Annotated in this window: 44 protein-coding genes and 1 riboswitch (2 of these 45 cut by a window edge); of the genes, 12 read left to right on the top strand and 32 right to left on the bottom strand. The window is 72.0% G+C overall.

Annotated elements, in window-relative coordinates:
• Window positions 1–554, bottom strand: the 5' portion of a protein-coding gene (locus tag J2Z30_RS19615) for a hypothetical protein (protein ID WP_044569297.1). Its footprint begins 307 nt before the window's first position; the window shows 554 of its 861 coding nt (coding positions 1–554); it begins with the start codon at window positions 552–554; its stop codon lies beyond the left edge, outside the window.
• Window positions 555–943: 389 nt separating this feature from the next.
• Between J2Z30_RS19615 and sepH the strand changes: the two genes are divergently transcribed.
• On the top strand, window positions 944–2,011 hold the full coding sequence (gene sepH / locus J2Z30_RS19610; RefSeq protein WP_044569298.1) for a septation protein SepH: 1,068 nt from the start codon (window positions 944–946) through the stop codon (window positions 2,009–2,011).
• A 62-nt stretch (window positions 2,012–2,073) separates the two neighbouring features.
• On the opposite strand, the gene J2Z30_RS19605 is transcribed toward sepH, so the two are convergent.
• Window positions 2,074–2,910 (bottom strand): sulfurtransferase, encoded by an 837-nt coding sequence (locus tag J2Z30_RS19605; RefSeq protein ID WP_044569299.1) that lies wholly within the window; start codon window positions 2,908–2,910, stop codon window positions 2,074–2,076.
• A 287-nt stretch (window positions 2,911–3,197) separates the two neighbouring features.
• Here J2Z30_RS19605 and J2Z30_RS19600 point away from each other — a divergent pair, with 287 nt between their 5' ends.
• Window positions 3,198–3,971 carry a VOC family protein gene (locus tag J2Z30_RS19600; protein ID WP_044569300.1) on the top strand — a complete coding sequence of 258 codons (774 nt, stop codon included), beginning with the start codon at window positions 3,198–3,200 and terminating at the stop codon, window positions 3,969–3,971.
• Window positions 3,972–4,059: 88 nt separating this feature from the next.
• On the opposite strand, the gene J2Z30_RS19595 is transcribed toward J2Z30_RS19600, so the two are convergent.
• The 4 genes from J2Z30_RS19595 to J2Z30_RS19580 form a co-directional block, all read right to left on the bottom strand.
• Complete coding sequence (locus J2Z30_RS19595; RefSeq protein WP_044569302.1) at window positions 4,060–4,704, bottom strand: thymidine kinase; 645 nt, start codon at window positions 4,702–4,704, stop codon at window positions 4,060–4,062.
• Window positions 4,705–4,762: 58 nt separating this feature from the next.
• Window positions 4,763–6,004 carry an alkaline phosphatase family protein gene (locus J2Z30_RS19590; RefSeq protein ID WP_044569303.1) on the bottom strand — a complete coding sequence of 414 codons (1,242 nt, stop codon included), beginning with the start codon at window positions 6,002–6,004 and terminating at the stop codon, window positions 4,763–4,765.
• Window positions 6,004–6,600: a DUF5998 family protein gene (locus tag J2Z30_RS19585; protein WP_044569305.1), complete on the bottom strand. Its 597-nt coding sequence runs from the start codon at window positions 6,598–6,600 to the stop codon at window positions 6,004–6,006. The genes J2Z30_RS19590 and J2Z30_RS19585 overlap by 1 nt, the downstream gene beginning before the upstream one ends.
• 116 nt (window positions 6,601–6,716) lie before the next feature.
• On the bottom strand, window positions 6,717–9,650 hold the full coding sequence (locus J2Z30_RS19580) for a bifunctional acetate--CoA ligase family protein/GNAT family N-acetyltransferase (protein WP_044581303.1): 2,934 nt from the start codon (window positions 9,648–9,650) through the stop codon (window positions 6,717–6,719).
• A gap of 189 nt (window positions 9,651–9,839) precedes the next feature.
• Between J2Z30_RS19580 and J2Z30_RS19575 the strand changes: the two genes are divergently transcribed.
• Complete coding sequence (locus J2Z30_RS19575) at window positions 9,840–10,121, top strand: HPr family phosphocarrier protein (protein ID WP_020867963.1); 282 nt, start codon at window positions 9,840–9,842, stop codon at window positions 10,119–10,121.
• Window positions 10,122–10,285: 164 nt separating this feature from the next.
• Here J2Z30_RS19575 and J2Z30_RS19570 read toward each other — a convergent pair whose 3' ends face one another.
• From J2Z30_RS19570 to J2Z30_RS19555, 4 genes are all read right to left on the bottom strand, one after another.
• Window positions 10,286–11,041, bottom strand: a complete 756-nt coding sequence (locus J2Z30_RS19570; protein ID WP_044569308.1) for a GntR family transcriptional regulator — start codon at window positions 11,039–11,041, stop codon at window positions 10,286–10,288.
• Window positions 11,042–11,294: 253 nt separating this feature from the next.
• Window positions 11,295–12,089, bottom strand: coding sequence for a M23 family metallopeptidase (locus tag J2Z30_RS19565; protein ID WP_044569310.1), 795 nt, complete (start codon window positions 12,087–12,089; stop codon window positions 11,295–11,297).
• Between the two features lie 14 nt (window positions 12,090–12,103).
• Window positions 12,104–12,268: riboswitch (cyclic di-AMP (ydaO/yuaA leader) on the bottom strand.
• 306 nt (window positions 12,269–12,574) lie between these two features.
• Window positions 12,575–13,957: a M16 family metallopeptidase gene (locus J2Z30_RS19560; protein ID WP_078957293.1), complete on the bottom strand. Its 1,383-nt coding sequence runs from the start codon at window positions 13,955–13,957 to the stop codon at window positions 12,575–12,577.
• A 20-nt stretch (window positions 13,958–13,977) separates the two neighbouring features.
• A complete protein-coding gene (locus tag J2Z30_RS19555; RefSeq protein WP_078956591.1) occupies window positions 13,978–15,348 on the bottom strand; it encodes a M16 family metallopeptidase in 1,371 nt (456 codons plus the stop codon).
• A gap of 314 nt (window positions 15,349–15,662) precedes the next feature.
• Between J2Z30_RS19555 and J2Z30_RS19550 the strand changes: the two genes are divergently transcribed.
• Window positions 15,663–18,116: a DNA gyrase/topoisomerase IV subunit A gene (locus tag J2Z30_RS19550; RefSeq protein ID WP_044569313.1), complete on the top strand. Its 2,454-nt coding sequence runs from the start codon at window positions 15,663–15,665 to the stop codon at window positions 18,114–18,116.
• A gap of 574 nt (window positions 18,117–18,690) precedes the next feature.
• On the opposite strand, the gene J2Z30_RS19545 is transcribed toward J2Z30_RS19550, so the two are convergent.
• Window positions 18,691–19,017 (bottom strand): tetratricopeptide repeat protein, encoded by a 327-nt coding sequence (locus J2Z30_RS19545; RefSeq protein WP_245388199.1) that lies wholly within the window; start codon window positions 19,015–19,017, stop codon window positions 18,691–18,693.
• Window positions 19,018–19,314: 297 nt separating this feature from the next.
• On the opposite strand from J2Z30_RS19545, the gene J2Z30_RS19540 reads away from it, so the two are divergent.
• The 3 genes from J2Z30_RS19540 to J2Z30_RS19530 all read left to right on the top strand — a co-directional run bounded on the left by J2Z30_RS19540 (window position 19,315) and on the right by J2Z30_RS19530 (window position 22,875).
• Window positions 19,315–20,334 carry a ferredoxin family protein gene (locus J2Z30_RS19540; RefSeq protein ID WP_044569315.1) on the top strand — a complete coding sequence of 340 codons (1,020 nt, stop codon included), beginning with the start codon at window positions 19,315–19,317 and terminating at the stop codon, window positions 20,332–20,334.
• Between the two features lie 136 nt (window positions 20,335–20,470).
• Window positions 20,471–22,141, top strand: coding sequence for an ATP-binding protein (locus J2Z30_RS19535; protein ID WP_078956592.1), 1,671 nt, complete (start codon window positions 20,471–20,473; stop codon window positions 22,139–22,141).
• The gene (locus J2Z30_RS19530; RefSeq protein ID WP_044569316.1) at window positions 22,138–22,875 is read left to right on the top strand and encodes a response regulator; all 738 of its coding nucleotides are present in this window, start codon (window positions 22,138–22,140) and stop codon (window positions 22,873–22,875) included. Before J2Z30_RS19535 ends, J2Z30_RS19530 begins: the two co-directional genes overlap by 4 nt.
• 13 nt (window positions 22,876–22,888) lie before the next feature.
• Here the strand turns inward: J2Z30_RS19530 and J2Z30_RS19525 are convergent, their stop codons facing one another.
• The 3 genes from J2Z30_RS19525 to J2Z30_RS19515 all read right to left on the bottom strand — a co-directional run bounded on the left by J2Z30_RS19525 (window position 22,889) and on the right by J2Z30_RS19515 (window position 27,289).
• Window positions 22,889–24,496, bottom strand: a complete 1,608-nt coding sequence (locus tag J2Z30_RS19525) for a monocarboxylic acid transporter (protein ID WP_044569320.1) — start codon at window positions 24,494–24,496, stop codon at window positions 22,889–22,891.
• Window positions 24,493–24,945: a DUF485 domain-containing protein gene (locus tag J2Z30_RS19520; protein WP_308279973.1), complete on the bottom strand. Its 453-nt coding sequence runs from the start codon at window positions 24,943–24,945 to the stop codon at window positions 24,493–24,495. The genes J2Z30_RS19525 and J2Z30_RS19520 overlap by 4 nt, the downstream gene beginning before the upstream one ends.
• 220 nt (window positions 24,946–25,165) lie before the next feature.
• Window positions 25,166–27,289 carry a DNA gyrase/topoisomerase IV subunit B gene (locus tag J2Z30_RS19515; protein WP_044569322.1) on the bottom strand — a complete coding sequence of 708 codons (2,124 nt, stop codon included), beginning with the start codon at window positions 27,287–27,289 and terminating at the stop codon, window positions 25,166–25,168.
• A 441-nt stretch (window positions 27,290–27,730) separates the two neighbouring features.
• Between J2Z30_RS19515 and J2Z30_RS19510 the strand changes: the two genes are divergently transcribed.
• The gene (locus tag J2Z30_RS19510; protein ID WP_037964812.1) at window positions 27,731–27,961 is read left to right on the top strand and encodes a DUF7455 domain-containing protein; all 231 of its coding nucleotides are present in this window, start codon (window positions 27,731–27,733) and stop codon (window positions 27,959–27,961) included.
• A 276-nt stretch (window positions 27,962–28,237) separates the two neighbouring features.
• Here J2Z30_RS19510 and J2Z30_RS19505 read toward each other — a convergent pair whose 3' ends face one another.
• From J2Z30_RS19505 to J2Z30_RS19480, 6 genes are all read right to left on the bottom strand, one after another.
• Window positions 28,238–29,068 carry a S1 family peptidase gene (locus J2Z30_RS19505; RefSeq protein ID WP_044569326.1) on the bottom strand — a complete coding sequence of 277 codons (831 nt, stop codon included), beginning with the start codon at window positions 29,066–29,068 and terminating at the stop codon, window positions 28,238–28,240.
• A gap of 203 nt (window positions 29,069–29,271) precedes the next feature.
• A complete protein-coding gene (locus tag J2Z30_RS19500) occupies window positions 29,272–30,837 on the bottom strand; it encodes an RNA polymerase sigma factor (protein ID WP_308279972.1) in 1,566 nt (521 codons plus the stop codon).
• Between the two features lie 468 nt (window positions 30,838–31,305).
• A complete protein-coding gene (locus tag J2Z30_RS19495) occupies window positions 31,306–32,259 on the bottom strand; it encodes a FadR/GntR family transcriptional regulator (RefSeq protein WP_078956593.1) in 954 nt (317 codons plus the stop codon).
• Window positions 32,260–32,512: 253 nt separating this feature from the next.
• Window positions 32,513–34,717, bottom strand: coding sequence for an ATP-binding cassette domain-containing protein (locus tag J2Z30_RS19490; protein ID WP_044569333.1), 2,205 nt, complete (start codon window positions 34,715–34,717; stop codon window positions 32,513–32,515).
• 130 nt (window positions 34,718–34,847) lie between these two features.
• Window positions 34,848–35,609, bottom strand: coding sequence for an NUDIX hydrolase (locus tag J2Z30_RS19485; protein WP_044569335.1), 762 nt, complete (start codon window positions 35,607–35,609; stop codon window positions 34,848–34,850).
• Window positions 35,610–35,980: 371 nt separating this feature from the next.
• The gene (locus tag J2Z30_RS19480; protein WP_044569337.1) at window positions 35,981–37,528 is read right to left on the bottom strand and encodes a DUF4192 domain-containing protein; all 1,548 of its coding nucleotides are present in this window, start codon (window positions 37,526–37,528) and stop codon (window positions 35,981–35,983) included.
• 111 nt (window positions 37,529–37,639) lie between these two features.
• Between J2Z30_RS19480 and J2Z30_RS19475 the strand changes: the two genes are divergently transcribed.
• Window positions 37,640–39,805, top strand: a complete 2,166-nt coding sequence (locus tag J2Z30_RS19475) for a RecQ family ATP-dependent DNA helicase (protein WP_044569339.1) — start codon at window positions 37,640–37,642, stop codon at window positions 39,803–39,805.
• Window positions 39,806–40,034: 229 nt separating this feature from the next.
• Window positions 40,035–40,658, top strand: coding sequence for a hypothetical protein (locus J2Z30_RS19470; protein WP_044569348.1), 624 nt, complete (start codon window positions 40,035–40,037; stop codon window positions 40,656–40,658).
• A 100-nt stretch (window positions 40,659–40,758) separates the two neighbouring features.
• Here J2Z30_RS19470 and J2Z30_RS19465 read toward each other — a convergent pair whose 3' ends face one another.
• The 5 genes from J2Z30_RS19465 to J2Z30_RS19445 all read right to left on the bottom strand — a co-directional run bounded on the left by J2Z30_RS19465 (window position 40,759) and on the right by J2Z30_RS19445 (window position 45,594).
• Window positions 40,759–41,418 carry a hypothetical protein gene (locus J2Z30_RS19465; RefSeq protein WP_078956595.1) on the bottom strand — a complete coding sequence of 220 codons (660 nt, stop codon included), beginning with the start codon at window positions 41,416–41,418 and terminating at the stop codon, window positions 40,759–40,761.
• Between the two features lie 68 nt (window positions 41,419–41,486).
• Window positions 41,487–42,188, bottom strand: coding sequence for a ribonuclease HII (rnhB, locus tag J2Z30_RS19460; RefSeq protein ID WP_044569350.1), 702 nt, complete (start codon window positions 42,186–42,188; stop codon window positions 41,487–41,489).
• Window positions 42,189–42,373: 185 nt separating this feature from the next.
• The gene (locus J2Z30_RS19455; RefSeq protein ID WP_044569351.1) at window positions 42,374–43,267 is read right to left on the bottom strand and encodes an ADP-ribosylglycohydrolase family protein; all 894 of its coding nucleotides are present in this window, start codon (window positions 43,265–43,267) and stop codon (window positions 42,374–42,376) included.
• An 11-nt stretch (window positions 43,268–43,278) separates the two neighbouring features.
• Window positions 43,279–43,938: a histidine phosphatase family protein gene (locus J2Z30_RS19450; protein WP_044569352.1), complete on the bottom strand. Its 660-nt coding sequence runs from the start codon at window positions 43,936–43,938 to the stop codon at window positions 43,279–43,281.
• 9 nt (window positions 43,939–43,947) lie between these two features.
• Window positions 43,948–45,594, bottom strand: a complete 1,647-nt coding sequence (locus J2Z30_RS19445; protein ID WP_044569353.1) for an ABC-F family ATP-binding cassette domain-containing protein — start codon at window positions 45,592–45,594, stop codon at window positions 43,948–43,950.
• 114 nt (window positions 45,595–45,708) lie between these two features.
• On the opposite strand from J2Z30_RS19445, the gene J2Z30_RS19440 reads away from it, so the two are divergent.
• Window positions 45,709–46,335 carry a TetR/AcrR family transcriptional regulator gene (locus J2Z30_RS19440; protein ID WP_107073272.1) on the top strand — a complete coding sequence of 209 codons (627 nt, stop codon included), beginning with the start codon at window positions 45,709–45,711 and terminating at the stop codon, window positions 46,333–46,335.
• Between the two features lie 35 nt (window positions 46,336–46,370).
• Here the strand turns inward: J2Z30_RS19440 and J2Z30_RS19435 are convergent, their stop codons facing one another.
• From J2Z30_RS19435 to nrdR, 3 genes are all read right to left on the bottom strand, one after another.
• On the bottom strand, window positions 46,371–46,976 hold the full coding sequence (locus J2Z30_RS19435; protein WP_044569357.1) for a YdbC family protein: 606 nt from the start codon (window positions 46,974–46,976) through the stop codon (window positions 46,371–46,373).
• A 170-nt stretch (window positions 46,977–47,146) separates the two neighbouring features.
• The gene (locus tag J2Z30_RS19430) at window positions 47,147–50,014 is read right to left on the bottom strand and encodes a vitamin B12-dependent ribonucleotide reductase (protein WP_044569358.1); all 2,868 of its coding nucleotides are present in this window, start codon (window positions 50,012–50,014) and stop codon (window positions 47,147–47,149) included.
• A gap of 116 nt (window positions 50,015–50,130) precedes the next feature.
• Window positions 50,131–50,652 carry a transcriptional regulator NrdR gene (nrdR, locus tag J2Z30_RS19425; RefSeq protein WP_044569359.1) on the bottom strand — a complete coding sequence of 174 codons (522 nt, stop codon included), beginning with the start codon at window positions 50,650–50,652 and terminating at the stop codon, window positions 50,131–50,133.
• A 451-nt stretch (window positions 50,653–51,103) separates the two neighbouring features.
• Here nrdR and lexA point away from each other — a divergent pair, with 451 nt between their 5' ends.
• A complete protein-coding gene (gene lexA / locus J2Z30_RS19420) occupies window positions 51,104–51,907 on the top strand; it encodes a transcriptional repressor LexA (RefSeq protein ID WP_037958216.1) in 804 nt (267 codons plus the stop codon).
• A 128-nt stretch (window positions 51,908–52,035) separates the two neighbouring features.
• Here lexA and J2Z30_RS19415 read toward each other — a convergent pair whose 3' ends face one another.
• From J2Z30_RS19415 to J2Z30_RS19400, 4 genes are all read right to left on the bottom strand, one after another.
• Window positions 52,036–54,048, bottom strand: coding sequence for an ATP-dependent DNA helicase (locus tag J2Z30_RS19415; protein WP_044569361.1), 2,013 nt, complete (start codon window positions 54,046–54,048; stop codon window positions 52,036–52,038).
• A gap of 216 nt (window positions 54,049–54,264) precedes the next feature.
• Window positions 54,265–54,963: a GNAT family N-acetyltransferase gene (locus J2Z30_RS19410; RefSeq protein WP_044569362.1), complete on the bottom strand. Its 699-nt coding sequence runs from the start codon at window positions 54,961–54,963 to the stop codon at window positions 54,265–54,267.
• Between the two features lie 76 nt (window positions 54,964–55,039).
• A complete protein-coding gene (locus J2Z30_RS19405; RefSeq protein ID WP_078957295.1) occupies window positions 55,040–57,016 on the bottom strand; it encodes an IucA/IucC family protein in 1,977 nt (658 codons plus the stop codon).
• A 495-nt stretch (window positions 57,017–57,511) separates the two neighbouring features.
• Window positions 57,512–57,671, bottom strand: partial view of a diaminobutyrate--2-oxoglutarate transaminase family protein gene (locus tag J2Z30_RS19400; protein WP_107073506.1) — the final stretch only. 1,493 nt of this gene lie beyond the right edge of the window; 160 of the gene's 1,653 nt are visible here — the last part of the coding sequence; its start codon lies off the right edge, out of view; it ends in the stop codon at window positions 57,512–57,514.

Raw genomic sequence — 57,671 nt, 5'->3', positions numbered from 1 at the left:
ACGGTCGGGTCCCGGCGCGAGGGGCCGGGGGTGGACTTCGACCCCGAGGAGCCGTGCACGCTGTCGCTGACGGTGGTTCCGGTCCGGTTCTCCCCCCAGACGTTGGACACCGGGCCGCCGGAGAACATCTCGATCCCCGTGATCACGCTCATGGCGGCGACGAAGACGGCGGCCGCCCCGACGGCGTGGCGCCGCCGGACGCGCGGCCGGGCGCCGTGCGTGGTCGGCTCGCCGTACTCGCCGGGGGCCGGGGCCGGCGGGGGCGTGACCGGCTCGGCGGGGCCGCCGTACCGCCGGTGCCCGGTCGGTCGCGTCTGGACCCGCACCTCCTTGATCTGCTCACCGGTGCGCCGGAACAGATGCTGGAAGACGGTGCCGCCCGCGGTCGCCACCACACTCACCACACCGGCGCCCAGGATCGTCCCGTAGACGCCCAGTTTGGACGCGAGCACCGCGGCGGCGACGGCCGCCAGCGCGCTGCCGGCCACATGGGCCACGCTCAGCTCGATCCGCCCGCTCTTGTGTTGTCCGTCGCTGTCGGCCTTGCCGTGCATCTCCCGCCTCGCTTGGACATTCGTTCCAGCCTGCAGGGAGAAGTGACCAATAAACGAAGCAGATCGTTCCGATTCTGTCGTTTCTGTGAAACTTGCCACCCAAATTGGGCTTCACTTCGAAGGATTCAGGCTGCCACCCCCCTCCCGGCCATGAACTCGGCTGGCGTGCCGCTCTACCTGAGCGGCCCGAATGGAGTACTGTGGCGAGCCCTGGCCCCGCTTTCCCGTCCGGCCGCCCGGACCCAACGGGAGGGGTCGGAAGGCGGCAACCAACCAACCCGGGCAACTCGGCAAAGTTGTGGCAGGCTGCACCCGGGCAGGCCACACTCGTCTAGCGGGAGAGCAGCGACGCAACCGTGACGTCGGCAGGCACCACCCGGGAGGTCCCCATGCCCGAACTGCGTGTCGTGGCCGTCAGCAACGACGGCACACGGCTGGTGCTCAAGGCTGCGGACAGCACGGAGTACACACTTCCCATCGACGAGCGACTGCGCGCCGCGGTGCGCAATGACCGCGCTCGGCTCGGCCAGATCGAGATCGAGGTCGAGAGCCATCTGCGGCCCCGTGACATCCAGGCCCGTATACGTGCCGGCGCCACCGCCGAAGAGGTCGCGCAGATGGCGGGCATCCCCGTCGACCGCGTGCGGCGCTTCGAGGGCCCGGTGCTCGCGGAGCGCGCCTTCATGGCCGAGCGCGCCCGTAAGACTCCCGTGCGCCGCCCCGGCGAGAACACCGGACCGCAGCTCGGCGAGGCCGTCGCGGAGCGGCTGTTGCTGCGCGGCGCCGAGAAGGACACCACGCAGTGGGACTCGTGGCGGCGCGACGACGGCACCTGGGAGGTGCTGCTGGTCTACCGGGTCGCCGGTGAGCCGCACTCGGCGAGCTGGACCTACGACCCGCCCCGGCGGCTGGTCCAGGCGGTGGACGACGAGGCGCGGGCGCTGATCGGCGAGGCCGACGACACGCCCGAGCCGAGCTTCCCGTTCGTGCCGCGGATCGCTCGGCTGCCGCGCGACCGGGACAGGGACCGCGATCGCGACAGGGACCGGGACCGGACGTCGCCCGAGCGCCTCGGCGACGACGACGCCCTGGCACCCGCGTCCGCCTCGCTGGACGACGGTCTCGGTGAGCGGGACTCGCTCACCAGCCTGCTGGAGGCCGTGCCCAACTTCCGGGGCGACATGGTCGTGCCCGAGGCGCCGGTCGCGTCGGCGGCCCCGCCGCCGGACGAGCCCACCGAGGAGCCGGAGGCCGTCGAGCCGCCCGCCTCCGCGGCGAGCGCGGGTTCGGCGTACGCGGATGTGCTGATGCCGCGCTCGGTGGCGGGCCACCGCGACCGGCTGACCGGTACGACGGACCGCCAGGCGGAGGCGGACGGCGTCCGGCCTGGCCGCCGGGCCGCGGTGCCGAGTTGGGACGAGATCGTCTTCGGCACCCGCCGCAAGAAGCAGGAGTAGCGGCCGCCGCCGCGCCGACGGGCCCTGCCACCGCACGCCGGTGGCGGGGCCCGTCGGTTTGGTCAGCCCCGCTCGGGGCCGGTGGCCACGGGCCGGGCGCCGTCCGAGGACCATTCGCTCCAGGAGCCGACGTACAGGGCCGCCGGAACGCCCGCGACCGCCAGGGCCAGCACCTGGTGCGCGGCCGAGACCCCGGAGCCGCAGTACACCCCGACCTCGGCGTCCCCGGTGGCGCCCAGGGCCGCGAACCGTTCGGCCAGCCGCTCGGCGGGCAGGAAGTGACCGTCGTCCGTGACGTTCTCCGCCGTGGGGGCGGAGACCGCGCCCGGGATATGGCCGCCGACGGGGTCGATGGGCTCGACCTCCCCCCGGTAGCGCTCGCCCGCGCGCGCGTCCAGCAGCACTCCGCGCCGCGCGAGCGCCGCCGCGTCGTCCGCCTCCAGCAGCGGCAGGGCCCCGGGGCGCGGGACGAAGTCGCCCTCGGGCGCGTCCGGCACCTCGGTGGTCAGCGAGCCGCCGACCGCCGTCCAGGCGGGCAGGCCCCCGTCGAGCACCCGGACGGACGGATGGCCCGCCCAGCGCAGCAGCCACCACGCGCGCGCCGCCGCCCACCCCTGTCCGCCGTCGTACGCCACCACGCGCCGGTCCTGGCTCACCCCGGCCCGGCGCATCGCGGCCGCGAACGCGGAAAGATCGGGCAGGGGGTGGCGACCGGACTTTCCGGGCGGACCCGCGAGCTCGGTGTCGAGGTCGACGTAGACGGCACCGGGCAGATGCCCCGCTTCGTATGTGGGGCGGCCGGGAGGCCCGCCGAGCTGCCAACGCACATCGAGCAGGAGCGGAGGATGATCCTCCGTCAGTTCGCTCATGAGATCGGATGCGGTGATGATGGCATGCATAGGGATCATCCTTGCGTAGGTATCTCTGCGTCGATTGGACCACTCGGTCACCCGGTGTACGTCCGGGCGACACCAGAGCGCAATGAAGCCGAAACGGATGTGCGGCAATAATTCGGGCATTCTGCTGCGAGACACGGCGAATTGCGGTTCCGCCAGGGCGCTATGTGCGACAGGTGGTGCAAACATCTGTCGGGCCCCCCGCATCAGCACCTCCGCACGACCGCCCCGCGCCGCCGACCGGCCCGGGGCCGTACGTCCACCACGATGGTCCGAGGAGAGATTGACGTATGACCGAGGCAGCGACTCGGCGCACACCGGGCACGCCCTGCTGGACGAGTCTGATGGTGCACAGCCTTGCCGCGACACAGGACTTCTACCACTCCCTGTTCGGCTGGGAGTTCACGCCGGGCCCCCAGCAGCTCGGCGCGTATGTCCGCGCGGTGCAGGGCGGCCGACCGGTCGCCGGGCTGAGCGAGCTGCCTCCGGAACGCCATCTGCCCGTGGCCTGGATGACCTATCTGGCCTCCGACGACGCCGATGAGACCGCCGAGATGATCCGCGCGTGCGGCGGCACCGTGGCGGTGGGCCCGCTGGACGCCGACGAGGCCGGCCGGATGCTGATCGCCGCCGACCCCGAGGGCGCGGTGTTCGGGGTGTGGCAGGAGTGCACGTACGCGGCGGCGGAGCCCGGGGCACCGGGCACCCCGGTCTGGCACGAGCTGCTGACCCGTGACGGCACCGGAGTGCTGAAGTTCTACAAGATGGTCTTCGGCTACCAGTCGGAGCCGACGGTCCCGGAGGAGCCGGGCTGCCGCACGCTCCACCTGGACGGCCGGCCGGTCTGCGCGATCCAGAGCGTGGGCGGCGCCCTGCCGCGCGACCGGGGCCCGTACTGGATGACCCACTTCGCGGTGGACGATGTGGACGAGACGGTGCGCCGGGTGACCGCGCTGGGCGGCCAGGTGGTGCGGCCGCCGTCGCGGGGAGCGAGCGGCCATCGGGCCACGGTGCGGGACCCGGAGGGGGCGGCCTTCACCGTCGTACGACGCACCGAGGGATGAGCCGGGCGACGGCCGGAGGACCAGGGGCCGGGGGCCGGGCGACGGCCGGAGGACCAGGGCCCGGGGGCCGGGCCGCGGGAGGACGCCGTCAGTCGACGGGCAGCACATCCGGTGACAGGGCGGCGGCGCGCGCCCCGGCGGCCGTCATCCGGCGCCGGTGGTGGCGTCGGCACAGCACCTCGTAACCGACCTCGCTCCCCGGCCGGTTGACGTCGCCCACGACCACCTGGGCGCCCTCGACGACCATCTCGCCGCCCACCGTACGGGCGTTGTGCGTCGCCCGAGCACCGCACCAGCACAACGCCTCCACCTGCAGCACCTCCACCCGGTCGGCGAGCTCCACCAGGCGCTGGGAGCCGGGGAAGAGCTTGCTGCGGAAGTCGGTGGTGATGCCGAAGGCGAAGACGTCCACCTCCAGGTCGTCCACCACCCGGGCGAGTTGGTCGATCTGCGACGGGGTCAGGAACTGCGCCTCGTCGGCTATGACGTAGTCGACCCGGCCCCCGGCGGTCAGCGCCTGGACCACATGGGTGTAGAAGTCGAGGTCGTCGGCGACCTCGATCGCCTTGGTGGCCAGCCCGAGCCGCGAGGAGAGCTTGCCCTCACCCTCCCGGTCGTCCCGGGTGTAGATCATCCCCTGGAGCCCGCGCGCCGAGCGGTTGTGCTGGATCTGCAGAGCGAGGGTGCTCTTTCCGCAGTCCATCGTTCCGGAAAAGAACACCAGCTCGGGCATGAGGAGGCGGGGCCTTTCGTAGCGCGGGGGCAAGCGGGGCGGGCGTGAACGGGGGCGCTCAGGAGCGTACTTCGAGGAGCGGCACCAACTGCTCCAGGGGGGTCATCGAACCGTGCAGCCCGACCATGGCGGACTCCTTCGGCTCGGTGTGCGAGGCGACGATCGCGACGTCGTCGCGCGCGGCGGCCACGATGTCGCCGATCCGCCGGTACACCCGGTCGTCGACGCCCTTACCGCCGCCGTCGGCACCGCCGGGGCCGCCGAACCAGCCCGCCTCGATGGCCTCGTCACGGCCCGCCACCCACATCCGCTCCCCCAGCACCTCGCGCCAGACGGCCAGCACATCGCCAGCGGCGCCGGGGACGGCGTACACATGGCGGGCGCGGCCCTCGCCGCCCAGCAGCGAGACGCCCGCGCGCAGCTCCCAGTCCTCGTCGAAGTCGATACGCGACTCCGGGTCGAAGGGGATGTCGATCATGCCGTGGTCGGCGGTGACATAGAGCGCCGAGCGGGGCGGGAGGCTCTCGGCGAGCCGCTGGGCGAGCCCGTCGACATAGCGGAGCTGCTCACGCCACTCGGGCGAGTCCACGCCGAAGCGGTGCCCCTTGCCGTCCACCTCGCTGTAGTACGTGTAGACGAGCGAGCGGCCCGCGGCGCCGAGTTGCTCGGCGGCGAGGTCCATCCGCTCCTCACCGGTGAGCCGCCCGTGGAAGGTGCCGCCGCTGAGCGCGACCTTGGTGAGCGGGGTCTCGGCGAAGGTGGGCGCGGAGACCTGGCAGGTGCGCACGCCCGCGGCGTCCGCGAGCTGGAAGACGGTCGGATACGGCTGCCAGGCGTGCGGCTCCGTCCAGGGCTGCCAGCGCAGCTGGTTCATCAGCTGGCCGGTGTCCGGGTCCCGCACGGTGTAGCCGGGCAGGCCGTGGGCGCCGGGCGGCAGCCCGGTGCCCACCGAGGCGAGCGAGGTCGCGGTGGTGGACGGGAAGCCCGCGGTGAGCGGCTCCCCCGAACCGTTCAGCGAACTGGGCAGCAGTGAGGTCAGAAAGGGCGCCTCGCCGGGGTGGGCGCGCAGCAGCTCCCAGCCGAGGCCGTCCACCAGGAAGACGCAGACGCGGTCGGCGGGGGCCAGCGCCAGATCGGAGGAGAGCCCCGGGACCTCCTGGCCCGCGGCCACGGCGGGCAGCAGATCGGCGAGCGAGCCGGTGCCGTACCGCGGCAGGGGCGCGGAGCGGGGGTCGAGCGGGGTGGGCTCGGGCCAGAAGGAGGCGGCGGAGGGCAGCGGGCCGGTGGCGGAACCGGACATCAGCGGCCGGTGTCCGGGGTGGCCGCGGTGGCCTCGGAGAGCGCCTGGGCGAAGGCGAGCGTCTGACGGACGGTGTCGGGGCCGTCCCCGGCCTCGCTGACGCGCAGGCTGAGGTCGTCGGCGGTGGAGGAGCCGGTGTAGCCGTGGTCGGCCTCGCAGTTGGGGTCGCCGCAGGCGGCGGGCTCCAGGTCCAGGCGGCTGACGGCGCCCCAGCCGATGGTCAGCACGACCTCGCGGGGCAGCGTGCCCGGGGTGTACGACTCGGGGTTGGCGACGACACGGCTGAGCACGACCGAGGAGATCCGCTGGACCTTCACGGACTCGGTGGAGGTGGTGGCGTACGGCGACGGGGAGGTGCCGTCCGCGGCCTGCTCGTCGGTGTGGCTGACGATGAAGCGATTGCCGGTGAGGACGAGGACCGTCACATGGCGGCGGACCTCGTTGGCGTCGAAGGTGGTCTCCTGGTGGACCAGGTAGGACACGATGGGCTCGCCGCCCACGGCGGCCTCCACCGCCTCGGCCACGAGTGCCGGGTAATAGCCGCTGCGCTCGATCGCCGCGCGCAGCCCCTGGGTCGTCGTACCGGTCTTCGCCATGTGCACCATCCTACGGGGCGACGCCGACACGGGCGCCCGTGCCCGTCGAGGCTCGGACGACTCCCGCCAAGGTTCGGACGACCGCACGCCATGGTTCGGACGGCTCGGCGGGCGGCTCAGTAGGCGGGCATATGGCGGGGGCCGAGGTCGGTGCGCGGGGGCGGCGGGGCGAGCCGCGCCGAGGCGCCCAGCACGGACAGGCCGTGCTGGGCGACGACGACGGGTTCGAGGTCGACGGCGACCATCTCGGGGTGGTCGTCCACCAGACGGGACACCCTCAGCAGCAGCTCCTCGAGGGCCGCGGTGTCCACCGGCTTGGAGCCGCGCCAGCCGAACAGCAGCGGCGCGGTCCGGATGGACCGGATCAGCTCGGCGGCGTCCTGGCCGGTGACGGGGACGAGGCCGTGGGCGGTGTCGCCGAGCAGTTCGGACGGGGCACCGGCGAGCCCGAAGGAGAGCACGGCCCCGGCGGCGGGGTCGATGGCGGCCCGTACGACGGTGTCCACGCCGCGCGGTGCCATCCGCTGGACGACCAGCCCCAGCTCCTCGGGGCGGCCCAGGTAGTCGGTCAACTCGGCGTAGGCCCGGCGCAGTTCCGTCTCGCTGCCCAGCTCCAGCCGCACCCCGCCCAGGTCGGCGCGGTGGCGCAGATGGGAGGCGGTGGGCTTGAGCGCGACCGGGAAGCCGAGCCGCTCGGCGGCCCGTACGGCGGCGTCGGGCTCGGGCGCGGGGAGGGCGGGCAGCACGCTGACGCCGTAGCGGGCCAGGAGGCGCTGGGTGTCGGCGGCGGACAGCTCGACGCCGGGGCCCGTACCGTCGAAGGCCCCGCCGCTCGTGGCTTCGCCGGTCCCGCCGCCCATGTCATGGCCGGTCCCGGCGCTCGTGGCTTCGCCGGTCCCGGCGCCCACGGCATGGCCGGTTCCGGCGCCCGTGCCGTCTCCGGTCCCGGCTCCCGTGCCGTCGCCGCCCGTGCCGTCGGCCGGGGCGAGCAGGACCTGGATGTCGGCCGCCGCGCCCGCCTCGTCGATGTCGTCGTACTCCGGAACCCGTCCGGGCTCGGCGGCCTCCTCCCGCCAGCGCGCGTACCGCACGGCCTCGGCGAGCGCCCGTACGGCCCGCTCGGCGGCGGGGTAGGCGGGGATCCGGCGGGTGCCGGGGGCGGGCTCGTCGCCGGTGCCGGCCAGGGCCTGCGCGAGCTCCTGGATCTCCAGGTGGACCACCGCCACCGGTTTGGCCGGACCGGGCCCGGGGGCCTGCGCCGCCTCCCTTACGGCCGCGGCCAGTGCCTGAGCGCTGCCGTCGCCGACCCACGGGATGGCGGTGACGACCACGGCGTCGCAGGTGTCGTCGGCGAGGGCCTCGGTCAGGGCGCGCCGGAAGTCGTCCGGGGCGGCGTCCGTGGTCAGGTCGCGGGGCGGCAGCGGGCGGAGTTCCTCGGTGAGGCAGGCGTCGTAGGTGATCAGGCCGAGCGACTCGGAGTTGCCGAGGATGGCGACGCGCGGACCGGCGGGCAGCGGCTGGGAGGCGAGCAGCACCCCGGTGTCGGCGAGTTCGGTCACGGTGTCGACCCGGATGACGCCCGCCTGCCGCAGCAGATCGGAGACGGTGGCGTCCGGGATCCGGGTGGTGGGCACGGCGTGGCCGGTGGGTGCGCTGCCGGTGTGGCGGGCGCCCTTGACGACGACCACCGGTTTGACGGCCGCGGTGCGCCTGGCGAGCCGGGTGAACTTGCGGGGGTTGCCGATCGACTCCAGGTACATCAGGACGACGTCGGTAAGCGGATCGTCGTACCAGTACTGGAGCAGGTCGTTGCCCGAGACGTCGGCGCGGTTCCCGGCGGACACGAAGGTCGATATTCCGGCGATCCCGGCGAGGCTCGCCAGCCCGGCGCCGCGCCGGTTCAGCCCGGACAGCAGCGCGATGCCGATCGCCCCGGACTGGGTGAACAGGCCCAGCCGGCCGGGGTTGGGCAGCTGTGGGGACAGGGAGGCGTTCAGCCGGACGCCGTCGGCGGTGTTGATGACGCCGAAGGCGTTGGGGCCGATGACGCGCATGCCGTAGGACCGGGCCTGGCGTACGAGGTCCCGCTGCCGGTCGCGGCCTTCGCCCCCGCTCTCGGCGTATCCGGCGGAGAGCACCACGAGCCCCTGGACGCCGTGGTCGCCGCATTCGGCCACGACGTCGGGCACCCGCTCGGCGGGGACGGCGACGACGGCCAGGTCCACGGGCTCCTCTATGGCGCGCAGCGAGCGGTGGGCCGGGACGCCCTCGGGCTCCAGGCGCGTCATGTCGTCGGGGAAGGCGTGGTTGACGGCGTGGACGCGCCCCGTGAACCCGGCGTCCAGGAGGTTGCGCAGCACGGTGCGGCCGACGCCGCCGGGCGTGCGGCTGGCGCCGATGACGGCCACGGAGCCGGGCGCGAGCAGCCGCTGGACGGAGCGGGCCTCGGCCCGCTGCTCGCGGGCGCGCATGACGGCCAGGGAGCGGTCGGTGGGTTCGAGGTCGAACTCGAGGCGGACGACCCCGTCCTCGAAGCTGCGCTTCTGGGTGTAGCCCGCGTCCGTGAACACCTTGATCATCTTGGTGTTGGCGGGCAGCACCTCGGCGGCGAACCGCCGGATGCCCCGCTCGCGCGCCACGGCGGCGATGTGTTCGAGGAGCGCGGAGGCCACTCCGCGGCCCTGGTGGGCGTCCTGAACGAGGAAGGCGACCTCGGCCTCGTCGGCGGGGGCAGCGGCCGGCATCCCCCGGCCGTCGATGCGGTCGTAACGAACGGTGGCGATGAACTCATCCCCCACTATGGCCGCCAGGCCCACCCGGTCGACGTAGTCGTGGTGGGTGAAGCGGTGGACATCGCGGTCGGAGAGACGGGGGTAGGGCGCGAAGAAGCGGTAGTACTTCGACTCGTCCGAGACCCGCTCGTAGAAGCTGACCAGCCGCTGGGCGTCATCGGTGGTGATGGGACGGATCTGTGCCGTACCGCCGTCCCGGAGCACCACATCGGCTTCCCAGTGGGTCGGGTAGGCGTGATGGTCCGACGGGCTCCGCATGGGAGCCAGGGTACGGGCCCGCCCGGTCCGGATGGTGGACACCCTTGCGTCGGGGCCAAGTGTCGGGGGAAGGTCCGTATCGGGCCAGTCCGGGCACGGCCGGGCCCACTCGGACATCGTTCGGGTGGATCCGGACACCGTATGATTTTGGTCTAGACAACAGCACCGTCACACCTGAAGGGCAACACCATGGCTGAGCGCCGCGTCACCATCGGCTGGGCCGAGGGCCTGCACGCCCGCCCTGCGTCGATCTTCGTCCGGGCGGCCACCGCCGCCGGCGTCCCCATCACGATCGCCAAGGGCGACGGCACCCCGGTCAACGCCGCCTCCATGCTGGCCGTGCTCGGCCTGGGCGCCCAGGGCGGCGAGGAGGTCGTCCTGGCTTCCGACGCGGACGACGCCGAGGTCGCGCTCGACCGCCTGGCGAAGCTGGTGGCGGAGGGCCTCGAGGAGCTCCCCGAGACCGTCTGACCCCGGGCGAGCCCTGCCTGGAATTCCCGGGTGATTCCCGGGAATTCCAAGGATTCGGCACGGCGGGGCCGCGGTGGCCGTAATGGCCACCGCGGCCCCGCCGTTTTTCTGTTTCCGCCCACGGAATTCGCAAGGAGCCCAAGAAGTTGTATACGGGAGCTCTGTTAATTCCGGCCGCTCGCCGTGTTGACGGAATGTTTCGAAGTCCTCACCGGAATCGGGCGGCGCAGCCGGTATTCCGACAGCGCGCGCTCGGTGTGCGCCGCGGCGAGCGCCCGCGCACGGTCGGCGTCGCCGCGCGCCACCGCGTCCACCAGCGCGCCGTGCTCCGCCCAGGACTCCACGGCCCGCGCGGCCGGGTCGGGGCGCGCGGCGCCCTCGGGCGGCGCGGACCGCGCCCCGGGAGCGGCCGCGTACACCCACGCGGTCTTACGGCGCAGCTGGACGAGCAGCGCGGCCAGGCTCGGGCTGCCGGACGCCTGGGCGAGCGTCTCGTGGAACCAGTCGCCCAGCGGCCGCAGTTCGCCGAGCTGACCGCCCTGGGCGCGCTCCCGGCCGAGCCGGACCAGTCCGCGCAGCACCTTCAGATGGGCCTCGGTGCGGCGCTGTGCGGCCCGCGCGGCGCCCAGTGGCTCCAGCAGCGCGCGGATGTCCAGCAGATCGGCCGCCTCACGCTCGGAGGGCTGGGCGACGCAGGCCCCCGCGTGCCGCCGGGTCGTCACGAAGCCCTCGGACTCCAGGGTGCGCAGGGCCTCGCGGACCGGCACCCGGGAGACGCCGTAGCGCCGGGCGAGCAGTTCCTCGGTGAGGCGGCTGCCCGGTTGATACGCGCCGGAGACGATGTCGTCGCGAATCGCCGCGCAGACCGCGTGTGCCGAAATCCGGCGACCGCCCTGGACCGCGTTCGTATCCCCGCTCACTTACGGTCCCGCATTGTCGAACCTCCGCCTTAACGCCCGCGAAACGCGGCCATGGAATGCGCGTTGAACGACTCTATTCCACGCGGACGCCATTTCCGATGGCGGGAAGCATTTCATGGCTATTTTTTGGTCAGGCGGGCGGTGGCACGCCGAAGGCCCCGTCCGGCGGACGGGGCCTTCTCGGAAGTCTCACGGGGTCTCGGGATCTCGGGATCGTGAGACCGCGCGGCGTTCGCGTCGGACGCGCGACGGGTCAGACGCTGACGCCGTGCGTGCGCAGGTACGACAGCGGGTCCATGTCCGAGCCGTAGTCCGGGCTGGTGCGGGCTTCGAAGTGCAGATGCGGTCCGGTGACATTGCCGGTGGCGCCCGACAGGCCGATCTGCTGGCCGGGGGTGACCTTCTGGCCGACCGAGACGCTGATCGACGACAGGTGGCCGTACTGGGTGTACGTGCCGTCGTTCATCTTGATGACGACGTTGTTGCCGTAGGAGCCGCCCCAGCCCGCCTCCACGATCTCGCCCATGCCCACGGAGTGCACCGTGGTGCCGGTGGAGGCGTGGAAGTCGATGCCGGTGTGGCTGCCGGAGGACCACAGCCCGCTGGACGCCTGGTAACCGGTGGAGACGTAGGAGCCGCTGATCGGCGACACGAAGGTGTTGAGGCGCTTGCGCTCGGCCTCGCGTGCCGCGCGCTCCTTGGCCTCGCGCTCGGCCTTGGCCTTCTTCGCCGCGGCCTCCGCCTTTCTGGCGGCCTCCTGGCGGGCGATCGCCTCCGCCTTGGCCTTGGCGGCGGCCTGCTCGGCGGCGGTCTCCTGGGACTGCGCCTGGGCCTCGATGTGGTCCGCGATCCCGTCGCCGATCACGATCGCCTGGGTCAGACCGGTCTGCTGGGGACTGGGGCCCCCGTCGGCCGCGAACGCCTGTCCGGTGAGCCCGGCGACCACACCCGAGGCGACGGTCGTGATGCCCACGACGTTCGCGCCCGTACGGATGTTGACCTTACTGGTGCGGCGATGTTTCCCGGTGGCAGTGCGGGTGGACGCCATACTGAGGCGCACTCCTTTCCTTCCTTCTCGCCTACCGGGTTAGCTGACGGGTTCGGAGCAGGAAGGTCTCCTACGGACCCCTCCCCCGGCCGGGGAAGGCGCCCGATTCACCCCTGGGGACGTGTTGGGTCCCCGGCTCCCCTGGCTTGCGCCGTACGGGGACTCGGCGATGACTGTCCGGTGCCGCGGGTGCGGCGGGTCGCTGGCGAACAGCCGGACTGACGCTAAACGGGCCCGCTTTCGATCACCAAACGGTTCCGGTTTTTTGTTGCTCTCCCCACAAACCAAACAAGCAGCCAATCCCATAAATCGGGCATGTCGGAAGGACCCCGGCGCCCTTTCGGGGCCGGGGTCCTTCCGCTGTCGGCTCATGGGCCGGACGTCCGCCGGACCGCCTGCCGGATCGTCAGTGAGCCGCCCGGACCGGTGGTTCCGCGCATGGATCCGGCCAACTCTCCTGCCCTAGTTGGAGATCACGCGCACGTCTAGTTGGAGATGACGCGCACGTCGCCGATGCCCAGCGCCCGGACCGGCTCCTCGATCGCCGAGGCGTCCCCGACCAGCACCGTGACCAGCCGGTCCGCCGGGAAGGCGCTCACCACCGCGGCGGTGGCCTCCACCGTGCCGGTCTCCGCCAGACGGGCGTACAACTGCGCCTGGAAGTCGTCCGGAAGATGCTGCTCGACCTGGTCGGCGAGGGTGTTCGCGACGGACGCCGCCGTCTCGTACTTCAGCGGGGCGACGCCCACCAGGTTCTGCACCGCGACATCGCGCTCGTCGTCGGTCAGCCCCTCCTCCTTCAGCGTGCGCAGCACCTTCCAGAGGTCGTCCAGCGCGGGGCCGGTGACCTCGGTGGCCACCGAGCCGCTGATCGCCAGCATCGAGGCGCCCGAGGAGCCGCCCGCGGGCGACGGGGGCCCGGAGCGCAGCACCTGGCCGAAGGCGCGCACCCCGTAGGTGTAGCCCTTCTCCTCGCGCAGCACGCGGTCGAGGCGAGAGGTGAGGGTGCCGCCCATGCAGTACGTGCCGAGCACCTGCGCGGGCCAGACCCGGTCGTGGCGGTCGGCGCCCACGCGCCCGATGAGCAGCTGGGTCTGCACCGCGCCCGGCCGGTCGACGATCACCACACGGCCGGTGTCGTCCGCGACGATCGGGGGAGCCGTGCGCGGCGCGCCCGCCCCACCCGTCCAGGCGCCGAGGGTGTCCGCGAGCGCCCGGTCCAGGTCGACGCCGCCGAGGTCGCCCACGATGACGGCGGTGGCGGTGGAGGGGCGGAGATGCGCCTCGTAGAAGGCCCGCACGGCCGCGGCGTCGATGCCCTCGATGGTCTCCTCGGTGCCCTGGCGCGGCCGGGACATCCGCGACTCGGCCGGGAAGAGCTCCGCGGAGAGGGCCATGGAGGCGCGGCGGGCCGGGTTGGCCAGCTCATGGGGGATCTCGTCCAGCCGGTTGCGCACCAGCCGCTCGACCTCGCCGTCCGGGAAGGCGGGGGCGCGCAGCGCGTCGGCCAGCAGACCGAGCGCCTTGGGCAGCCGGGAGACCGGGACCTCCAGGGAGACGCGGATACCGGCGTGGTCGGCGTGGGCGTCCAGCGTGGCGCCGCAGCGCTCGAGCTCGGCGGCGAACTCCTCGGCGTCGTGCTTGTCCGTGCCCTCCGACAGGGCGCGCGCCATGATCGTGGCGACGCCTTCGAGCCCGGCCGGCTCGGCGTCCAGCGGCGCCTCCAGGTTGATCTCGACGGCGACGACCTGCTGCCCGGGGCGGTGGCAGCGCAGCACGGTGAGACCGTTGGGCAGCTCACCGCGCTCGGGGGCCGGGAACGCCCACGGCCTGGGGGTGCCGCCCTTGGGCTGCGGGTGGAAGGTCATGGTCGCGGTGACGGCGTCGCTCACTGGGCCGCCTCCCCTTCTGCGTCGGTCTCGGCGGCTTCGGCGGTGTCGGCTGCGTCCTCGGCGCCCTGGACGGGCTCGTAGACCAGCACGGCGCGGTTGTCGGGGCGCAGCCGCGCCGCGGCCACGGCCCGCACCTCCTCGGGGCTGATGTCGAGCACCCTCTCCACGGCGGTCAGCGCCAGCTGCGGGTCGCCGAAGAGCACCGCGTAACGGCAGAGCTCGTCGGCCCGGCCGCCGACCGTGGCCAGCCGGTCCAGCCACTCGCGCTCGATCTGCGCCTGGGCGCGCTCCATCTCCTGCGGGGTCGGCCCCTCCTCGGCGAAGCGGGCCAGCTCCTCGTCGACGGCGGCCTCGATGGCGGGCACCTCGACCCCACCGGAGGTCTTCACGTCCAGCCAGCCCAGCGAGGGGGCGCCCGACAGCCGCAGCAGGCCGAACCCGGCGGCCACGGCGGTGCGGTCGCGGCGCACCAGGCGGTTGTGGAGCCGGGAGGACTCACCGCCGCCGAGGACGGTCAGCGCCAGGTCGGCGGCGTCGGACTCACGGGTGCCGTCGTGCGGCAGCCGGTACGCGGCCATCAGGGCGCGGGCCGGGACCTCCTCCTCCACGACCTCGCGCAGCTGATCGCCGATCACCTCCGGGAGCGTGCCGTCGCGGGGCGGCCGCTTGCCCTCGTGGGAGGGGATGGAGCCGAAGTACCTCTCGATCCAGGCGAGCGTCTGCTCGGGGTCGATGTCGCCGACGATCGACAGCACGGCGTTGTTGGGGGCGTAGTAGGTGCGGAAGAACTCCCGCGCGTCCTCCAGGGAGGCCGCGTCCAGGTCGGCCATGGAGCCGATCGGGGTGTGGTGGTACGGGTGGCCCTCGGGGTACGCCATGGCGACGAGCTTCTCGAAGGCGGTGCCGTACGGGACGTTGTCGTACCGCTGACGGCGCTCGTTCTTGACGACGTCGCGCTGGTTCTCCAGGCTCTCCTCGTCCAGCGCGGTCAGGAGGGACCCCATCCGGTCGGCCTCCAGCCACAGGGCGAGCTCGACCTGGTGGGCGGGCATGGTCTCGAAGTAGTTGGTGCGCTCGAAGCTGGTCGTGCCGTTGAGCGAGCCGCCGGCCCCCTGCACCAGCTCGAAGTGGCCGTTGCCGGTGACCTGCGCCGAGCCCTGGAACATCAGGTGCTCGAAGAGGTGCGCCAGGCCGGTGCGCCCCTTGACCTCATGGCGCGAGCCGACGTCGTACCACAGACAGACCGCGGCGACCGGGGTCAGATGGTCCTCGGAGAGCACCAGGCGCAGGCCATTGGCCAGGCGGTGCTCAGTCGCTTTCAAGCCGCCGGAGCCGGCCTGCTGCGTGGCCGTGTGACCCATGGGCATGTACGTCCCTTCGATCGCGTGATGGAGCGCGTGCCAGCCGCTTGCGCAGCGCTTCTGTCACTGTATGCAAGGGGACGGACATCTGGCGAAGTTCCGGTCCACTCCCGTCCCGCCGAGCTGTCCCGAACCGTTTCGGCGAGCCCTCCGGCGCCGGATCCGGGCCCCTTCGAGGGGCTTCGTACGGTGCCGCCGGGCGCGGTTCCGGGGCCCGCCCCGACCGCGAGCGCCCCGGGCCGTTCCACACTTGTCGGTAGGCCGGGCCACAATGGTCCGCGTCAGATCCCGCATCGGCAGTTGAAGGAGCCCCAAGCGCGATGGCCCGCCGCCGCACGAAGACCCCGCCGCCGGACGACTTCGAGGAGCGCATCCTCGACATCGACGTCGTCGACGAGATGCAGGGCTCCTACCTCGAGTACGCCTACTCGGTCATCTACTCGCGCGCGCTGCCCGACGCCCGAGACGGGCTCAAGCCCGTGCACCGCCGCATCCTCTATCAGATGAACGACATGGGCCTGCGCCCCGAGCGCTCCTATGTGAAGTGCGCCCGCGTCGTCGGCGAGGTGATGGGAAAGCTGCACCCGCACGGCGACGCGTCGATCTACGACGCGCTGGTGCGCATGGCGCAGCCGTTCTCCATGCGCCTGCCGATGGTCGACGGCCACGGCAACTTCGGCTCGCTGGGCAACGACGACCCGCCGGCCGCGATGCGGTACACCGAGTGCCGGATGGCGTCGGCGACCTCGCTGATGACCGAGTCGATCGACGAGGACACGGTCGACTTCTCCCCGAACTACGACGGCAGTGAGCAGGAGCCGGTCACCCTCCCCGCCGCCTATCCGAACCTGCTGGTCAACGGCACGTCCGGAATCGCGGTCGGCATGGCCACCAATATGCCGCCGCACAATCTGGGCGAGGTCATCGCCGCCGCCCGCCATCTGATCAGGCACCCGGGCGCGGACCTCGACACGCTGATGCGGCATGTGCCGGGACCCGACCTGCCCACCGGCGGCCGGATCGTGGGCATGAGCGGCATCCGGGACGCGTACGAGACGGGCCGTGGCACCTTCAAGATCCGCGCCACGGTGGCCGTGGAGGACGTGACGGCCCGCCGTAAGGGCCTCGTCGTCACCGAGCTCCCCTTCGCGGTGGGGCCCGAGAAGGTCATCTCCAAGATCAAGGACCTGGTCGGCGCGAAGAAGCTCCAGGGCATCGCGGACGTCAAGGACCTCACCGACCGTGAGCACGGGCTGCGGCTGGTCATCGAGATCAAGAACGGCTTCAACCCCGAGGCCGTGCTGGAGCAGCTCTACAAGCTCACGCCGATGGAGGAGTCCTTCGGCATCAACAACGTGGCGCTGGTGGACGGCCAGCCGCTCACACTGGGCCTGAAGGAGCTGCTGGAGGTCTACCTCGACCACCGCTTCGACGTGGTCCGGCGGCGCAGCGAGTTCCGGCGCACCAAGCGACGGAACCGGCTGCACCTGGTCGAGGGTCTGCTGGTGGCCCTGCTCGACATCGACGAGGTCATCCGCCTCATCCGGCAGAGCGAGAACGCGGCGGAGGCCAAGCGGTCCCTCATCGAGCGCTTCGGCCTCTCCGACATCCAGACGCAGTACATCCTGGACACCCCGCTGCGCCGGCTGACCAAGTTCGACCGGCTGGAGCTGGAGTCGGAGCGCGACCGGCTCAACGCCGAGATCGAGGAGCTGACCCGGATCCTCGACTCCGACGCCGAGCTGCGCAAGCTGGTTTCCGCCGAACTGGCCTCGGTGGCCAAGAAGTTCGGCACCCCGCGCCGCACGGTGCTGCTGGAGTCGTCGAACGCGCCGGTGACCGCGGTGCCGCTGGAGGTCGCGGACGACCCCTGCCGGGTGCTGCTGTCCTCCACCGGGCTGCTGGCCCGTACCGCCAACGGCGAGCCGTTCCCGGTCGAGGGGAAGGCCAAGCGCGCCAAGCACGATGTGATCGTCTCCGCGGTCCCGGCCACGGCCCGCGCCTCCGTGGGGGCGGTGACCTCCACCGGGCGGCTGCTGCGGCTCTCGGTGATCGACCTCCCGATCCTCCCGGAGTCGGCCGCACCCCCGAATCTGTCGGGCGGGGCACCCATCGCCGAATTCCTCTCGCTGGAGGACGACGAGGAGCTGATCTGCCTCACCACCCTGGACGAGTCCTCACCGGGGCTCGCGATCGGCACGGAGCAGGGCGTCGTCAAGCGCGTGGTCCCCGACTATCCCGCCAACAAGGACGAGTTGGAGGTCATCGGCCTCAGGGAGGGCGACCGGATCGTGGGCGCGGTGGAGCTGTCCACCGGCGAGGAGGATCTGGTCTTCATCACCGACGACGCCCAGCTGCTGCGCTACGCGGCCGGCCAGGTGCGGCCGCAGGGCCGCGCGGCGGGCGGTATGGCGGGCATCAAGCTCACCTCCGGCGCCAAGGTGATCTCGTTCACGGCCGTCGACCCGGCGAGCGACGCGGTGGTCTTCACGGTCGCGGGCGCCAGCGGCACCCTCGATGACTCGGTACAGCAGTCGGCCAAGCTCACCCCCTTCGACCAGTACCCGCGCAAGGGCCGGGCCACGGGCGGGGTGCGCTGTCAGCGGTTCCTGAAGGGTGAGGACTGCCTGGTCATGGCCTGGGCGGGCGCGATCCCGGCCCGCGCGGCGGGGGCGAACGGCTCCCCGGCGCCCCTGCCGGAGATCGACCCGCGCCGCGACGGCTCGGGCGAGCCGCTCGCCAAGCCGGTGACGGTGGTGGCCGGGCCGGTGTAGCCCGGACGGGCGGACGGGCCTGGCCGGACGGACGGGACGGGCCGGGGCTGGCAGGACGGGCGGGACGGGCCGGTATGGCCCGGACGAGCAGGACGAGCGCGCGGAGGCGCGGCACCGCGAGGGTGCCGCGCCTCTCGCCGTTCCTGGGTGCCTCGCCTGCCTCGCCGCTCACGGGCATCGCGCCGCTCATGGGCATCGGGCCGTTCCCGAACACCACGCAGCTCACCGGCACCGCGCAGCTCACGGCCGCAGGCGCCGCTCACGCCCCTCGGGCCGTCCGCACACGGGCCGCTCCGCTCCCCGACCCGCGGCACGGCTCGCCGCGGCACGGCATGGCCCGATGTGACGGCCGACCCGCTCCCGGCCCCCGGCACGGCCCCTCGCCGCGGCGCCGCAGCGGCCCGAGTACGCCCGCCGTCCAAGGACGGGGGCGATCCTCCGCCGTGCGCACGGCCGCACCAAGCTCCCCGGCTGCCACCGGGAGCGCCCCCTTACCGCGGCCGGGCCGCCCCGGTTCGCGTCCGGGCGCCCCGGTGAAGCGGGCCCCGTACGGCGGAAGGCCACGGCAAACGATTCAGTGGCCGCTGCCGTTGCGCCGGGCGCGCATCTGCCGGAGGGCGAGACGCGCACCGGCGTGGCCGCGGTCCGCTGCCCGCTGGAAGTGCCGCTCCGCATCGCCCAGCTCGCCGCGGTCCAGGTGGACGGTGCCGAGCACCACCATGGCCGAGAGATCCCCCGTCTCGGCGGCCTTACCGAGCCAGTGGACCGCCTCGGCGTACGCGCCCCGCTGCCCCAGCCCGATGCCGTAGACGGTCATCCCCCGCGGATCTCCGGCCTCGGCCGCCTTACGGGCGAGCGATTCCGGAATCGGCCGCCCCTCGTCGTAGGCCGCCCTCACCATGGCCCTCAGCCCGGGATCCAGCGAGCGCGCCCCGCGTCTCCCCCGGCGGCTGCGCCACCGCGCCCATAAGCCACCCATATCCGCCCCCTCCGCCCCCTGGGCGCCATTTTCCCGTCTGCTCCCACCCCATGGAACGGCGAGTACGCGGCGGAATACGGACCGCTGCGCTCCGCCGCCTGGGGCCCAGGGGCCGATGAGGCGCCGTCCGGCTCCGGTCGTTCATCGCTCCACCACGGCTCCGGCGCGTACGCACGACCCGGCGAGCGCTCTCGATCAAGAGAGGTTAGGCTTACCTTCGTGAGCACGTGCGCGACCGCCTCCCGCGACCTGTCCGAGCCGCTCGCCGGGACGGCGGCCACCGCCCCCACCTGGCTGCTGGTGGAACAGCCCGGACCCTGGGGCACCGAGGCCCTCACCGCCAGCCGCCTCGACCCGGCCGCAGGGCGCGCCCTGGAGCGCGCCGCCGAGGGCACCGGCGTACGGGTCGCGCTGATCCGCCGCCCCGGCCGCCACGCCGATCTGCACACCGGCGCCCGGCACCGGGTGTTCGTGGCCCACACCCGGCCCGGCCGCTCCTGGATCCGCACCACCGCCCTGGACGACCCGGCACGGCTGCTCGACCTGGACTTCGCCGCGCTGGGCGCGGGCGACCCCGGCGGGCTCACCCTGCGCCCCCATGCGCCCCACAAATTCCACGAGCCCCACGAACTCCACGAGCCCCATGACCCCGCCGCCTGGGAGCAGTACACCGGCGATCCGCTGGTGCTGGTGTGCACCAACGGCAAGCGCGACCGCTGCTGCGCCCTCCTCGGCCGCCCACTGGCCGGTGAGCTGGCCGCCTCCGGGGTCCACAGCACCTGGGAGATCACCCACATCGGCGGCCATCGCTTCTCCCCCACCCTCGTCGTGCTGCCGCACGGCTACACCTACGGCAGAGCCACCGCACAGGGCGTCAAGGACGTCATCGAGGCGCTCCGGAACGGCCGGGTGGTCACCGACGGCTGCCGCGGCCGTTCCGCCTGGGAGCGCCCCGGCCAGGCGGCGGAGCTGGCCATCCGCGAGTTGACCCGCGAGGACGGGGCCGACGCGCTGACCGTCGTACGGACCGAGGGCGCGGCCCCGGTCTGGTCCGTGACCGTCGAGCACCGCGACGGGCGGGCCTGGCGGGTGAGCGTCGGGCAGCTCGCCGCGGCGCCGCCGCGGCCGGAGAGCTGCGGCTTCCCCCTGGGCTCCCCGGCCCGGATGGAGGTCGTCGGGATCCGGACCGCCCGGCGGCCCGTACACGGCGTACGGGCGATGGCCGCCGGGCGCCTCTGACGCCCAGGCCCCGCTCCGTAAAGCCCATATCCACCCCCGCGGCACCCCTTGATCGCCGCTCCCGGCCCCCTCCGCTGGCGCCTCCCCAGGTCCTGCCCCGGTCCCTCCCACGCGCCCTTGGTTACCCTTCGTTGCCATGAGCGCCGCGATACCGCCGGGGCCGGCAGCCACGGCCACCAGGTGGCGCATCGGCTGGCCCCGACGCGTCTTCTCCCAGGTCCTGCTGATGCAGCTGGCCATCGCCACGGGTGTCACCGTGCTCGCGACCGGCCTCTTCCTCGCGCCGCTGAGCGACCACCTCGACGACCAGGCCATGCGCCGTGCCCTCGCCATCGCCCAGACCACGGCCGCCGAGCCCCGGATGGCCGACGCGCTCCAGCACACCCGGCCCACCCCCGGCGGGCCGGTGCAGACCGAGGCGGAGCGCATCCGCCGGGCGACCGGCGCCGAATATGTCGTGATCATGGACCGGCGCGGGGTGCGCTGGTCCCACACCTCCCCGGACGAGATCGGTAAGCATGTCTCCACCGACCCCACCGAGGCCATCGAGGGCCGGGAGGTCATGGAGATCGACGACGGCACCCTCGGCCGGTCGGCCCGCGGGAAGGTGCCCCTGCGCGCCGGGGACGGCCGTATCGTGGGCGCCGTCTCCGTGGGCATCTCCTACGAGAGCGTGCGCGCCCGGCTCGTCGCCGCGGTCCCGGAGATGCTCGCCTACGCGGGCGGCGCGCTCGCCGTCGGCGCCCTGGCCGCGTACGTGGTCTCCCGCCGACTCCAGCGGCGCACCCATGACCTGGCCTTCTCCGATATCTCGGCACTGCTGGCCGAGCGCGAGGCGATGCTGCACGGCATCCGGGAGGGCGTCGTCGCCCTCGACGTCCACGGCCGCATCCGGCTGATCAACGACGAGGCCCAGCGGCTGCTGGATCTGCGTCCCGAGGACACCGGGCAGCCCCTGGAGGCGGTGCTGGCCCCGGGCCGTACGACCGATGTGCTCTCCGGGCGGGTCACCGGCGCCGATCTGCTGGCCGTCAGCGGCGGCCGGGTGCTGGTCGCCAACCGGATGCCGACGGACGACGGCGGAGCGGTGGTCACCCTGCGTGACCGCACCGAGCTGGAGCGGCTGGGCCGCGAGCTGGACGGCACTCGGGGCCTGATCGACGCCCTGCGGGCGCAGGACCATGAGCACGCCAACCGGATGCACACCCTCCTCGGCCTGATCGAACTCGAACTGCACGACGAGGCGATGGAGTTCATCACCGAGGCGATCGGGGTGCACCGGGCCACCGCCGAGCAGGTCACCGAGCGGGTGCACGATCCGCTGCTGGCCTCCCTGCTGGTCGGCAAGGCCACGGTCGCGACCGAACGCGGCGTCTCGCTGTCCGTGGCCGAGGACAGCCTGCTGCCCAACCGGCTGGTGGACCCACCGGGGGTGGTGACGATCGTCGGCAATCTCATCGACAACGCCCTGGACGCGGCGGTCGGTTCGCCGGAGCCGCGGGTCGAGGTGGAGCTGTGCGCTGACGACCGTACGGTGCTGCTGCGGGTCTCCGACACCGGCCCCGGGATCCCCGCCGACCGGCGCGACGTGGTCTTCACCGAGGGCTGGTCGACCAAGGAGCCGCCCGCGCACGGCAAGCGCGGCATAGGGCTCGCGCTGGTCCGCCGGCTCGCCGAACGCCAGGGCGGCAGCGTCCGCGTGTCCGACCGGGAGGGCGGGGGCGCGGAGTTCACCGTCGTCCTTCCCGAGGCGCTGGCCGAACAGCCGGCCGGGGCGCCGCTGACCGCGACAGGAGAGCCACGATGACCCTTGGAACCGGACCGGGCGGGCCCCTGGAGGTGCTGGTCGTGGACGACGACGTCCGGGTGGCCCGGGTCAACGCCGCGTACGTCGGCAAGGTGGCCGGATTCCGCGTCGCGGGGCAGGCGCACACCGCCGCCGAGGCGCTGGCCTTCCTGGAGGACGCCCGGGGCGGCCAGGACGCCCGGGGCGCCCAGGGCGCCCACGTCGACCTGGTGCTGCTCGACCACTATCTGCCGGATGAGACGGGGCTGTCGCTGGTGCGGCGGCTGCGGCAGCTCGGCCATCACACCGACATCATCATGGTGACCGCGGCCCGCGACATCGCGACCGTCCAGGCGGCGATGCGCCATGGCGCGCTGCAGTACCTGGTCAAGCCGTTCACCTTCGCGGGACTGCGGGCCAAGTTGGAGGGGTACGCGGCGCTGCGCCGTGCCCTGGAGGGCGACGGCGAGGCCGGGCAGGACCAGGTGGACCGGATCTTCGGCGCCCTGGGCGGCGCCTCGGCCGGCCCCGCCGAACTGCCCAAGGGCCATTCGGCACTCACCGCCGATCTCGTGCGGGAGGTGCTGCGGGGCGCCGAGGGCCCGCTGTCGGCGCAGGAGGTGGCCGAGCGCTCCTCGCTCAGCAGACAGACCGCACAGCGCTATCTGAAGCTGCTGGAGCGCACGGGCCGGGTGCGGCTCAGCCTCAAATACGGCGAGACCGGCCGCCCCGAGCACCGCTACGACTGGGTCTGAGCCCCTTCCCGCCTCAGGCCGCGCCCGCCCCGGTGAGGGCCCGCACCTCCGTCTCGGCGTGCTTGGCGACATGGGCGGGGGCGTCCGCGGGGGCGGGTGAGGTGACCGTCCCGAGCCAGCCCGCGAGGAACCCGAGGGGCACCGAGACCAGCCCCGGGTTCTGGAGCGGGAAAAGGTGGAAGTCCACCCCGGAGAAGATCGCGTCCGGGCCGCCGGAGACCACCGGGGACAGCACCACCAGCACCACCGCCGGAAGCAGCCCCCCGTAGACCGACCAGACCGCGCCGCGCGCGGTGAACCGCCGCCAGAACAGCGAGTACAGCAGCACCGGAAGGTTCGCCGACGCGGCGGCGGCGAACGCGAGCCCCACCAGGAACGCCACATTGAGGTCCGCGGCGAGCAGCCCAAGACCGATCGCGGCCGCCCCGATCCCCACCGCCGCGATCCGCGCGACCACCACCTCGCCGCGCGGGGTACGGCCCGCCCTCCGGCTCAGCGAGCCGTAGAGGTCATGGGCTACGGAGGCCGAGGAGGCGAGGGTGATCCCGGCGACGACGGCGAGGATGGTGGCGAAGGCGATCGCGGCGACGACCGCGAACAGCACCGTGCCCCCGGTCGACCCGGCGCCGCCGCCGAGGTCCAGCGCGAGCAGCGGAACGGCCGTGTTCCCGGCCGCGTTGGAGGTCCGTACGGCATCGGTGCCCAGCACGGCGGCCGCGCCGAAGCCGAGCACGATCGTCATCAGATAGAAGCCGCCGATCAGCCCGATGGACCAGATCACCGAGCGACGGGCGGCACGGGCGGTGGGCACGGTGTAGAAGCGCGAGAGGATGTGCGGGAGCCCGGCGGTGCCCAGCACCAGGGCGAGACCGAGGCTCACGAAGTCCAGCCGGGCGGTCCAGTCGCCGCCGTACTTGAGCCCCGGGGCGAGGAAGTCCACGCCGTGGCCGCTGTTGCGCGCCGCGGTGCTGAGCAGGGTGTCGAGATCGCCGCGGAAGCGGACGAGGACCAGGGCGGTCAGCGCGATCGCCCCGCCCATCAGCAGCACGGCCTTCACGATCTGGATCCAGGTCGTGGCACGCATCCCGCCGAGCGCCACGAAGACCACCATCAGAGTGCCCACGCCGATCACCGTCCAGGCGCGGGCGCGGCCGCCGGTCTCCCCGAGCAGCAGGGCGACCAGACTGCCCGCGCCGACCATCTGGGCCACGAGATAGAGCACACAGACCGTGACCGAGGAGATGCCCGCGGCGATCCGGACCCGGCGCTCCCGCATCCGCGCGGCCAGCACATCCGCCAGGGTGAACCGGCCGCAGTTGCGGACCAGTTCGGCCACCAGCAGCAGGACCACCAGCCAGGCCACGAAGAAGCCCACGCAGTACAGCACCCCGTCATAGCCGAAGAGCGCGATCAGGCCGGAGATCCCGAGGAAGGACGCGGCGGACATGTAGTCACCGGCGATGGCGAAGCCGTTCTCCATCGGGGAGAACAGCCGCCCGCCCGCGTAGAACTCCTCCGGCGAGCCGTGCCGCCGGCGCCCCGCCCAGGTGGTGATGGCCAAGGTGACCGCCACGAAGACGCCGAAGAGCAGCAGCGCCAGGCTCTGCTGATCGCCGGTCACCGTCCGTGCCCCCGCATCATCTCCTGCGTCACCCAGCGGAGTTCGAGCGCGACCCGGTCCCGGCGCAGCCGTGCGTGCCGGGCGTACGCCCAGGTCAGCAGGAAGGTGGTGGCGAACTGCGCGAGCCCCGCGACCATCGCCACATTGAGCGTGCCCACGACCGGGCGGGCCATCAGTTGGGGGGCGGCGGTGGCCGCGACGACATACGCGAGGTACCAGATGAGGAACACGGCGGTCACCGGGAACACGAACCGGCGATAGCGGCGGCGCACCTCCTGGAAGGCGGCGCTGCCGTGCACCTCCGTGTAGACCGCCTGGGCGGCGGGCGGACGCGCGCGCCCGGGGTCGCCGTCCGTGTCGTCCGCCTCACCCCAGCCGGACGCGAGCGCGTCGTACCACGGGTCCTCCAGCCGCGCCGCTCCCGTGTCGCGCGCGTTGTGCATGTCCACCCCGAACACTCCTTGTTCACTGCGGCATTCGCCGCGTGACCAAGGATGGGCAGATCAGAAAGATCCAGGACCCTTCAATACCGGACCTTCACCCCATCAGGTGACTCAGGTGATGAACTGCCCGGAAACGGCACTACAGGAGCGGGCAGCGCGGGGAAACGCCGACGGGGTCCCCCGGGTGGGAGACCCCGCCGGACCGGCCCTGCCGAGGGGCCGGGCGTCAGACGTCGATGCGCGACCGGTCCAGGGTCGCCGCCGAGTTGGTGATGAACGCCTTACGGGGCGCGACCTCATTGCCCATGAGGAGGTCGAAGGCGCCCTCGGCGGCCTCCAGATCGCTGATGTTGATCCGCCGCAGGGTGCGGTGGCGCGGGTCCATCGTGGTCTCCGCGAGCTGGTCGGCGTCCATCTCACCGAGACCCTTGTAGCGCTGGATGCCGTCCTTGTAGCGGATCTCCCGGCGCTGGAGGTCCAGCAGGGTCTCCTGGAGCTCCTGGTCGGAGTAGGTGTAGACGTACTTGTCCTGCCCCCGCTTGGGGTTCACCAGCTCCACCCGGTGCAGCGGCGGCACGGCCGAGAAGACCCGCCCCTGCTCGACCATCGGCCGCATATAGCGCTGGAAGAGGGTCAGCAGCAGACAGCGGATGTGCGCGCCGTCGACATCGGCGTCGGCGAGGAAGATCACCTTGCCGTAGCGGGCCTGGTCGATGTCGAAGGTCCGGCCCGATCCGGCCCCTATCACCTGGATGATCGCGCCGCACTCGGCGTTCTTGAGCATGTCGGAGATCGACGACTTCTGCACGTTGAGGATCTTGCCGCGGATCGGCAGCAGCGCCTGGAACTCGGAGTTCCGGGCCAGCTTGGCCGTGCCCAGAGCCGAGTCCCCCTCGACGATGAACAGCTCGCTGCGGCCCACGTCGTCGCTGCGGCAGTCGGCCAGCTTCGCAGGCAGCGAGGAGGACTCCAGCGCGGTCTTACGGCGCTGTGCCTCCTTGTGCTGGCGGGCCGCGATGCGCGTACGGGCCGCGGCCACGGCCTTCTCCAGGATGGCGCGGGCCTGCGCCTTGTCGTCCCGCTTGGCGGAGGTCAGGAACGCCTTGAGCTCCTTGGAGACCACATTGGCCACGATGCGGGAGGCCGCCGAGGTGCCCAGCACCTCCTTGGTCTGGCCCTCGAACTGCGGCTCCGCCAGCCTTACGGTCACCACCGCCGTCAGGCCCTCCATGGCGTCGTCCTTGACGACGTCGTCCTCGGCGACCCGCAGCAGCTTGGCGCTGCGCAGCACCTCGTTGACCGTCCTGGTGACCGCCCGCTCGAAGCCGGCGACATGGGTGCCGCCCTTGGGGGTCGCGATGATGTTGACGAAGGACTTGAGGGTCGCGTCGTATCCGGTGCCCCAGCGCAGCGCGATGTCGACGCCCAGGTCGCGGGTGACCTCGGTCGGCGTCATGTGGCCGCGCTCGTCGAGGACCGGCACGGTCTCCTTGAAGGTGCCCTGTCCGGACAGCCGCAGCACATCGCAGACGGCCTTGTCCTGGGCGAGGTACTCGCAGAACTCGCTGATCCCCCCGTCGTAGCGGAAGGTCTCCTCGACCGGCCCTTCCTGCCCCTCCAGTCCCCGCTCGTCCCGGACCACCAGGGTGAGCCCCGGCACCAGGAACGCGGTCTGCCGGGCGCGCGCGTACAGCGTCTCCACGGAGAGCTTGGCGTCCTTGAGGAAAATCTGGCGGTCCGCCCAGTAACGGGTGCGGTTGCCGGTGCGGGTCTTGGGAACCCTCTTGCCCTTGAGGAGGCCGCTGGACGGGTCGAACGGGGCGTCCGGCCCGGATTCGGTGAAGATCCCGGGGACGCCGCGGCGGAAGCTGATCGCGTGGGTCTTGCCGTCGCGGTCCACCTCCACGTCGAGGCGGGAGGACAGCGCGTTCACCACGGAGGCGCCGACGCCGTGCAGACCGCCGGAGGCCGCGTACGAGCCACCGCCGAACTTTCCGCCGGCGTGCAGCTTGGTCATCACGAGCTCGACGCCGGACAGCCCCGTCTTGGGCTCGATGTCCACCGGGATCCCCCGGCCGTTGTCCCGTACCTCCACAGAGCCGTCGTCGTGGAGGATCACCTCGATGTGATCGCAGAAGCCGCCCAGGGCCTCGTCCACCGAGTTGTCGATGATCTCCCAGAGGCAGTGCATGAGGCCACGGCTGTCGGTCGAGCCGATGTACATGCCAGGGCGCTTGCGCACTGCCTCGAGCCCCTCGAGGACGAGAAGGTGCCGCGCAGTGTAGTTGGAGCCGCCCCGGTCTGCTCCGGTCAGCAGCGCAGTGGACGGCACGGACGTGTCGGCGGTCACGCGGTTCGCTCCTCGCTGAATTTCTGGTTGGCCCAGCTGTGGGCACGATGGTGGCATGGTCGCCCGTCAGAGCGTACCGAGGCTTGATAGAGCCTTTGTGCCGCCACCCGTTGAAACGTCCATGCTAGTCGCACCGGCCACCGTTTCGCTCGTACGTTCGATAGCTCACGGCGGTGCCGCACACATCACGTTCCCTTTCAGGCATGAACCATTTAGGCTCCGGGCACGTCCTCATTCACAACCGGCAACCCAGCCGGGAGGGCAAATCAGACAATCGACGCGAAGCATCAAAGCTAGGCAATACGGCTCATTCGCCGCCAAACGTCACCATCCGGCCTACTCAGAAGCAACTTTTGGGAAAAAGCCACGAGCGGGAACGATTTCAGGCTGGTTGGATGTTGACCCTGGTACGACAGCTCGTCGAGCTAGAGAAGAGGCGACGTGACTACTGTTCTGACCCCCGCGAGCCCGTTGACGGCCGCTGACCGCTGCGATCGCTGCGGCGCCCAGGCGTACCTGCGCGTCGTGCTGATCAGCGGTGGTGAACTGCTCTTCTGTGCCCATCACGGGCGCAAGTTCGAGCCGGAACTCAAGAAGATCGCCGCGGAAATACAGGACGAGACCGAGCGACTCACGGCCGTTCCGGCGTCCGCGTCCGAAGACGAACGCTGACGCCTCATACCCACGACGACGAGCGACGCCGGCCCAGGGCCGGGTTCCGGGCGGTCTGCCCCCTGAGCGGGGCGGCCGCCCACGCTCGTATCGTGGGTCCTTCCGCAGCATGACCCAGGGGCAACCTTCCGGCAGGACGCAGGGGCAACCTTCCGGCATGGCCCAGGGGCAGCCTTCCGGCATGACGCAGGGCGATCTTTCGGCATGGCCCAAGGGCCCCGCGGAGTTCGCTCCGGGCCCCTTCCGGGCCCATCCACAGGCACCCCGGGCTCCGCGTCAGCCATGGGCGGCCACCAGACCGGCCACCGAAGAGATCCTCGTGTAGACGCCGGGCCGCCCCGCCACGGCGCATCCACTCCCCCAGGACACCAGGCCCACCAGCCGCCCCCGGACCACCAGAGGCCCTCCGCTGTCCCCCTGACAGGCGTCCCGGCCCCCGTCCGGCAGTCCGGCGCAGACCATGGAGCGCGGGTCGTAGTCCCCTTCGGCATTGCCCGGATAGGCGCTCTCACAGACGCTGTCGGCCAGCACCCGGACCGTCGCGGTGCGCAGCGAGGAGGCATAGGTGCCATCGCCCTCCGTATCGCCCCAGCCGTACACCGCGGCCCGTTCACCCGGCCGGTACGCCTGGTCACCGGTGCCCGCCATGCGGATGGTGTAGGCCGCGGGCACCGTGACCCCCAGGGTGAGCACCGCGATGTCCCCGGCCCGGTTGTCGCCCTCGTACGCCGGATTGACCCACACCCGCGCGAGCGGGTACTCCACCCCGTCCTTCTTCCGCAGGTCGTTGCGGCCGATGATCACCTTCAGGTCCCGCACCTCCCGCCAGTCCTTGCCGAGCACCCCACGGCTCAGACAGTGGGCCGCCGTGACGACCGTCGTGGGGCCCACCACCGCCCCGCCACAGAACTGGCCCGACCTCTTGTGCCCGAAGAGCTCACGGCTGGCCACGGCCACCGCCCAGGGCGCCTCGACCGTACGGGCCGCATGCCCGCCGATCACCACCCGGTCGGCCGTCGCCGGGGCCGGCGCGGTGAGCACTATTGCGAGCGCGGCGGCCAGCGGCACCGCCAGGGCGATGAGGAGCGAGCGGAGCGACCTAGGCATGCAGCCTCCTGACCATACGGAGCAAGACGCATACTCAGCGTTACCCCCTCTGTCGCGAAGCGCATCCCGAGTGGGCCAAGCGGGGAACATGGCGCCGGAGGACTTGGCACCGGGCAGCGCGAAGGCCGGGCTCCCCCGGAGGGAGCCCGGCCTTCGCGCCGTACCGCTTCCGCCATAAGGCGGCTATGAATAGACGGACCGCATCAGTCCAGGTAGTCGCGGAGAACCTGGGAGCGGGACGGGTGGCGCAGCTTCGACATCGTCTTGGACTCGATCTGGCGGATGCGCTCACGCGTCACGCCGTAGACCTTGCCGATCTCGTCGAGGGTCTTCGGCTGACCGTCGGTGAGGCCGAAGCGCATCGAGACCACGCCCGCCTCACGCTCGCTGAGCGTGTCGAGCACGGAGTGCAGCTGCTCCTGCAGCAGGGTGAAGCTGACCGCGTCGGCCGGGACGACCGCCTCGGAGTCCTCGATGAGGTCACCGAACTCGCTGTCGCCGTCCTCGCCCAGCGGGGTGTGCAGCGAGATCGGCTCACGGCCGTACTTCTGGACCTCGATGACCTTCTCGGGGGTCATGTCGAGCTCCTTGGCCAGCTCCTCCGGGGTGGGCTCACGGCCCAGGTCCTGGAGCATCTGGCGCTGGACGCGCGCCAGCTTGTTGATGACCTCGACCATGTGCACCGGGATACGGATGGTGCGGGCCTGGTCGGCCATGGCGCGGGTGATCGCCTGACGGATCCACCAGGTGGCGTACGTGGAGAACTTGTAGCCCTTGGTGTAGTCGAACTTCTCGACCGCGCGGATCAGACCGAGGTTGCCCTCCTGGATGAGGTCCAGGAAGAGCATGCCGCGGCCCGTGTAGCGCTTGGCCAGCGAGACCACCAGACGGAGGTTGGCCTCCAGGAGGTGGTTCTTGGCGCGGCGGCCGTCCTCGGCGATGATCTCCAGCTCGCGCTTGAGCTTAGGCGCCAGCTTGTCGGAGTTGGCGAGCTTGTCCTCGGCGAACAGACCGGCCTCGATGCGCTTGGCGAGCTCGACCTCCTGCTCGGCGTTGAGCAGCGGGACCTTGCCGATCTGCTTGAGGTAGTCCTTGACCGGGTCGGCCGTGGCACCGGCCGCGGCGACCTGCTGCGCGGGGGCGTCGTCCTCGTCCTCGTCGGAGAGCACGAAGCCCGCGTTCTCCGGCTCGGCCTCTGCGCCCTCGGGGCCGGGCTTGCCCGGTGCCTCCTCGATGACCTCCTCGCCCTCGAGGAGCTCGTCGGTGACATCCTTCTTGGCGGTGGCCTTCTTCGCGACCGTCTTCTTCGCGGCGACGGTGGCCTTCTTCGCGACCGCCTTCTTGGCCGCGGTCTTCTTGGCGGCGGCCTTCTTCACGGGTGCGGCCGTGGCCTCACCGGCCGGGGCAGCGCCCGGGTCCGCGGTGGGGGCGGCCGGGGCGGCGGGGGCCTTCTTGGCGGTGACCGTCTTGGCCGCGACGGTTTTGGTGGCGGTGCGCTTCGCCGGGGACTTCGCTGCGACGCTCTTACGGGTGCGCTTGGGCGCCTCTGCGGCACTGACCATCAGCGTCACACCCTCCTCGTCGAGGATCTGGTTGAGGCTGCGCAGTACGTTCTTCCACTGGGTTGGCGGAATCTGGTCAGCCTCGAAGGCCCGGCGCACATCGTCGCCGGCGATCTGCCCCTCAGCCTTTCCCCGCTCGATGAGCGCCATGACAGACTCCGACTCGGCGATCTCCGGCGGGAGCGTACGGGATGTGCTGGCCGACACGAACAACCTCTCGGAACGTTGGAAACGGCTTCCGGCTCAGTCCGCTGGGGACCGGAGCCGACGACCGCCGGCAGGGATGAACCGACGGCGCGGGCGGAGTGCGGAGGAGTACAGCGATTTGAGCGACATCCGTATTCCCTCCGCGGCTGCCACCTCTTTAATCATCGCGCTGCCCCAAAGAGCGTTACGCCCAATACTCGTGGCCCGAGTCACACCCCATAACGGTCTTAATGCCCATCCAACGGGACAGAAAACTCCCAGTCGCGCACCGATGGGAGTCACACGGCGCCGATCGATCAGATCGCGCCGCGCCGCCGAACCCGCGACGCGGGATCCGGCGACGCCCTCTCGTACGCCGTACGGCATTCATCGGGCCGGAACTCGCCGCCTACTGACACCGTCTTGCCGTACGTCGTACGCCGCACGCTCCGGAAGCCCGGCGATCCGGGCGACCGGACGCGCCGCGGATCAGTGCTCGCGCGGCGCGGGCACCCCGACCTCGGCATGATCGAGATCCGGGTGGACGGTCAGCAGCTGGCGCATCGCCGCCTCGGCCGCCGCGGCGTCGCCCTCGCCGACCGCCTCGACGATCCTGCGGTGGTGGGCGACCCCCGCCTCGGTGAGGCGGTCGCAGCCGGAGACCGGGGCTCCGGAGACATGGAGCGCGGCGGCGACGATGCCCGCCAGGTGCTCCAGCATCCGATTGCCCCCGATCTGGAGCAGCAGTGCGTGGAACTCGGCGTCGGCGCGGGAGAAGGTGAGGGCGTCACCCTGTGCCAGCGCATGGCCCATGATCTCGACCATGTCGCCGAGCCGCTGCTGCACCTCCTCGCGGCCGTGCCCGGCGGCGAGGCGGGCGGCCAGCGGCTCGATGGTCCAGCGCAGCTCGCACAGCTCACGGCGCTGGCCGTCGCGCTGTGGACCGAAGGCGCGCCACTCGATGATGTCCGGATCGAGCAGGTTCCAGTCGCTGACCGGGCGGACCCGGGTGCCCACATTGGGGCGGGCACTGACCAGGCCCTTGGCCTCGAGGACGCGCAGCGATTCCCGTACGACGGTGCGGGAGACCTCGAAGCGCTGCCCGATCTCCTCGGGGACGAGCGGACGGTCCGCGCCCAGGTCACCGGAGACGATCATCTGGCCCAGCTGCTGAACGAGTTGGCCGTGCAGCCCGCGGCCCCGGTTGCCGGCCGCGCGTCGGCCCACCCGGCCGATCTCCGCCTCGGCACCGTCCCAGGAGGAGGGGGCGCTGCCGCGGTCGGCGCCGGGGGCTTCGGCGTAGGAGTAGCGGTCAAGCTCGCCCGAACCGGCCAGGCCGGAGTCGGCGGGGCGAGCCGCGGTCATCGTGGTGTGCGCAAGGGTACTCACGCATCCTTTGTCGGCGACGCCTCGGAAGCCCTTGAGGTCTTTGGTGAAAAGCACACGAAAGGGTGATCGCCCATTACCTCATAATTGACGCTCAATCGGACAGAAAGAAGCATCCTTCGGGGAGTTGCGAGCAGTTCGCGCGACGGCTGTGCGAATCCACTTCCGGCCTGATCCACTGGCTGACTACGGGGGCCGGGCGGCCTCCGGGCCGAGCGGGCGGCGGGGTTGGGGGTGCGTCGGAGCGGGCGGGCTTGGACGACGGGACGGACGTGGGCGCCTGGCACGGGGCTGGTGCTACTGACGGGTGCTACTGGCGGGTGCTCTTGCCGCGCAGACCGGTAAGGGCATAGGCACACAGCAGGACGGCCACCGACAACATCAGCGCCTGTCCGACCGGTTGGGACGCGAGCCGCAGCGCGACCGCCAGCCCTCGGTCGACCATGGAGGGCGACCGGTCCAGCGTCGCCGCGCGCAGCCGGTGCGGGAGCATGACCAGCGAACGCAGCGACGGGTCCTGCGCCGCGCGCTGGACGACGGGCACCGCGAGGATCGGCACGGCGAGCAGGGTGGCCAGCCCGAACGCGGTGGAACGGAAGACTCCGGCGGCGAGCAGCCCGGCCCACGACGAGCCGATGGTCAGACCGAGGACACCGACCACCAGCGCGGGCCAGTCGCCCGGCAGCGGCACCGCGTTGCCGCCCACGAGCAGCAGGAGCGCCGCGCTGTCGAGCACGATGACGCCGAGCGACAGCAGGACGGCACCGGCCGCACAGACCGCGAATTTGGCGGCCAGCAGCCCGAGTCGGCGGGGCACGGCGTCCCGGGTCGCGGCCAGTGCCGGAAAGCGGAACTCGTCGCCGAAGGCGAGGGCGCCCAGGAGACCGGCCGCGATGGCGACGGGAGGCAGCGGGAGGTCGGCGGGCCAGCCGGTGAGCCGATGCAGCTCCCCGGTGTCACCGGCACGGGCGAGCAGCACGGCGGCGAGGAGCGAGGCCACGATGGAGGCGACGCCGATCAGCCAGCCGGTCCGCACGCCGGTGGCACGACGCACCTCGTAGCGCATCGGCCAGGCGGGGCCCGGGAAGCGGAGCTTGGGGAGCAGCCGCAGCGGGGGCGCTTCGGGGTCGCGGGCGCGGGCGGCCGCGGGAGTCCCCGGGCCGAGATCGGCGGTCTCCTCGACGAGCCGGTGGACCACGATGCCGTGGCGGTAGGCGGTCTCCCCGACCGACGCGGGGGACAGGCCGTAGACGGAGATGTGGGTGTCGTCGTCGCGCACCACGGAGAACGGGTCGGCGGGCGCGGCGACCGGCTCCTCCTCGGGCTCGGTCCCGGCTCCTACCCCGACTCCGGCCCCGACGGCGACCCCGACCCCGATCCGCGCGTGGACCGCTTCGGCGCCGACCGCTTCAGCGCCGGCAGCGGGGGCGGGGATGGAGGCGGGGGCGGGGGCAGCCTTGTCCGCCGGGTTTGCCGCGTCTGCCTTGTTCGCCTTGTCGTTGGCTGCTCTGTCGTTGGCTGCCTTGTCGTGGGCCACGGCTTCCGTGGTGGCCTTCTTCGCCTCGGCCGCGGCGGAGCCCCGGGTGGCGAACTGGGCCATCCTGACCTTGCGCCAGATCGCCCTCTTCCTGGCCTTGGGCCCGGCGCTCTCGGCCTTGACGACGTCGCCCCCGTCGGCCACATCGGGCTGGGCCGTGTCGGCCTGGGCAACCTCGGCCTTGGCCGCGAGCTCGGCCGCCGCCCGCGCCTCCTCCGCCGCCTGGGCCTGGGCCAGCTGCCGGGCGGCCTCGACCTCCTCCTCCAGGACGGCGGCGAGGCGGCCGACGAGCGGCGAGTGGACGACGACACGGGGGCGCAGCCGGGTGCGGGCGAATTCGTCCACCGGCTGATCGGCCACCAGCCGCCCCGATTCCAGGGTGAGCACCTGGTCCGCGAGGCGGATCACGCCCTCGGCATCCTCGGTGGCGACGAGGACGGCGCCACCCTGGGCGGCAAATTGGCGCAGCAGCCCGTACAGCCAGGTGGTCTCCCGGGCCGACAAGCCCCGTGCGGGCTCGTCGAGGACCAGGGTGTGCGGGTCCCCGAGCAGGGCGGTGGCGATCCCGAGACGACGCTCCGCCCCGGTGGACAGATCACCGATGCGCTCGTCCGCCAGATCGGTGAGGCCGACCACATCGAGCACGACATCGGCGCGTGCGGCAGCCACCCCGGCCGCGGCACCGAGCATCCTCAGATGCCCCCGCACGGTGCGGCCCGGGTGGCCCGGGACGTCCTCGAGGAGAACGCCGATCTCATGAGCCGGGCGCCGGATGCGGTGCAGGGGGCGGCCCCGGAAGAAGGCGGAGCCATGGCCCCGGTCGAGCTGCAGCAGAAGCCGCAGCGCGGTGGTCTTGCCCGCGCCGGGGCCGCCGAGCAGTGCGGTGACCCGGCCCGCCGGGGCCTCGAAGGTGAGGTCGTCGACAACGGGCGGATGGTTGCGGCGGGGGGTGCTGGTCAGTCCGGTGGCCTGGATCATGGCTTCTCCCGCGGGGCATGGAACCGCTCGATGGCACGTGGGGACTGGTGGCGTACCGGAGAACGTTAACCCGCTATGTCCTATTTCGTCAGGACATAGCACTCCCGGGGAGTCGTCGTGTCATGACCCGTCACACCTCGGGACGAAGCATGGGCGGATTGAGCAGCGTCGCCCCTCCCGCCCGGAACAACTGGGCGGGACGGCCGCCCTGACGGGTCGTCGTACCACCGGTGGGCACCAGGAAACCCGGAGTGCCGGTGACCTTGCGGTGGAAGTTGCGCGGGTCCAGGGCCACGCCCCACACCGCCTCGTACACCCGGCGCAGCTCGCCGACCGTGAACTCCTGCGGGCAGAAGGCGGTGGCCAGCGAGGAGTATTCGATCTTGGAGCGAGCGCGCTCGACCCCGTCCGCGAGGATGCGGGCATGGTCGAAGGCGAGCGGGGCGGCCAGATCGCCGTCCCGCCCGAAGGCTCCCTCCCGGTCGAGCAGCGACTCGACCGGCGCCCAGCGCACGCTGTGCGCGTCGCCCCCGGCCCGGGGCGCGGGCAGATCGGGCGCCAGCGCGAGATGCGCCACGCTGACCACGCGCATCCGGGGGTCCCGTTTCGGATCGCCATAGGTGGCGAGCTGCTCGAGGTGGGCCGCGTTCGGCGGAACCGGAAGCGTGGGATCATGGGCGAGCAACCCGGTCTCCTCGGCCAACTCCCTGGCAGCGGCGACGGCGAGATCCTCATCGGGCCGCACGAAACCGCCGGGCAGCGCCCACCGCCCCTTGAAGGGCGACTCCCCGCGGCGAACGGCCAGCGCACACAGCGAATGCCGCCGCACGGTGAGCACGACCAGATCAACGGAGACGGCGAATGCCGGAAAAGCCGACGGGTCGTAGGGCATGACGCGATCATAGTCGTCTGCCTGACGATAATCAGGCCCTTGAGCATGATCACCGATGTTCGTGAAATCGCTCTCTCAAGCGCTCGCCTGCACGATTCCCACACTCCCTTCCGAATCCCCCGAGCCGCCCCACACGGGCGGACCGCCACACCCCAACCCACCGGCCACCCCGGACCGTCGCGCCTCGGCAGACCCCCTCGCCGTCCACTGTCCGACCCTGGCCGCCGGGTCTCAGCACACCCGCCTGCCGCCCACCGGCCGCCCCCGGGCCGCGTGTCCTAGGCCCGAGCCGTCCAGCGGATCGGCACCCCCGAGGGCGGCCCCACAGCCACCCCTGACCCCGCCCCAGGGGCTCCCCCGGCCTGGCGGGGTCAGCGGCGGCTGCGCGTGCCCCGACCGCCGGTGCGGCGCCGGGTGCGCGGCCGCCCTTCCGGGCGGCGCCTGCCGCCCGGGGCGCTCGACCCTGCCGAGCCGCTCCTGCCGCCCGGCCCCGCCACCCCGCCCGGCCGCTCCCGCGCCGACTGCCGCTCCCTCTGACCTTCCGCCTCCCCCGATTCCTCCACTTCGTCCAGCTCCTCCGCTTCCTCCGGTTCGTCCAGCTCCTTCACTTCCGCGCGGGCGGCCGACTCGGCGGGCTCAGCCGACTCGACCGGTCCCGCCGTTTCCATGATCGTTCCGGCCGGGGTTCCTGCCACCCCCTGCGGCTCGGCCGCAGCCAAGTCGCCGAGCCGCTCCAGTTCCGCGTGCACCGCGGCGTGCACGGCGCGGTCGGCGCGGTCGGCCGGGCCGGAGCGCTCGGAGTCCTCCCGGCGCAGGCATTGACGCAGCAGCTTCGGATGGACCCCCTCATTGCACGCCTGGTGCAACAACCTCGCGAAGAGGTAGTCGGGATCAACACGCAGGGCACGCCCGAGCGCCACCCGTGCCATGAGCTCATCACCCGCCGACCAGGCGACCCACCCCGCCAGGGTGAGCGGCGCCGCCGCATGCTCCCCGTAAGAGCCGACACAGCGTCGGGCCAGCGCGCGCCACAGCCGCAGCGCCGCGTCGGCGTCCGCTTCCTCCATCCAGCCGGCCACCCGGTCCCGGGTCCGCCGGTCCTGCAGCCCGATGATCAGCGCGGCCGCGTCCTGGTCGTCGAGCAGACCGTCATCGCGGAGATCGGCCGCACAGGCGTCGGCGACCGGCGGCGCGGCCTGGAACGTGTCCAGCATCCGGCCCACCAGACCGAGGGTTTGCGCACGCACCGTCACGGAGCCACCGGCGTCCAGAATCCTCGGTACAAGATCGGCCCCGGCGGCGTCCAGAGCCCGCTCCTGCCCATCGGCCCGAGGCGCCCCGAGCGGGGCGAGCCTGGCCTCCATCTCGCGCAGCGAGCCGCGCACCTGGACTCCCGCGAACGTCGCGGCCGCGGCCATGACCGACGTGCCGGGCAGGGCGAGCGGAACGCCTTCCGGCGGACAGCAGCGCCGGTCGGGGCAGACATACGACCAGAACCGGCCGCCGGAGATGCACAGCGCCTCGAACACCGGCACCTCCAACCCGCCGCACGCGATGCGCAGCCGCTGAGAGAGGGGCCGCAGCCGCTCCATCGCCTCCTGCGCGGACTCGCCCTCGGCCGGCTCCTGGCACAGGAACAGAACGACTCCGTCCGGCCGCACGCCCCGCCGCTCGCTGCCGCTGATCAGGCATTCGGCGAGCTGATCGCAGACCTCGGGCCACTCCTCCGGGCCCCGGGGAATGCCGAGCCTCAGCCTGCCGCCGAACCGGCCGCGGGCGCCGTGCAGCGCGATCATCACGATGCTGTCGTCCGGCTGGAAGCCCAGGACATAGGGCAGGGCGTCGGCGAGCTCGGCCGGGCTACGGAGGGTGACCTGCTCTTCGCCGGGCAGACCGGCCGCTTCGTTGTGTCGAGTCATGGCCCGACGGTCCCTCAGCCCAGCCGACCCCGCCACCCCTGTGGATAACGTTATCCACAGGGGTGGCGGGGGCATTGGCGCGATGTCGGCGGGATCGGGTTGCATGGGGGCATGAGTGACGAAGACCTGCACCTCTCGGCCGACCGCGTCCTGGCCCGCCTCGTCGGTGACACCACCGGCTCCGCCCGGCTCCGGGAGGATCAATGGCGGGCGATCGAAGCGCTGGTCGCCGAGCGCCGCCGGGCGCTGGTCGTGCAGCGCACCGGCTGGGGCAAGTCGGCGGTGTATTTCGTCGCCACCGCGCTGCTGCGCGAGCGCGGCAGCGGTCCGACCGTGATCGTCTCCCCGCTGCTCGCGCTGATGCGCAACCAGGTCGAGGCCGCCGCGCGCGCCGGTATCCAGGCCCGAACGATCAATTCCGCGAACACCGAGGAGTGGGACACCATCCAGGCGGAGGTGGCCGCGGGCGAGGTGGATGTGCTGCTGGTGAGCCCGGAGCGGCTCAACAACCCCGACTTCCGCGACCAGGTGCTGCCCCAGCTCGCCGCCGCCACCGGCCTGCTGGTCGTCGACGAGGCACACTGCATCTCCGACTGGGGCCATGACTTCCGGCCCGACTACCGCAGGCTGCGCACCATGCTCGCCGATCTGCCCCAGGGTGTGCCCGTGCTCGCCACCACCGCGACCGCGAACGCGCGGGTCACCGCAGATGTGGCCGAGCAGCTGGGCACGGGCGAAGGAGCCGGGCGGGCGCTGGTGCTGCGCGGCCCGCTGGACCGGGAGAGCCTGCGGCTGGGCGTGCTGCCGCTGCCGGACGCCGCGCATCGGCTCGCCTGGCTCGCCGACCACCTCGATGAGCTGCCGGGCTCCGGGATCATCTACACCCTCACCGTGGCCGCGGCCGAGGAGGTGACTGCGTTCCTGCGGCAGCGCGGCCACACCGTCGCCTCCTACACCGGCAAGACGGAGAACGCGGATCGCCAGCAGGCCGAGGAGGACCTGCTGGCCAACCGGGTCAAGGCGCTGGTCGCCACCTCAGCGCTGGGCATGGGCTTCGACAAGCCGGACCTCGGCTTCGTGGTCCATCTCGGTTCGCCGTCCTCCCCCATCGCCTACTACCAGCAGGTCGGGCGCGCCGGGCGCGGTGTGGAGCACGCCGAGGTGCTGCTCCTGCCCGGTCGCGAGGACGAGGCGATCTGGCGGTATTTCGCCTCGCTCGCCTTCCCGCCCGAGGAGCAGGTGCGCCGCACGCTCGACGTGCTCGCGTCGTCGGACCGCCCGGTGTCGCTGCCCGCGCTCGAGCCCCAGGTCGAGCTGCGGCGGTCGCGTCTGGAGATCATGCTCAAGGTGCTCGACGTGGACGGCGCGGTGCGGCGGGTGCGCGGCGGCTGGACCGCCACCGGGCAGCCCTGGGCGTATGACGCGGAGCGGTATGCGTGGGTGGCACGCCAGCGGGAGACCGAGCAGCAGGCCATGCGGGAGTACGCCACGACGGCCGACTGCCGGATGGAGTTCCTGCGGCGGCAGCTGGACGACGAGAAGGCGGCGCCCTGTGGCCGCTGTGACAACTGCGCGGGAGCGCGGTTCACCACCGAGGTGTCCGCCGCCGCGCTGGACGCGGCGCGCGGCGAGCTGGGGCGGCCCGGTGTCGAAGTGGAGCCGCGCCGGATGTGGCCGACCGGGCTGCCCGCGGTGGGCGTCGACCTCAAGGGCCGCATTCCGGCGGGTGAGCAGGCCGCTCCGGGCCGGGCCCTGGGCCGTCTGTCCGACATCGGCTGGGGAAACCGGCTGCGGCCGCTGTTGGCCCCGCAGAACCCGGACGCACCGGTGCCCGACGATGTGGCCGGTGCGGTGGTGACCGTGCTCGCCGACTGGGCCAAGGGCCCCGGCGGCTGGGCCTCGGGTGCGCCGGACGCCCCGGGCCGCCCGGTGGGCGTGGTCACGATCGCCTCGCGCACCCGCCCACAGCTGATCCGGTCGCTCGGCGAACGGATCGCCACGGTCGGCCGGTTGCCCCTGCTCGGGAGCGTCGCGTACCACGACGGCGAGATCGACACCCGGGTGCCGCGCACCAACAGCGCTCAGCGGCTGCGGGCGCTGCACGGCGCGCTGACCGTCCCGCCTCCGCTGGCGGCGGCCCTTGCCGAGGCGGGTGGACCGGTGCTGCTGGTGGACGACCTGGCGGACACCGGCTGGACCTTGGCCGTCGCCTCCCGGCTGCTCCGCCGGGCCGGGGCAGCCGGGGTCTTTCCGCTGGTCCTGGCCGTTCAGGGATAGGGACGGCCGCGATTGCGGCGGGGCGCGAACCGGCCAGGAATATAGAACGCGCATCCAGGTAAAACAGTCAGTGGTGCCGACTGCGCATTGCCGCGCGCGGGCGCTACCGCGAGAATTGTCAGCAGCTCCCCCGCCCCCGGTCCGGCCGTGGTACCGACGGGGCTGTGTCGTGGCCCGCGCCCGTGCCCGACCCTTCGCACGGACCGTGGGCGCAGACGAAGGGAGGACCGTGACCTTCGGCTTCGTTCCGCCACCGGCCGCCGATTCCGCTTCCCGAGCCGGCCGGATGCTCCAGCCCGCCGAGTGGGCGGCAGCGGGAATCCCGTTGCTGCGCAATCCGCGCGAGGTGGTCACCGGACTGCACATCCGCCATCTGCCGACGCCCTCGACCGCCGTCGTCGCGGTCCTCGATCCGGAGGAACGGCTCACGGCGAGCGCCTCGTTCGTCCGCCGCGGCGCTGCCGCCGTCGACGGCTGGGACTTCCGGAACGCGCTGCTGGCGCAGTTGCGCCGGGTGATCCCGCACGATCTGCGACGCCGCACGCCGATCCGCACCGCCGTACTGCTCTACTGCCGCGAGGGCGAGAGCCGGTGGACGGAGGAGGACGGCGCCTGGATGTGGGGGCTGCGCGACGCCTGCACCCTGCACGGCCTGCGCTGCGGTGCGTACATCACGCTGACCCACGACGGATGGCGGGTCCTCGGTGAGGGGCGGGGCGGCCGTCGGCCGCACTCCGCTTCGCTGCCGACCAAGCTGGGCGTGGCCGTCGAGGGCGACGGCGACGCCAAGGCGCTGCCGCGGCCCCACCTCGGAGGGCGGCACAAGGCGCTGAGCCACCCCGCCGCCGTCTGACCGGTCGCGGGCCGCACGGCCACCGGCCGTCCGGACGCCGGACAGCTCCGCCACGGGGGACAGAGACCGCCGGACACCGGGCGTTCGGGGACGTGCGGCCTCAGACGCCCGGACCGATGAGGGTGTTGATGCGCTCCGGATCGCCGCAGACGATCAGCAGCGTCCCGGCACGGCCCATCGCCTCGGGCAGCGCGCGGGCCACGGCGTCGTTCACACCACCGTTGACGGCGACGACCACGACCGGACGGTCCTTGAGACGGTCGGCATCCGCGCCGGCGTAGAAGACATCGTCTCCGGCGTCGTGCTGCGCCCAGTAGGACGCCTCGCCGAAGGACAACTCATGTGCCGCCCACGGATGCTGCTCCCCGGTGGTCAGCACCAGGATCTCACCGGGGGGCCGACCGGAATCCAGCAGCAGGTCGACCGCCTCGTCCGCCGCGTCCAGAGCGCCGTCCACCGTGGCGGGGATCAGCTGGATCTGGGGCGTGGCCTTCGTGGCGGTGGGTGCGGCCTTGGCAGCCGAAGCCGCCGGGGCGGTCGGCACGGGCTTCGTCGCATCGCTCGTGGTGCGCTGCGACTGAGCCGACGAGGTTCCGGCGGGGCCACGGTTGGGACCGGGGCTTCCAGGCCGCCGCGGTGCGGGCCGGGGGCCGGGACCAGGGACAGGACGAGGGGTCGGCGCGGTACGGCCTGCGGCCGGTGTCGCGCGGGGACCCGGGACACTCTCGTGAATCTGAGGCTCCTCGGGGATGAGAGGCATGGGCTGATGTCTATCAAACGTCGGTGCGAGTCGCATCGGCGGGTGGCGGTTTTGACCGCTTGGTCTGCTCAGAAGTCGAAGCCGAGTTGGCCTTCGCCCTCCAGCCCGACCGGTTCGGATGTGCTGCGGAACCGCTTCAGGTGCCGCCAGCGGGGCAGCCCGTCCATATAGGCCCAGGACAGCCGGTGGTGGGGCGTGGGTCCCAGTTCCCGCAGGGCGGCGCGGTGCGTGGGGGACGGATATCCGGCGTTGTCCCCGAAGCGGAAGTCCGTGTGCTCGACTCCCAGTTCGGCCATCATCGCATCCCGGCGGACCTTGGCGATCACCGAGGCGGCGGCGACGGACACACAGGACTGATCGCCCTTGATGACCGTACGAACCGTCCAGGGACCGCCGAGGTAGTCGTACTTCCCGTCCAGGATCACCGCGTCCGGCCGGACCGGCAGCGCGTCCAGCGCACGCGTGGCGGCGAGCCGGAGGGCGGCCGTCATCCCCAGGTCGTCGATTTCCTCGGGGGAGGAATGACCCAGGGCGTGTGCGGTGACCCACGAGTCCAACTCCAGGGCCAGGGCCGTGCGCTTCTTGGGACTCAGCAACTTGGAGTCGGTGAGCCCGGTCGGCGGACGGCGCAGACCGGTGACCGCCGCGCAGACCGTCACCGGACCGGCCCATGCCCCGCGCCCGACTTCGTCGATACCGACGACGATCTTGGCTCCCGTCGTGGCTCGGAGCGAGCGCTCGACACTGTGGGTGGGCGGTTCATAGGCCATGGCGAGGACAACCTTACGCCGCTCTTACCTGCGTTCGGAACCCGGATCCCCAGCAGTGATCACCGGCCGCCGCCGGCGGTCGCCGCTTTGGTGGATCCGGTGGCCGTTTCCGCCCAACGTGACGTGACACACGGCAGGTTCGGGTGGCAAACCGGATGGCGCACGCATCACGCCCCCGCGAAAGGTCAGCCGGCGCCCGCCGGGACCCACTCCGGCAACGACTCGGTGCGATCCAGCCAGTCGGCGGGCGGCGCACCGGCAGCCTCGGACGCGACCACTCCCCCGACGATGGCGCAGGTGGTGTCCACATCTCCGCCGGCCGAGGCCGTCCTCCAGAACGCCTCGTCGAAGGAACCCAGGTGGCGAGCGGCCGCCCACAGGGCGAACGGCACGGTGTCATGGGCGCTGGTGCGGCGGCCGCAGCCGAGCACCGCGGCGACGGTCCCGGCGTCCGCGTAGTCGAGCATGTCACGGGCCCGGCGCAGCCCCGCCTGGACGGCGCTGCGCGGCACCACCTCGACCACCCGGTCCAGCAGTTCCCCGGGCCCGCCGTGGCCCGCCGGATCGGCCACCAGCGCCGCGGCCGCGGCCACCGCCATGGCTCCCGCCACCGCCTCGCGATGCTGATGCGTGGTGTACGCCGAGATCTCCGCCTGATGCGTGGCCTGCTCCACATCGCCCGCGTACCAGGCACCCAGCGGGGCGATCCGCATGGCGGCGCCGTTGCCCCACGAACCCTGCCCCTGGAACAGCCCGGCGGCCAGGTCACGCCAGTCGCCGCCCTCCCTGGTCAGGCGGAGCATCCGGTTCACGGCGGGGCCGTAGCCCCGGTCGAAGTCATGGTGGTCGGCGAAGGACCGGGCGAGATCGTCCTGGTCGATCCGGCCGTGGGTCACCAGGACGGCCAGGATCGAACAGGCCATCTCGGTGTCGTCGGTCCACTGCCAGGGAGTGGGCGGCAGCTCGCGGCGCTTGAGGTGGGGATAGTTGTCGGGGACGAAGAACTGGGAGCCGAGGGCGTCGCCCACGGCCAGCCCGCGCAGGCTCCGCAGAGCCCGGTGGAAACGGTCAGCGGTCATCGCTGCGCACTCTAATCGGTGTGGCCGTAGGGCCTAGGGGTGCACCAGCGTTCGAAGGGCCGGTCGAGGTGGTAACGCCCGTCGGAGCCGAGTAGCAGGGTCCGCATCTCGCCGTTGCCCGGGTTCGACAGCGACTCGAATTCGGCGACGTTCCAGTGCAGCCACCGCATGCAGAACAGGCGCATGGTCAGCCCATGGGTCACCAGCAGGACGTTCGGCGGATGGGTGGGGTCGTCGAAGCTGCGCCACAGGCTCTCCAGGAAGGCGTCCACCCGGTCATAGACGTCGGCGCCCGACTCACCCTGTGCGAACCGGTAGAAGAAGTGGCCGTAGGCGTCGCGGTACGCCATCTGCTTCCGCACGTCCTCCCTGTCCTGCCAGTTCCCCCAGTCCTGCTCCCGCAGCCGCGGCTCCTCCCTGACCCGAGTGCGGGAGGGGTCGAGATCGAGCAGCTTCAGGGTCTGGTGGGTGCGGCGGTACGGCGACACATAGATCGACACGCGCTCGTCGCCGAAGGTGGCGCGCAGCCGCTCGCCCGCCTCCTCCGCCTGCCGGCGCCCGGACTCGGTCAGCCTCAGGGCATGGTCGGGCACCCTTTCGTACACCGAGTCATCGACGTTCCCCTCCGATTCTCCGTGCCGTAGGAGGACGATGCGCCGGGGTCGTGCCATGGCGCCACCCTAGATCGAGGCCGTGGCCGACGCCTCGCTCCCCTCCTCGGCCAGCGGCCGACCTCCTCGTATCTCGCGGCGCCGCCCGGTGAAGCGGCTGCGCAGCAGCCGGTCGTGCGAGACCACCACCAGCGCCCCGGTCCACTGGGCCAGCGCCTCCTCCAGCTCCTCCACCAGGCCGAGGGCGAGATGGTTGGTCGGCTCGTCGAGCAGCAGCAGATCGGCGGGGCGGGCCAGCAGCCGGGCGAGCGCCAGTCGGCGGCGCTGGCCCGCGGAGAGCGACCCCACCGGGACGTGGAGGGCATCCGGGCGGAACAGCCCGTACGACAGCAGCAGGTCGGTCTGCTCCTCCGGTGTCCCCGGCAGCCCCCGGCCGAAGGCCGACAGCAGTCGCTCCCGGGGCCGGGCAACCGGTATCTCCTGGGCGAGATAGCCGATCCTGCCCCGGCGGGCCACCCGGCCGGCCGCCGGTTTCTCCACCCCGGCCATGACCCGCAGCAGCGTGGATTTGCCCGCGCCATTGGCACCGTGGACAAGGAGTCTGTCCCCGGCCGCCACCGTGAGCCGGTCGACCGCCAGCCACTCCCCCACGCGGACATCGTGAAGGTCAATGAGCAGACCGGCCGTCGTGCCCCCGGCGGGGAGCGCGGAGAACCGCAGCGGCTCCGGTGGGCGCGGCACCGGGTCCTCCTGGAGTCTGCGCAGCCTCTCCCGCGCGTTCCGCACCCTGCTGGACACCGAGGACTGCACACGTCCCCGGTCCCGGTCGTAGGCCATCTTGTTGCCGTCCTTCATGCCGCGGCCCGGGGCTACCCGCCGGGCGACGGTGGCGGCGGCCTCGGCGAGCGCGGCCGTCTCCGCGCACCACTCCTCGTACGCCTGCTCCCAGCGGCGGCGCGCGGCGGTCTGCTCGGCGACGAATCCGCCGTACCCCCCGCCGTACCGCACCAGGACGCGCCGGTCGGCGTCCACCTCGACGATCGCGGTCGCCACCCGCTCCAGGAAGACCCGGTCGTGGGAGACCGCGAGGACGGTGCCCGGATGCGCCCGGAGCGCCTCCTCCAGCCAGCCGAGCGCCGCGCCGTCGAGGTGGTTCGTCGGCTCGTCCAGCAGCATCACCTCGGGGGCGGCCGCGATCAGACAGGCGAGCCCGAGCCGGGCCTGCTCACCGCCCGACAGGCTGCCGAGCCGCCGCTCGTACCCGATGCCGCCGAGCCCCAGGCCGTACAGGGCCTTCTCCACCCGGGCATCCGCCTCATAGCCGCCGCGGGCCTCGAACGCGGTGAGCAGATCGCCGTACGCGGCGAGCACGTCGGGGGCGCCGCCGCCGAGATCCGCCTCCAACTCGCGCAGCCCGCGCTCCATGGCGCGCACCTCGGCGAGGGCGGTGTCCACCGCGTCGCGCACCGTGTGGTCCGGCGGCAGCTCGGGCGTCTGGCCGAGATGGCCGACACCGCCGTCGGCCACCGTCACCACGGCGCCGTCGTCCGGTGACTCGCGCCCGGCCAGCAGCCGCAGCAGGGTGGACTTACCGGCCCCGTTCTCCCCCACGACGCCGATCCGCTCCCCGGGCCGCACCGCGAAGGACACGTCGTCGAGCAGCAGCCGGTCACCCCGGGACAGCGTGACGCCTCGCAGCGAGATCTGAGTGGGCAAGGGCGCACCTCCGAGCACGCGAGCGGCCACCCGGACCGCACACTCCAAACACAACTGAAGTTGCGTTACCCTCAGCATGACACAGCGAACCCGCTAACACAACTGGAGTTGCACTTGTCCACAGAGAGCGCCACCCCGACGCCGGGCACCGTCCGCCCCGGCGGGCGCACCGCGCGCACCCGCTCGGCGGTGCGCGACGCCGTGCTCACCGGCCTCGCCGAGCACGGCTACCCCGGTCTGACCGTGGAGTATGTCGCCGAGCGCTCCGGCATCCACAAGACGACCGTCTACCGGCGCTGGGGCAGCGTCGAGGGGCTCGTGGCGGACGCGCTGGACCTGGCGGGAGAGGACGCCTGGACGCCGCCCGACACCGGGGATCTGGAGGGCGATCTGCGCGCCCTCGCCCGCGAGGTGACCGAGACCTTCGGCAGCGCGTCGGCCGCCGCCGCGCCGACCGCCTTCATCGCGGCCGCGTTCCAGTCCGAGCGCGCGGCGCAGGCGCTGCGCGACTTCTACACCGAGCGCTTCGCGCGCTGCGAATCAGTGGTGCGGCGGGCCGTCGACCGAGGTGAGGCCCCCTCCGGCACCGACGCCGCGGCGGTCGTACGCGCCGTCTCCGCGCCCATGTTCTTCCGGGCGCTCATCACCCGCGAGCCCATCGACACCCCGTTCGCCGACCAGACGGCGGCCGCCGTCGCCGTCGCGGTCCGGGCCGGGGCCTACCTCCCCGCCCGTCGCTGATCAGGACCGTCCCTCGACCGGCAGAGGGCTCCGCCTCACACCGTCCAGGCGGACTCGACCCGTACGACATCGCCGGCGATCGCCGCCACATCCGCTTCCGTCTGCGCGCGCAGGCCGAGCCGCTCGACCCGCTCCACGCGGTACTTCCCGTGCTCGGCCGCCGAGTCCCACATCGACAACACCAGGAACTCGTTCCCCGGCGCCTCCCCGAACACCCCGCGCAGCATCCCGGGCGATCCGGCCATGGCCGGGTTCCACACCTTCTCCTGGACCAGTGTGAAGTGATCCACCCGGTCGGGGCGCACCCGGCAGTGGGCGACGCGCACCACGTCCGCGTCGGAGAACCGCGGCTCGAAGCCGACCTTCACATCGAATCGGTGCTCGAACAGCCGGACTTGCATATCCCGGTACGTGCCCGACTGCGAGGCCGCCAGCCGGTCGTGCGAGCGCGCCATGAAGGAGTCGTAGAACGCCCGGCTCTCCCAGAACGAGAAGACATGCGCCACATTCGGCCGCCCCCGGCTCCAGCCACCGCCCTGCCCCCGGAATCCCGGTTCGCCGGGCAACCCCGCCCACTTCCGCTGCCCCCGCTCGAAACCCGGGCGGTCCACCACGGTGCAGCGAATCCACTTGACCAGCACCGCGCCATCCTACGGCCGTACGGTGGCCCTCATCACATACCGGAGAGTCCGCCCCCGGTTCGCCATCCCGTCGTACGGCGGCGGGGGACAACGGCGGCGGGGCGCGGACCCGAAGGCCCGCGCCCCGCCTCGGATGTCATCCCTCGGATGTCATCCGTAAGGGCTCGCGATCAGCTGCAGCCGCTCGTCGAACCGCAGCCCTCGCACAGGTAGCAGCTGCCCGCACGGCGCATCTTGGTGCCGCAGGAGAAGCAGAGCGGCGCGTCCGCGTTCAACCCCAGCTGGATCTCGACCAGTTCGGTCGAGCTGTGGGCCTCCTTCGCCGACTCGGACCCGCTCCGCGACTGCGACGACGACCCACTGCTCTTCGGGGCAGCCACATGGCGCGGCGCCGACTGGGCCAGGCCCTCGACGTCCACCTCGTTGGCGGCGGCCTCGTAGGACCCGGTCTCCAGGTGGCGCTGGCGCTCCTCGGCGGAGTGGATGCCGAGCGCCGAGCGGGTCTCGAAGGGCAGGAAGTCCAGCGCCAGCCGGCGGAAGATGTAGTCGACGATCGACTGCGCCATCCGCACGTCCGGGTCGTCCGTCATACCGGCCGGCTCGAAGCGCATGTTGGTAAACTTCGAGACGTAGGTCTCCAGCGGCACGCCATACTGCAGGCCGACCGACACGGCGATCGAGAAGGCGTCCATCATGCCCGCCAGGGTCGAGCCCTGCTTGGACATCTTCAGGAAGACCTCACCGAGACCGTCGTCCGGGTAGGAGTTGGCGGTCATGTAGCCCTCGGCGCCGCCCACCGTGAAGGAGGTGGTGATGCCGGGACGGCCCTTGGGGAGACGCCTGCGGACCGGGCGATACTCGACGACCTTCTCGACCTCGGGCTCGACCTGCTCCTTCTCCTCCTTCTTCTTGGCGGAGAGCGGCTGGCCGACCTTGCAGTTGTCGCGGTAGATCGCCAGCGCCTTGATGCCGAGCTTCCAGCCCTCGAAGTAGATCTCCTCGATCTCCTCGACGGTGGCCGACTCCGGCATGTTGACCGTCTTGGAGATCGCGCCGGACAGGAACGGCTGGGCGGCCGCCATCATCCGCACATGGCCCATCGGCGAGATGGAGCGCTCGCCCATCGCGCAGTCGAAGACCTCGTAGTGCGCGGGCTTCAGCCCCGGCGCGTCGATCACATTGCCGTGCTCGGCGATGTGGGCGACGATCGCCTCGACCTGCTCCTCCTGGTAACCGAGCCGCTTGAGCGCCTTGGGGACCGTGTTGTTCACGATCTGCATGGAGCCGCCGCCGACCAGCTTCTTGAACTTGACCAGGGCCAGGTCCGGCTCGACGCCCGTGGTGTCGCAGTCCATCATCAGGCCGATGGTGCCGGTCGGCGCGAGCACCGACGCCTGGGCGTTGCGGTAGCCGCTCTTCTCGCCGAGGCGCAGCACGTCCTGCCAGGCCTCGGTGGCCGCGGCCCAGACCGGGGTGTCCAGGTCGTCCATGCGCTTGGCGGCGGCGTTGGCGTCCGAGTGCTGCTTCATGACGCGCTTGTGGGCGTCCGCGTTCCGGGCGTAGCCGTCGTACGTGCCGACCACGGCGGCGAGCTCCGCGGAGCGCTTGTACGAGGTGCCGGTCATCAGGGAGGTGATGGCTCCGGCCAGGGCCCGGCCGCCGTCGCTGTCGTAGGCGTGACCGGTGGCCATCAGCAGGGCGCCCAGGTTGGCGTAGCCGATGCCCAGCTGGCGGAAGGCGCGGGTGGTCTCGCCGATCTTCTCGGTCGGGAAGTCCGCGAAGCAGATGGAGATGTCCATCGCGGTGATGACCAGCTCGACGACCTTGGCGAAGCGCTCGGCGTCGAAGCGCTGGTTGCCCGCGTCGTCGTCCTGGAGGAACTTCATCAGGTTGAGCGAGGCGAGGTTGCACGAGGAGTTGTCCAGGTGCATGTACTCGCTGCACGGGTTGGAGGCGGTGATCCGGCCCGACTCCGGCGAGGTGTGCCAGTGGTTGATGGTGTCGTCGTACTGGATGCCCGGGTCGGCGCAGGCCCAGGCGGCCTCGGCCATCTTGCGGAAGAGCGCCTTGGCGTCGATCTCCTCGATGGGCTCACCGGTCAGCCGGCTGCGCAGCCCGAACGACGAGCCGGACTCCACCGCCTTCATGAACGTGTCGTTCACGCGGACGGAGTTGTTGGCGTTCTGGTACTGGACGGACGTGATGTCGTCGCCGCCCAGGTCCATGTCGAAGCCCGCGTCGCGCAGGGCGCGGATCTTCTCCTCCTCCGTGACCTTGGTCTCGATGAACGCCTCGACGTCCGGGTGATCGACGTCGAGCACGACCATCTTGGCGGCCCGGCGGGTGGCGCCGCCCGACTTGATCGTTCCGGCGGAGGCGTCGGCGCCGCGCATGAAGGAGACGGGGCCCGAGGCGTTGCCGCCCGAGGAGAGGAGCTCCTTGGAGGAACGGATGCGAGAGAGGTTCAGGCCGGCGCCGGAGCCGCCCTTGAAGATCATCCCCTCTTCCTTGTACCAGTCCAGGATCGACTCCATGGAGTCGTCCACGGAGAGGATGAAGCAGGCGCTGACCTGCTGCGGCTGCTTGGTGCCGACGTTGAACCAGACAGGCGAGTTGAAGCTGAAGACCTGGTGCAGCAGCGCGTAGGTGAGCTCGTGGTCGAAGATCTCGGCGTCCGCGGGCGAGGCGAAGTAGCCATTGTCCTCACCGGCCTTGCGGTAGGTGCGCACCACGCGGTCGATGAGCTGCTTCAGGCTCGCCTCCCGGTCCGGGGAGCCCACCGCACCACGGAAGTACTTGCTAGTGACGATGTTGACCGCGTTCACCGACCAGAAGTCGGGGAACTCCACGCCGCGCTGCTCGAAGTTGACCGAACCGTCGCGCCAGTTGGTCATGACGACGTCACGACGCTCCCAGACCACCTCGTCGTACGGATGTACGCCGGGGGTGGTGTGGATGCGCTCGATGCGCAGACCCTTGTTCGCCTTGCTGCCCTTGGAGCGGGAGCCTCGTGCCGGGCCGCTCGTCGTCTCTGTCATTCCGCCTCCCTGTACGGGCGAAAACGCCCTGATGTGCCCATTTCTTCCCCGGGCACGGTGTGTCTGTCTTTCACCCGGAGACGGCGAGCGCCCCGGGCGGGTATGTGGGCCGCCGGTCAGTCGGCGGCGCTGGCCGGCGCGGGGGCCTCCGCGGCCCCTTCGGCGCCGGGCCCGCGGTCGTGCGCGGGAGGCCGTTGCTGGTCACGCAGCTCCGCCACGGCTGCCTCGAAGTCCTCGAGGGAGTCGAAGGCGCGGTAGACGGAGGCGAAGCGGAGGTAGGCGACGAGGTCGAGCTTCTGGAGCGGGCCGAGTATGGCGAGCCCGACGTCATGGGTGGACAGCTCGGCGCTGCCGGTGGCCCGGACCGCCTCCTCCACCTGCTGACCGAGCTTGGCGAGGGCGTCCTCGGTGACCGGACGGCCCTGGCACGCCTTGCGAACCCCCGAGATGACCTTGTCGCGGCTGAAGGGCTCGGTGACCCCGCTCCGCTTGATCACCATGAGTGACGCGGTCTCCACGGTCGTGAAGCGGCGCGAGCAGTCGGGACACTGGCGGCGCCTGCGGATCGAGCAGCCGTCATCCGTGGTACGGCTGTCGACGACGCGGCTGTCGGGGTGCCTGCAGAAGGGGCAGTGCATGACTCCGATCCCTCCCTCACCCTCAAAAACGGCGCATGACTGAACATGCCTGAACATGCCTGATGAGCCCCGTCCGGGCCGTAAGGCCCTTCGAAGCGGCCACAAGCATAGGCCAAAACTCTGTCGGCGGATCCACCAGGGACCACAACCTGTGGGTGGCTTGCATCCATCAAACCACTAGATCTGGTGTCCGGCACTCAACCGAGCCGGATGGCGTGTCACGGGTCGGGAGCAGGCACGAGACTACGCGAACCCCGTGCGTCCCGGATTCACAGGGGTCGGGATGCAAGACTGGGGCCGCCGCACGGCGACCGGACCAAACGGCGTATACACCTAACCCTGTGATCACGTCAGTCCATCTGCGAAATTTCACTCGAACGTGTGTTTGGCGCAACCTTTCGAAAGCAACTACCGTTGTCCAACTAGGGAGAACATCTCGAGAGGGGCCGTCGTGACCACCACCGCAGAGAGCGCCACTGTTACCGCCCAGGAGCGCTCCCAGAGCCGACTCGAACAGACACACGCGATGAACCAGACCCACCCGATGAACGACGACGCCACGACCCCGGAGGGGCAGAAGCCCGCGCGCTCGCTACCAGGACGACCTCCAGGCATCCGGGCGGACAGCTCGGGGCTGACCGACCGGCAGCGGCGCGTCATCGAGGTCATTCGCGACTCTGTGCAGCGGCGCGGCTACCCGCCGTCCATGCGGGAGATCGGTCAGGCGGTGGGCCTCTCCAGCACCTCGTCCGTCGCCCATCAGCTGATGGCCCTGGAGCGGAAGGGCTTTCTGCGGCGCGACCCCCATCGGCCCCGGGCCTACGAGGTCCGCGGCTCCGACCAGCCCAGCACCCAGCCCCCGGACACCACCGGCAAGCCCGCCGCCTCCTATGTGCCGTTGGTCGGCCGGATCGCGGCCGGTGGCCCGATCCTCGCCGAGGAGTCGGTCGAGGATGTCTTCCCGCTCCCCCGGCAGCTGGTCGGCGACGGTGAGCTCTTCGTGCTGAAGGTGGTCGGCGACTCCATGATCGAGGCCGCCATCTGCGACGGCGACTGGGTGACGGTGCGCCGCCAGCCCGTCGCGGAGAACGGCGACATCGTCGCCGCGATGCTCGACGGTGAGGCCACGGTGAAGCGTTTCAAGCGCGAGGACGGCCACGTGTGGCTCCTCCCGCACAACGCCGCCTACCAGCCGATCCCCGGCGACGAGGCGACCATTCTGGGCAAGGTGGTCGCGGTGCTGCGGCGCGTCTGAGCGCGCCGGATCGAGGTGCGCCCTTAGCGTGCCCTACGACCGGGCCCCGGGACCACTGCGCCGGTTCCGGGGCCCTGCTGTGTCTCGCGACCGTCGAGGCCCTGTCGTATGAGACGACCGCGCCCCCGCTAGGCCTCCTGTTCCTTGGCCGCCGCGTCGATGGCGGCCAGCGAGCGGCGCACCTGGTTGCGGTCGGTGGTGTACCAGAATTCCGGCATGGACTTGCGGAGGAACGAGCCGTAGCGGGCCCGCTCGACCCGCGGATCCAGGACGGCGACGACGCCCCGGTCGCCGGAAGCCCGCACCAGCCGACCCGCGCCCTGGGCCATGAGCAGTGCGGCATGGGTCGCGGCGACGGCCATGAAGCCATTGCCCCCGGCCTCCTCCACCGCCTTCTGGCGGGCACTCATCAGAGGGTCGTCGGGACGGGGGAAGGGCACCCGGTCCATCACCACCAACTGACAGCTGGGCCCCGGCACATCGACGCCCTGCCAGAGGGACAGCGTGCCGAACAGGCAGGTCCTGGCGTCGGCGGAGAAGGAGCGGATCAGCTCGCCCAGCGTCTCCTCGCCCTGGAGGAGGATGGGCATGTCCAGACGCCCGCGCAGCTCCTCCGCGGCCGCCTGGGCGGCGCGCATGGATGAGAACAGCCCGAGCGTGCGACCACCCGCGGCCTCGACCAGCTCGGCGAGCTCATCGAGCATATCGGCGCGGCTGCCCTCGCGGCCGGGCTGGGCGAGATGCTTGGCGACGTAGAGAATCCCCTGCTTGGAGTAGTCGAAGGGCGAGCCGACGTCGAGGCCCTGCCAGTGCGGTGTGGCCTCCTCGCCGCCCTTCTCACCGCCCTCCGGATCCTGCGGACTCTCGGGGGCGAGACCGAGTGAGGCGGCCACCCCGTTGAAGTCCCCGCCCAGCTTGAGCGTGGCGGAGGTGAGGACGACGGACCGGTCCTCGAACAACTTCTCGCGCAGCAGACCCGACACGGAGAGCGGGGCGACACGCAGCGAGGCGCCGAAGCGGTCATGCCGCTCGTACCAGACCACGTCGTACTCGGAGGCTTCGACGATCCGCTCGGCCACCTGATGGATGTTCTCCACGGCGCCCAGCGCCTGTTTGCGGACCGCGTCCTCGTCCTTGACCGAGGCGTCCCGTGTGGCGCCGAGCGCCGAGATCACCGTGCGGGCCGCGTCGCGCAGCGCCATCAGCACATAGCCGAGATCCTCGGGGATCTTCTCGAGGCGGCCGGGCAGGGCGAGCTCCATCAGCCGCTCGAAGCCCTCGGAGGCGGTCTGCAGAGCGTCCGCCGCCTGTTCGTTGACCAGCTTCGCGGCACGCCGCACGGCGCGGTTGACCTGGCCCGGGGTGAGCTCTCCACTGGCCACGCCGGTGACCCGGGAGACCAGCTCATGGGCCTCGTCGACGATCAGCACCTCATGGCTGGGCAGCACGGGGGCGCCCTCGATCGCGTCGATGGCGAGCAGCGCGTGATTGGTGACGACGACGTCGGCGAGCTTGGCCCGCTCACGGGCGGCCTCGGCGAAGCACTCCGCGCCATAGGCACACTTGGACGCGCCGAGGCACTCCCGGGAGGTGACCGACACCTGGGACCAGGCGCGGTCCGAGACACCGGGGGTCAGATCGTCCCGGTCGCCCGTCTCGGTATCGTCCGACCAGTCGCGCAACCGCAGCAGATCCTTGCCGAGCTTGCTGGTGGGCGCGGCGGCCTCGAACGGGTCGAAGAGCCCGGCCTCATCCGCGTCCTCCTGCGGGACGCCCTCGTGGAGCCGGTGCAGGCACAGATAGTTGGAGCGGCCCTTGAGCATGGCGAACTCAGGGCGGCGGCGCAGCAGCGGATGCAGCGCCTCCACGGTGCGGGGAAGGTCGCGCTCGACGAGCTGCCGCTGCAGGGCGAGGGTCGCCGTGGCGACGACGACGCGCTCGCCGTGAGCGAGCGCGGGCACCAGGTAGCCCAAAGACTTCCCGGTGCCGGTGCCGGCCTGGACCAGCAGGTGGGAGCTGTCGTCGATCGCCTCCGCCACCGCTTGGGCCATGGCGGTCTGGCCAGGGCGCTCGGTGCCGCCGACGGCGGTTACGGCGGCGTGCAGCAGATCTTCGAGTGGAGGCGAGGACGATTCAGTCATAGGGCTGCCAGCCTAAGGGGCGGCACCGACATCACTCCTGTCGGTGTGGTCGGTGACGGACGGTTTCGGCCGGGCCGGGGCGCGGGAGGATCTTCGCTCCGTGGCGCGGGCGGATCCGCGCCGCATGGGAACCGGCACCGGGCGAGCGGTGTATCAACAGTGGAATCTCGCATCGAAGCAGATGGATCACCGGGGGGCACGGATGGTTGCGGAGGCTCACAGGACGTGTCGCAGGGCACGGTCGCGCAGCATCAGCGCGGCGCGTTTGCCGGGAAGTTCGACTTCCGCAGAGAAGCGGAAACCGGCGCCGAGAAAGGCGGCCACGGAGGGGTTGTTGCGGAGATCCGGTTCGGCCACGACCCGGGTGCAGGACGGACGGTGCTCGAGGACGAGGTCGGCGGCCGCGCGGAGCAGCGTGGTCCCCAGGCCACGGCCGCGATCGCTGACCCGGCCGATGAGCAGGTGGATACCCGTGTCGTGCGGCCGGGCCGGGTAGTACCGCGCGAGCGGGTCCAGATCGGCGCGGTACACCTCCCAGTAGCTCATGGGCACACCGTCCAGGACGCCCAGACAGGGCACGCTGCGCCCATCGCCGTCGAGCTGGTCCCCGAGGTGGCTCGCGGTCGCCTCCTCGGGACCGTCGAGCTCCCAGAAAGCGGCCACGGACGGGTCGTTCATCCATTGGGCGATGAGCCGCAGATCGCGCCCGATGCGGACGGGGACGAGCTGGAAGGTGCCCAATGGGGTGTTGGTGGGCCCCCATTCGACGATGTGGTCGAGCAGATCCGGCCGGTCGTCGGCCTCCGGTCGGGCGGAGCCCAGGTCGATGAGTCGTGCGATGTCCTCTTCCTGGCGCAGCCGCATGTCGATGGTGTCGTCGGTGCTGGAGCTCGTACTGGAGTCGGTGTGCGGCACGGCGATGCTCTCCTCTCAGGGGTCTGGGCACGTCGGAGGGAAGTGGGGGTGAGGGGCGTGATCGCGGGTCGCGGAGTCAAGCCATGGGGGTGACAGCGGTGGAGCCGGAAGGCGAGACGGACATGGAAAGGGGGTTGGGGATGGTCACATAGACGGACTGGGTGTCCACCGGTCCCACGAGCTCGTCCAGGCCGCGCAGCCGCGTGAGCAGATTGGCCTTGCAGCGCAGGGTGGGTGTCTCCAGGAGCCGGGCGGGAAGCGGTGAGCGGGTTCTGCCGTGACCGGACGCGGCCTCGGCGAGAAAGCGGCGGAACGCGGCCAGCAGGACGCGCTCGTCGACGAGTCGCTGGGACCCGAAGGCACCGATCAGTCCGAGGACGTTGTTGACACCCAGGTAGTAGGCGAACCGCTCGTCGGTGACGTCGTCGGAGACGAAGGTGTCGCTGCGGCCGCCGATACCGGGCAGTCGGCGCTGGAGTTCGGCGTGCCGGGACGCGCGGAAGTAGTAGCCCTGGTTGTCCCGGTAGCGGCCACCGACCGGCCAGCCGTCGGGGTCCAGCAGCACCAGAGTGTTCTGCTGATGCGCCTCGAGCGCGATGCCGGCCTCTCCGTCCAGCCAGAGCAGGGGGCGTACGACCGTGTGCAGATAGCGCAGGAACCACTCCGTGCCGACGGCCGCAGTGGAACGGCCGGTGCGAGCGGCGAGCCGGGCGACGAGGTGGGCGAGCCGGGAGCGCATCACCGGCTGTCCGGGCCAGGGGCGCGGCGCGAGGAGTCCGGCGACGCAGACGGCGTCGTCGCCGGGGCCGAACGGGTTGTGCCGGATGACGACGTCAAGGCCGGTCAGGGGCTCGCCATCCGGTCCGTCGACGGCGAGCCAGGCCGGATCCCGGACGATGTCGAATCCTGGGAAGCCGGGGAAGGCCGCCCGCCACTGCTCGGCCAGTCCGCTACGGAGCAGCCGGTGCACCTCGACACCGCGGCGAAGCTCCTTACGGAGGTTCTCACGACGGGAGTTGGTGATCCGCAGACCGAGGGAGAGTTTCAGCATGGCCGGAGCGCCGGGCCGGTAGACGGTACGGACCGACGAGGTGGGATGCCAGGGCCCGCCGGACGGCCCGAGGTCGTGCAACAGGCCGGCGTCGAAGAGGGCGGCGACCTCCGGACGGTGCCGGATCTCGCGAGCCTGCCAGGGATGCAGGGGCAAGGGCACGGTGCCGGTGGGCAGTTGGAGGCCGCTGCCCGCCAGGGAGAGGGCGAGCCGTTCGGCGGGCACGGTCCGGCCGCGCTCCGTCCAGGCCGACTCGCAAGCCAGTGCGGACCGGCCGACCGCGATCCAGTGAAGAGGGAAGGAGCCACGCGTTTCCGGTGAGCAGACGGTGGATTCGGAGTCGGAGAGGCCTTCGCGGCTCTTCGGCGTGGGATGCAGGGGGTGACCGAAGAGGAGGGACTGTTCCGCGCTGAGGAACGGGGTGCTCGTGCTCGGATCGGCGGGTGTGGCCCGGCGGAGGGTGAGGAAGAGGGCGGTGCGCCGTACAGAGTCCGCGACACGGCCGACGAGTTCGGTGGCGTCCGCCTCGGGGTCGTCCCGCCGCGCGCTGTACGTCGCCTCGCGGCTGAGCAGGGCCGAGAGTGTGACGGCGCCGACAGCGGGCGCGTCATGGGGGCCGTGCTCCAGCAGTGGCGGGCCGAAGCGGTGCCAGCCGGTGGGCGACCAATAGCGCACCGGGACGAGGAGGACGGTTCCGCTGGCGGCGAGGGGAATGCGCAGGGTGTCCCCGTCGGTGCGCACGAGGCCGCTCTCGCGCACCCAGCAGCGCAGCAGGTTCTCGACGGCTGCGGCGTCGGCCGCGATCTGCGGGTCGGGGTCGTCGAGCGGATCCGCACCGACCTCGCGGGCGCGGGCCTCGCGGGCGCGGTTGTCTGACGACGCTTCATGGTTGTCGTGGTGCTGCCGGGGCACGGCCGTCGCGGCGAGGGGCGGCCCCTGGGAGGGCAGCCGCAGCGCGGGCGGCTCCTCCGCCGACGGCTCCGGAGCGGGTGGCGGCTCCAGGGCAGGTGACGGCTCCGGGGCGGGTGGCTGGGGTGCTCCCGTTCCCGCTCCCGCCGCGCTGGCGGGCGGCGCCGTGGCGGGCGATGCCCCCGAGGGCAGTGGCGCCGGTGCCGCGGACGGCCGCGCCGCTGTTGGGGGCGATGGGGGTGCTGGGGGCGATGGGGGCGCCGTCTGGTCGCCGGCGGCCGTCGTGACGGTGGACGGTGCCCTGACCGTCGAGACCGTCGCAGGTGGGACGGGCGGTCTTGTCGCCTCGGCCGGGGGAGGCGCTGTGTGGGGCGGGTGTGGGAAGGGCGGCGGGGGGCCGGGGCGAGCGGAGTCGTCGGGGTCGGCCAGGGCGCCGGGCGCGGGCTGCGGTTGGGGAGACAAAGGGGCTCCCCCGGGGGTGTGCGGCATGGTGGGTGCGGCGCGGGCGTCACGGCGTTCATGTCCTGGGCCCGGCGCCTGCCTCCTTCGGTGGTGCGATGGCGGTGCGGTCGTACGGTGCGGGACGCGTCACCGGTGGTCTCCGGCGAGCGACGGGGCGAACGGGGCAGCGGTGGGAGGGAGTTCGTGGGAGCGGGATCCGGCGGTGTGGATCGCCGCGTCCAGGGCGTCGGTGAGCCGGTCCAGGACCGCCTCTGTCTGCTCATCGGTGATGGTGAGTGGGGGGAGA

This window comes from Streptomyces iranensis, assembly GCF_017874715.1.
GTDB classification, from domain to species: Bacteria; Actinomycetota; Actinomycetes; order Streptomycetales; family Streptomycetaceae; genus Streptomyces; species Streptomyces iranensis.
Note: the sequence above shows the minus strand (reverse complement) of the source record. Positions and strands in the feature narration are given on the sequence as shown.

Coding starts and splice junctions, on each gene's coding strand:
- sepH (WP_044569298.1), top strand. CDS start 944: ATGCCCGAACTGCGTGTCGTGGCCGTCAGCAACGACGGCACACGGCTG.
- J2Z30_RS19605 (WP_044569299.1), bottom strand. CDS start 2,910: ATGCATGCCATCATCACCGCATCCGATCTCATGAGCGAACTGACGGAG.
- J2Z30_RS19600 (WP_044569300.1), top strand. CDS start 3,198: ATGACCGAGGCAGCGACTCGGCGCACACCGGGCACGCCCTGCTGGACG.
- J2Z30_RS19595 (WP_044569302.1), bottom strand. CDS start 4,704: ATGCCCGAGCTGGTGTTCTTTTCCGGAACGATGGACTGCGGAAAGAGC.
- J2Z30_RS19590 (WP_044569303.1), bottom strand. CDS start 6,004: ATGTCCGGTTCCGCCACCGGCCCGCTGCCCTCCGCCGCCTCCTTCTGG.
- J2Z30_RS19585 (WP_044569305.1), bottom strand. CDS start 6,600: ATGGCGAAGACCGGTACGACGACCCAGGGGCTGCGCGCGGCGATCGAG.
- J2Z30_RS19580 (WP_044581303.1), bottom strand. CDS start 9,650: ATGCGGAGCCCGTCGGACCATCACGCCTACCCGACCCACTGGGAAGCC.
- J2Z30_RS19575 (WP_020867963.1), top strand. CDS start 9,840: ATGGCTGAGCGCCGCGTCACCATCGGCTGGGCCGAGGGCCTGCACGCC.
- J2Z30_RS19565 (WP_044569310.1), bottom strand. CDS start 12,089: ATGGCGTCCACCCGCACTGCCACCGGGAAACATCGCCGCACCAGTAAG.
- J2Z30_RS19560 (WP_078957293.1), bottom strand. CDS start 13,957: ATGACCTTCCACCCGCAGCCCAAGGGCGGCACCCCCAGGCCGTGGGCG.
- J2Z30_RS19555 (WP_078956591.1), bottom strand. CDS start 15,348: ATGCCCATGGGTCACACGGCCACGCAGCAGGCCGGCTCCGGCGGCTTG.
- J2Z30_RS19550 (WP_044569313.1), top strand. CDS start 15,663: ATGGCCCGCCGCCGCACGAAGACCCCGCCGCCGGACGACTTCGAGGAG.
- J2Z30_RS19545 (WP_245388199.1), bottom strand. CDS start 19,017: ATGGTGAGGGCGGCCTACGACGAGGGGCGGCCGATTCCGGAATCGCTC.
- J2Z30_RS19535 (WP_078956592.1), top strand. CDS start 20,471: ATGAGCGCCGCGATACCGCCGGGGCCGGCAGCCACGGCCACCAGGTGG.
- J2Z30_RS19530 (WP_044569316.1), top strand. CDS start 22,138: ATGACCCTTGGAACCGGACCGGGCGGGCCCCTGGAGGTGCTGGTCGTG.
- J2Z30_RS19505 (WP_044569326.1), bottom strand. CDS start 29,068: ATGCCTAGGTCGCTCCGCTCGCTCCTCATCGCCCTGGCGGTGCCGCTG.
- J2Z30_RS19490 (WP_044569333.1), bottom strand. CDS start 34,717: ATGATCCAGGCCACCGGACTGACCAGCACCCCCCGCCGCAACCATCCG.
- J2Z30_RS19485 (WP_044569335.1), bottom strand. CDS start 35,609: ATGCCCTACGACCCGTCGGCTTTTCCGGCATTCGCCGTCTCCGTTGAT.
- J2Z30_RS19480 (WP_044569337.1), bottom strand. CDS start 37,528: ATGACTCGACACAACGAAGCGGCCGGTCTGCCCGGCGAAGAGCAGGTC.
- J2Z30_RS19475 (WP_044569339.1), top strand. CDS start 37,640: ATGAGTGACGAAGACCTGCACCTCTCGGCCGACCGCGTCCTGGCCCGC.
- J2Z30_RS19465 (WP_078956595.1), bottom strand. CDS start 41,418: ATGCCTCTCATCCCCGAGGAGCCTCAGATTCACGAGAGTGTCCCGGGT.
- rnhB (WP_044569350.1), bottom strand. CDS start 42,188: ATGGCCTATGAACCGCCCACCCACAGTGTCGAGCGCTCGCTCCGAGCC.
- J2Z30_RS19455 (WP_044569351.1), bottom strand. CDS start 43,267: ATGACCGCTGACCGTTTCCACCGGGCTCTGCGGAGCCTGCGCGGGCTG.
- J2Z30_RS19450 (WP_044569352.1), bottom strand. CDS start 43,938: ATGGCACGACCCCGGCGCATCGTCCTCCTACGGCACGGAGAATCGGAG.
- J2Z30_RS19430 (WP_044569358.1), bottom strand. CDS start 50,014: ATGACAGAGACGACGAGCGGCCCGGCACGAGGCTCCCGCTCCAAGGGC.
- nrdR (WP_044569359.1), bottom strand. CDS start 50,652: ATGCACTGCCCCTTCTGCAGGCACCCCGACAGCCGCGTCGTCGACAGC.
- J2Z30_RS19415 (WP_044569361.1), bottom strand. CDS start 54,048: ATGACTGAATCGTCCTCGCCTCCACTCGAAGATCTGCTGCACGCCGCC.